Below are 57671 nucleotides of genomic sequence, written 5' to 3' on the forward strand. Positions count from 1 at the left end.
CATGCAATCGTAACTCGCCGGTTCATTCTACAAAAGGCACGCCATCACCCATTAACGGGCTTTGACTTGTTGTAGGCACACGGTTTCAGGTTCTATTTCACTCCCCTTCCGGGGTGCTTTTCACCTTTCCCTCACGGTACTGGTTCACTATCGGTCACTAGGGAGTATTTAGCCTTGGGAGATGGTCCTCCCGGATTCCGACGGAATTCCTCGTGTTCCGCCGTACTCAGGATCCTCCTAGGTGCTTTCCAAATTTCATCTACGGGGTTTTTACCCTCTTTGACTGACTTTTCCAAGTCATTCGATTATCTGAAAAAACTACCATATCGGAGTCCTACAACCCCAACAAGCAAGCTTGTTGGTTTGGGCTTTTCCCGTTTCGCTCGCCGCTACTCAGGGAATCGAATTTTCTTTCTCTTCCTGCAGGTACTTAGATGTTTCAGTTCTCTGCGTCTACCTCAAATATGCTATGTATTCACATATTTGTAACATCCTATAAAAGATGCTGGGTTCCCCCATTCGGAAATCTCTGGATCATAGCTTACGTACAGCTCCCCAAAGCATATCGGTGTTAGTCCCGTCCTTCATCGGCTCCTAGTGCCAAGGCATCCACCGTGCGCCCTTATTCACTTAACCTTATCAACCTTACGGTTGGGTTTTGACTTCATTTCTAGCGATAGAAACGTGTCAAGAAAAATAAGCAATTGAACTTATTAAAAAACTCATTCAACGCGGTGTTCTCGGTTTGTTTTGATCTTACTTCAAATATCCAGTTTTCAATGAACAAAATGTTTTGAGAGTAAACCTCTCAAAACTGAACAAAGTAATAATGACAAACCTGTGTAGTCTCCGTAATATTCCTTAGAAAGGAGGTGATCCAGCCGCACCTTCCGATACGGCTACCTTGTTACGACTTCACCCCAATCATCTATCCCACCTTAGGCGGCTGGCTCCAAAAGGTTACCTCACCGACTTCGGGTGTTACAAACTTTCGTGGTGTGACGGGCGGTGTGTACAAGGCCCGGGAACGTATTCACCGCGGCGTGCTGATCCGCGATTACTAGCGATTCCGGCTTCATGTAGGCGAGTTGCAGCCTACAATCCGAACTGAGAGAAGCTTTAAGAGATTAGCTTAGCCTCGCGACTTCGCGACTCGTTGTACTTCCCATTGTAGCACGTGTGTAGCCCAGGTCATAAGGGGCATGATGATTTGACGTCATCCCCACCTTCCTCCGGTTTGTCACCGGCAGTCTTGCTAGAGTGCCCAACTTAATGATGGCAACTAACAATAAGGGTTGCGCTCGTTGCGGGACTTAACCCAACATCTCACGACACGAGCTGACGACAACCATGCACCACCTGTCACTTTGCCCCCGAAGGGGAAGCTCTATCTCTAGAGTGGTCAAAGGATGTCAAGACCTGGTAAGGTTCTTCGCGTTGCTTCGAATTAAACCACATGCTCCACCGCTTGTGCGGGCCCCCGTCAATTCCTTTGAGTTTCAACCTTGCGGTCGTACTCCCCAGGCGGAGTGCTTAATGCGTTAGCTGCAGCACTGAAGGGCGGAAACCCTCCAACACTTAGCACTCATCGTTTACGGCGTGGACTACCAGGGTATCTAATCCTGTTTGCTCCCCACGCTTTCGAGCCTCAGCGTCAGTTACAGACCAGAGAGTCGCCTTCGCCACTGGTGTTCCTCCATATATCTACGCATTTCACCGCTACACATGGAATTCCACTCTCCTCTTCTGCACTCAAGTCTCCCAGTTTCCAATGACCCTCCCCGGTTGAGCCGGGGGCTTTCACATCAGACTTAAGAAACCGCCTGCGCTCGCTTTACGCCCAATAAATCCGGACAACGCTTGCCACCTACGTATTACCGCGGCTGCTGGCACGTAGTTAGCCGTGGCTTTCTGGTTAGATACCGTCAAGGGATGAACAGTTACTCTCATCCTTGTTCTTCTCTAACAACAGAGTTTTACGATCCGAAAACCTTCTTCACTCACGCGGCGTTGCTCGGTCAGACTTTCGTCCATTGCCGAAGATTCCCTACTGCTGCCTCCCGTAGGAGTTTGGGCCGTGTCTCAGTCCCAATGTGGCCGATCACCCTCTCAGGTCGGCTATGCATCGTGGCCTTGGTGAGCCGTTACCTCACCAACTAGCTAATGCACCGCGGGTCCATCCATCAGCGACACCCGAAAGCGCCTTTCAAATCAAAACCATGCGGTTTCGATTGTTATACGGTATTAGCACCTGTTTCCAAGTGTTATCCCCTTCTGATGGGCAGGTTACCCACGTGTTACTCACCCGTTCGCCACTCCTTTTCTTTCGGTGGAGCAAGCTCCGGTGAAAGAAAAAGCGTACGACTTGCATGTATTAGGCACGCCGCCAGCGTTCGTCCTGAGCCAGGATCAAACTCTCATAATAAAAGTTAGAACAATCTTTCGATTGTTAAGCTCAATTTGTTTGCTAGCATATTGCTTGCTGTTTAAAAATGTTTGTTGTCTTGAATTGAATCAAGACGCCCTACACATTTGGTTTGTCTTACTTTGTTCAGTTTTCAAAGGTCTACTTGAATTGCCGTAGCAACTTTTATATCATATCAGAGTGATGTTTGAATGTCAACTCTTTTTTGAAAAAGTTTTTTCGATTTCGTTTAAGAAATCTTTCAGCAACTCATTTATCATATCGCATCGTCTGTTATTTGTCAAGAACTTTTTTGAAGTTTTTCTTGATGAAATCAAGCTTCACAAGAGGTTCTTTTTAAACGACTTAGTTATCTTATCATGTGATAACTCACACGTCAATAACTTTTTGAAATTTATTTTCTGAAAAAACTTTCATCTTTCAGTGGTTGTCCGTCTTACGAACAAATAATAATATACCAACTAAAACAAGTCGGGTCAATGAATTTTTTTGTTTTTTTCCGTTTTTTTTATTTGTCCGATCATTACTATTTATAATGTATTTTTTGTTCGCTTTTCAACCAAATATCAATGATATCAATTTAAATAAAGAGATAATTTTCGTTAAAACTATTTTTAAATTCTTGAACGACAAAAAAGACAGCTATCTGGATAATCAGACAGCCATCTTCTATTATTTATTTTACTATTTGGCTTAGCGCATTGTCGGGAACAACAAAACATCGCGGATTGATTGTGCATCTGTAAGCAACATTACCAAGCGATCAATTCCAATTCCTAATCCACCAGTTGGTGGCATTCCGTATTCTAAAGCTTCCAAGAAATCTTCATCTACACCATGCGCTTCATCATTACCTAGTTCACGCTCTTTTTCTTGCGCTTCAAAGCGTTCTCTTTGATCAATTGGATCATTCAATTCAGTAAAGGCATTTGCAAATTCTCTACCAATGATAAACAATTCAAAGCGATCAGTAAAACGTGGATCTTCAGGATTTTTCTTCGCTAATGGTGAGACTTCGACTGGATGTCCATAAATAAAAGTTGGTTGTGTCAAGGTTTCTTCAACAAATTCTTCAAAGAATTCATTGATTACGTGTCCCACACCCATTGCATCTGTTACTTCCACGTTATGTTCTTTAGCAATTGCAAGAGCTTCATCTAATGTCATTTCTTTCCAGAAATCAACCCCAGTTTGTTCTTTAATTGCGTCTACCATATGAACACGTTTGAAGTCACTTTCAAGGTCAACTGCTTGACCATCATAAGTAATACGCGCTGTTCCTAAAACTTTTTCAGCAGCATTACGAATAATCCCCTCAGTTAGATTCATGACATCGCGATAATCTGTATAAGCAGTATAAGCTTCTAGCATTGTGAACTCAGGGTTATGTGTTGTATCGATTCCTTCATTACGGAAAACTCGACCAATTTCATAAACTTTTTCCATTCCACCAACAATTAGACGTTTCAAGTGTAACTCTAGTGCAATACGTAAATATAAATCAATATCTAGAGCATTGTGATGTGTAGTAAATGGACGGGCTGCCGCTCCACCAGCTTCATTGTGTAAAACAGGTGTTTCTACTTCAATGTAGCCATTTCCATCTAGATAACGGCGAATTTCACTAATGATTTGACTGCGTTTCATAAAACGATCAAAGCTTTCACGATTACTAATCAAATCTAAGTAGCGCTGACGGTAACGTTGCTCAATGTTTGTCAATCCGTGATATTTATCAGGTAATGGACGTAATGCTTTTGAAAGAATTGTAAATTCTGTTGCTTTGATCGTTACTTCACCTGTATCAGTCTTCATAATTTGACCTGTAACTCCGAAGAAGTCCCCTAAGTCAGCATGTTTAAAAATCTCATAAGCATCATCACCCACTTGATCTTTACGCACGTAAATTTGGATTTGGCCTTCACGATCTTGAAGATGCGCGAAGCCCGCTTTCCCTTTTCCACGGCGAGTCATCATTCGTCCTGCTACGCTAGCAGTCAAACTCATCTCAGCTAATTCTTCTTTTGTTCTTGAATCAAATAATTCATGTAACTCTTCTGAGTTATGTGTACGTTCAAATCGATTCCCGAACGGATCGATTCCAGTTTCTCTTAGTTCTTCCATCTTTTGGCGGCGAACAAGCATTTGATCATTTAAATCTTCTACTTGATGTTGTTGTTCCTCAGTCACAAAAGTTCCTCCATTCTCCTAGTAGTTCTCAGTTCTAATAATGCCAATGAAACACAAAAAAAGCAAGCCGAACTTAAATTTTCGGCTTGAAATTCACAAAAATCTTAGAAATCAGTTTAATGTTTTACAGCAACCTTTTCTGTTTTTTCTAAAAAAGCGTCAAGCAAATCATTGATCTCTCGTTGGTTTTCAGAATGATTGATTGCTACTTTTACTTTAGCTGCGCGAGGAATTCCTTTTAAATAGTAGGAAGCATGTGTTCGGAATTCACGACATGCTATTTGTTCACCTTTTAAATCAGCCAAACGTCGCAGATGAAGTTTCGCTGTTGCGATTTTCTCAGCAGGTGTTGGCTCAGGAATCAGCTCACCTGTTTCCAAATAATGTTGCGTACGATGAATCATCCAAGGATTGCCTAAAGCTGCACGCCCAATCATCACACCATCTGCTCCGACATACTCCAACATACGTTTCGCATCTTCAGGCGTTTTTACGTCCCCGTTTCCCATAAAAGGAATCGTCAAATGTTGTTTGACTTCTTTCAAGACTTCCCAATCAGCTTGTCCTTCATACATTTGCACTCTAGTACGACCATGCATAGCAATCGCACCTGCACCAGCTGACTCTGCAGCTAAGGCATTTTGAACGGCAAAAACGTGTTGATTATCCCAACCAATTCGCATCTTAACTGTGACAGGTATGTCTACAGCAGCAGAAACAGCATGAACCATTTCATAAACCTTATCTGGATCAAGTAACCACTTAGCTCCCGCTTCTGCCTTGATCACTTTGTTTACTGGACATCCCATATTGATATCAATAATATCTGCCGTTGTATTTTCTTGAACAAATTGTGCCGCTTCAACTAAGCTGTCTTTATTGCCGCCAAAAATTTGGACGCTTAGTGGATGCTCTGCCTCTTCAATATGAAGCATCTCTAGCGTTTTTTTGTTCCGAAAATGGATGCCTTGATCACTAATCATCTCACAAACGACTAGTCCTGCACCAAATTCTTTAACCGTTACTCGAAAAGCAGAGTTACTAATTCCAGCCATTGGTGCAACAACTACACGATTTGGAATTTCAACATTCCCAATTCTCCATTGATGTTCCAACTAAATTCCTCCTACTGCTTCTGCCTTCAGATCTAATAGTTCTTGTTCAGAATACTCATATTTATTATTACAAAATGAACAAACAGCTTCTGCTCCATGATCTTCATCGATCATCGCCTGAATTTCTTCTGTACCTAGTGCAATGATTGCCTCTGCAAATTTTTCTTTTGAACAATCACAAGCAAATTGAACAGGCATTTTTTCTAAAATATTTAATTCTTCTGTTCCCAGTAACCCTTTTAAAATTTCTTCAGGTGTGTGCCCTTCATCAAGCAATGTTGAGATTCTCGGTGTTGTTTTCAGTTGTTCTTCGATTTTAGAAATCATTTCTTCATCCGCACCAGGCATGATTTGAATCATAAATCCACCAGCAGTTTTAATACTGTCATCTGTATTCACTAAGACGCTTAGACCAACCGCTGATGGAATTTGCTCAGAAATAGCTAAATAGTAAGTAAAGTCTTCTGCGATTTCACCCGAGACGATGGGAGTTTGCCCAGAGAAAGGTTCTTTTAATCCCAAATCCTTAGTTACTGTGAACATCCCTTGTGTTCCCACTGCACCACGGACATCAATTTTCCCCTCGGGGTTCAACGGTAAGCTTAAATGCGGGTTTTTAATATATCCTTTTACATCACCTTTCCCATTTGCATCAACAACAATTCCAACAGCTGGGCCGTCTCCTTGAATACGAACCGTTAATTTATCTTCACCTTTTAGTGTCGCTCCTAATAATAAACTACCAACTAGTGTGCGACCTAACGCTGCCGACGATGTATGCCATGTATCGTGGCGACGCTGTGCTTCTGCGACTGTATTTGTTGCTTGTACTGCATAAGCACGAACAAAACCATCATGTGCTAGTGCTTTAACTAAATAATCTTCCATTATTGTATGTACCCCTTTTTTGGTTTTTCAGCTCCTAGTGAATCATACTAGCAACTTTCATTTTTTTCAACTTTTGAAATCAGAGCTTAATAATAAATCAAATTAAACAAAAGAGAAAACAATTTTTTACATATAAGTTTTTGCTTCAATTTGCTTCAAGCTGCTCAATAGAAAACTAAATTGAATGGATTCAAAGAAAAAAAGCTGGGACATTGATTTGTCCCAGCTTCAAAACATTTTACTATTTATAACGATCTTCAAAGTTGTTTTTGTCGTAATCAGACTTTTTGTCTTTTTCTTCTTTTGCAACTTCCGAACCAGTTTCTTCACTAGCCAATTTTACTTCTTCGGCTTCATCTTTTAGTTCTTGTTTTGTTTCTTCAAAATCTTGTTTTTCTTCTGCTTGTTTTTCCGCATCTTTCTCTTCTAAAGCACGTTTTGCTTCTTCAAATGTTTGTGCTTCTTTTTCACTTGGATAATCAGCAGATTCTGTTCCTTCTGGCATCACACCATGTTCGAACAATGATTTAATTGCTTTTGCATCCAGTGTTTCAAATTCAAGAAGTTTTTCTGCGATCAATTTATGTTGTTCACGGTGTGCTTCGATAATTTCATGTGCTTTTTGATGAGCATCCATCAAAATCTTGCGAACTTCTTGATCGATTTCAAATGCAACTTGTTCAGAGTAAGCTTTTGTTTGACCATAATCACGGCCAACAAATACTTGATGGTTTCCTTCGTATTGAACTGGTCCAAGTCGATCACTCATTCCATATTCAGTAACCATGCTTCTAGCTAATGAAGTCGCTTGTTCAAAGTCATTTGAAGCACCTGTTGATTGAACGCCAAAAATAATTTCTTCAGCTGTACGACCACCAAGTAATCCAACGATTTGTTCAAACATATCTTCTTTGGTCATCAAGAATTGATCTTCTTTTGGTAAAGCGATCATGTACCCGCCAGCACGACCACGAGGAATGATTGTTACTTTATGAACGATACGTGCGCGACTTAAGACTAAACCAACGATTGTATGTCCAGCTTCATGGTAAGCAACCATTTCGCGTTCTTTTTTGTTGATTACGCGATCTTTCTTAGCAGGACCAGCGATAACACGATCTTCTGCTTCATCAATATCAGATGCGTCAATTTTCTTTTTATTACGACGAGCAGCTACTAAAGCAGCCTCGTTTAAAACATTTTCTAAATCCGCACCAGCAAATCCTGGTGTTTGTTGTGCAACAACTTTTAAATCAACGTCGTCAGCTAAAGGTTTATTTTTAGCATGAACACGTAAAATGGCTTCGCGACCTTTGACATCTGGACGACCGACCAAAATTTGACGGTCAAAACGACCTGGGCGTAACAACGCTGGATCTAAGACATCTGAACGGTTCGTTGCAGCAATCACAATTACACCTTCATTTCCATCAAATCCATCCATCTCCACCAATAATTGGTTCAATGTTTGTTCACGTTCATCGTGTCCGCCACCCATACCAGCTCCACGTTGACGACCAACAGCATCAATTTCATCAATGAAAATGATTGCTGGTGCATTTTTCTTCGCTGTTTCAAACAAATCACGTACACGACTTGCTCCAACACCGACGAACATTTCAACGAAATCAGAACCAGAAATTGAGTAGAAAGGTACACCAGCTTCACCGGCAACAGCTTTCGCTAATAACGTTTTACCTGTTCCTGGAGGTCCTTCTAAAAGAACACCAGCTGGAATTCTTGCACCTAATTCAACAAATCGACGAGGATCTTTCAAAAACTCAACGACTTCAACAAGTTCTTGTTTTTCTTCTTCCGCACCAGCAACATCAGAAAAACGAACACGGTTCGCTTTTTTGTCGGCTTCTTTGGCTTTTGATTTACCGAAGTTCATCACTCGGCCACCGCCGCCACCGCCACCGCCTTGTTGACCCATCATCATATAGAAGAAGAAAATGATGATTACAATTGGCAAGAAGCTTAATAGTAGAGATACCCAAATACCACTACTTGACTCTTCTTTAATTGTTGTTCCTACATCATGTTGTTTTGCCAAATCTGTTACCTGACTTAACGTCGTGTCATTTGGCAAAATGATTGTTGTGAAGTGTGTTGTTGATACATCAGTTGAGCCTAGGATTGCTAAACCGCCACTGTTGCTGACTGTTTGTTTCTCCTTGTATTCACCAGTGATTTTATACACACCATTTGCAGGTTGAACACTAAATTCTTTGATTTTCCCTGACTCTAATTGTTCAGTGAATTTTGAGTACTCGATGTCTGACGACTGCTGGCCATTGTTACCAAAGATAAAATAGACCACCATGACCATCGCCAAAATCACGAGGACATAATATAAGGCATTTTTCATCATGCCGTTATTCTTTTTGTTCATAGTTACCCTCCTTAAACACTAATTTGATTTAGAAATTTTTATCAATCCTGACCATTTCATTGTAACATAACTCATTTCAGAAAAGGCACTAATTTGACTGATAAACACTAGGTTTTAAGACCCCAACATAAGGAAGGTTTCGATAAGCTTCTGCATAGTCCAAACCGTAGCCTACAACAAATTCATTAGGCACATTAAACCCAACATAATCAGCTTCAATGTTCACAACGCGTCCTTCTGGTTTATCTAATAAAGTAACGATTTTCACGGAATTGGCTTTACGATATTTAAAAAGATCAACTAAGTACGCAAGTGTTCGACCACTGTCGATGATATCTTCAACAATCAGCAAGTCGCGACCTTCTACATTTGTATCTAAGTCTTTTACGATTTTTACTTCACCGGAAGACACAGTAGCATTTCCGTAACTTGAAACATCCATGAAATCTAGCTCTAAATAAGTGTCAATTGAGCGCACGATGTCCGCCATAAAAGGAACGGCTCCTTTTAATACGCCGACTACTAGTGGATTTTTATCACGATAAGTTTCAGTTAATTCTTTGCCCAGTTCTTCACAACGAGCTTGTATTTCTTCTTTTGAAATCAAAACTTTCTCAATATCCTTTTCTAACATTGGGTTCTCCTTCCAGTTGCTTCTTTTGATATTTGTAAAGAAGTATGTAGTGTATTTTATCAGTTTCTTTGGCAATACTCAAATAAGAAAAGACAAAAGGAGCAACACTATACACGTTTCTTTGTTCATCTGTAATCAAGTACGCTTGTTTCCTTTGTACATCAGGGATTTTTTTGTCGATAAAGTAACGAGAAATTTTTTTCGTAAGCGTTTCAGTCAAACGAATCCGATCACCAGGTTGTCGTTGATCTACCTGAAGTTCTGTTCCCTTTTCGAGCCACAAATCGTGTCTAAATTCTGACCAATCAGCAAGATTTTCTGGTACAGCTATTTTGTCACTCGAAAACAAGCCAATCCATTGTGAATCACTTAAATAAATCGGTTGGTTTGGAAGCAGATCTCTTGGTGTGAAACTTTGCACTGGTCGTGACTGTTCAATTCTTACATTCATATATTCTTTTTTGAACACCCAACCTTTACCTAGATCAACCTGCCATTGGCTTTTTTCACTTTGCCACTGATTGACTAGAAATAAAATTTGTTGCTCTTTTACTGCGACAGTCGTTTCGTTGAACAACCGTTCGAAAAGTGTGTGGAGAAAAAAGTAACGTTCACTTTCAGCCATTGCCGAAATGTTTGTCGCGGAAATTGCCCAGCCATTGGCTAATGGTTGAAGAAGTTCAGTTACCTTTTTACTCATCTGTTTTCGGATCAATTCATCTGCCCATTGAATCTGATTTGAAAATCGTTGGAAATGACGTAAAGCTTGTGTATTTTCTTCTTTTAATTGTGGAACAACTAAATGACGCAGTCGATTTCTTTGTATATCTAATTCCTGATTTGTTGCGTCTTCAAAATAAATCAGCTGTTGTTCGTTCGCATATTCATATAATTGTTCCTTGCTATAACTTAGTAATGGACGAATCAAATTTCCTGTTGCGAACGGTTGAATTTCTTTGATTCCAGCAAAACTATTCAATTGTCCCCCTCTTAAAATTTTCATCAAAATCGTTTCAATTTGGTCATCTCCATGATGGGCGGTCATCAACGTGTCATACCCTTTCTCGTACATGATACGAGAGAAGGTTTGGTAACGAAATTGCCGTGCAGCTGTCTCAACACCAGTTTCAGCAGGTAGCTCCCACGTAACGGAATAAAAAGGAAGATTCTTTTCTTTCGTATACTTTTGTAAATACTGTTCTTCCTCAACAGATTCTACCCGTAATTGATGATTGACATGAACAACGCCCAAAGTAAAGGAATCTTTTTGTTGTGCAGCTAACAATAAATCCAACAAAACCATTGAATCTACTCCGCCAGAAACAGCAACTAAAATTTTGGTTTTTTCTGACCAGAAATGTTTTTGTTGTCCTAATTGGCTAAACCATTCTTTCAAGACAATCTTCCTCCTTTCAAAAAAGAAAAGCCGAGACAAAACGAAGCCAATGTTTTGTCCCAGCTATATTTTTATTTGGTACGAATAATGATGTGTTCAATAAATGTTCACCTTAGCTAGTAAGAAAAACGTTAGGGTGATTATTCATCTTTATTAGCTACGACGTCCGCCGCGACCACCACGTTTTCCTTCAGTGTTACGTTTTAGTGAAGTTAGTCGATCATCACTATCTTTCAAAAATGAACTCATCAATGAATCGAAGTCTTCTTTCGTATTTGAAGGTTGACTGCGAGAAAAAGATTTTTTTTGTGTTGAGCGCGTACGATTTTCCCGAGGTTCCTTATTTTGATGTTGAAATTTCTTTGCATTATGATTTGTTTCTTTACCAGCACTTTCTGGTTGTTCTTGTGCTTTACGAATGGATAATCCAATTTTTCCGTCATCACCAACAGATGTAACTTTCACTGTCACCTCATCGCCAACACTTAATACATCATGAATATCTTTTACAAAACCGTTTGATACTTCACTGATATGGACTAAACCTGTTTTACCAGAACCTAAATCAATAAATGCACCAAAATTTGTAATACCTGATACTTTTCCTTGCAGTTTTGCTCCTACCTCGATTGACATAAAAAAAATGTTCCTCCTATTTATTACCCAATTTATATTCCTGCTTATTTTGCAGTTGTAGAACTCGTTGATTGGTTTGTTCCTTCTGTTGAACTGCTTGTATTAGATTCCAATACTGGATAAACTTGCTCGCCTTCTTTGGAATAAAAGAATTTGCTTCTGGCAAGTTTTGCCACATAGTCGTCATCCTTCAGCAGCGAGACATCTGCTTTTAATTGCGTGACGTCTGCTTTGACTTCTTTCATTTCCGTGGTAGCTTCGACCTTTAACTCGGCTAGTTTATCTAGACGTTGCATATCCCGGAAAATTTGCACACCAATGATTGAAAAAATGAACAAAGCGCCTAATAAGATGACCGCTAACCGACGTCTACGAAAAACGAGCTGTCGTTGTTGCTTTTGAAATTCAGCATATTTTTTCTTTGTGTAATCTGTATCTAACGCAGCAATTTTATTGCCTTTTTTTGCCACTTGCTTTCGCTCCAATCTGTTTTGGCTTGTCTTTTCTATTATACCAATATCAATAAAGCTTGTCTAATCTATTAATTTGTGTTTTCTGTTCTTGTTTCTGAAATAATTTCATACATTTTTTGTGCATCTTCTTTTTTTGTTGATTCGTGAAGTTCATTGACTTTGACTTCCATTGTTTTGTTTCCAAACTGGATTTTTAATATATCGCCAACTTTGACATCACTCGAAGATTTTGCTAACTTACCATTCACCTGAATTCTACCTTTATCAGCCACTTCTTTTGCTACGGAACGTCGCTTGATAATACGAGAAATTTTCATAAATTTATCTAATCGCATAATATATCCTCACTTTTTCTTGAATTTTTGATTGAATCGTAGAATTTTTTTACCAAAAGGCAACAACAACCATTCCCGAATCGTAAAAACTTTCAACGAGATGACCGCAAAGACAAATGTTAATCCGCCAATCACGACACCAATAAGGCTGATGAATAATGCACCTGAACGATGTGTGACTGGTCCGACAATTACTTGGATCACTCCATAATAAGTGAATAGCACAAAGATCATCCAAGCTAAACTCTGTAATAATTTTTTTCCAAAAGCCCGTTCTTTCCAAAAAGCATTTACTTCAGTTGTTTCTATATGAATAAAATACCAAAGAGTCACGACTAGACCAAGCAAGGTTGATAAACTTGCTCCAACCGTCCCAAACCATTGAGTAAATACTGCCGTTGTTAATAATTTGACTAATAGTCCCCAGCCCGCACCTTTCAACGATGGACGAAAAGAGTTTTTGCTTTGCGCAATGCTTTGATAAGCTTGAATCACAGCTGTTAAAACAATCGCAAACACAAACAACACTAAAGTAGCATTCCCAGCGTAATCTTTAAACAACGCATAGTTGATATAAGGAAGCAGCATTGCTAGACCAGCGGAAGCCGCCAAAGCTAATGCCGTCGTTAATCGCAAATACATCTTAGCAGTCTTCACGAATTGTCCATAGACGGAGCCTGCTAAATACCTAGTCAATGTCGGTAAAAAAGTAGCACTTAATGCCGTTGCAATGACCAGTCCTAATTGTACTAATGGCTGTCCACGATCGTAAACCCCTTTAGCTATTTTAGACGCATGCTCACTTAAGCCATAGATTTGTAACGCATTCTTTACAAAAAATGAATCAATTAATTGAAATAAAATCAATAACCCACTGTAAATCGAAACTAAACCACCCTCAACCAAGAAACGACGTATCAACCATTTACTTGGTTGTGAGAAGATGGGAAAACTTCGGAAACTCATTGCTCCTCCATGAATTTTTTGTTCATAATAATAAAGAACAAGGTATGCACATAGCCCACCTGCCACAGCGCCACTCATTGCTGCTGTGCCAGTTTCATAAACATTCCAACTATACTGTTTAAATGCGAATGCGCTAAACACGATAATCGACACGCGAACGATTTGTTCCACCACTTGTGATATAGCAGTTGGTTCCATCAAAAAATGTCCTTGGAAATTCCCTCGATAAAAAGATAACCCTGGCATCAATAGAAATGTGAAAGAAACGACTTCAATCAAAGGTTTCAGTTGATAATCACCCATCATTTGTGCTAAAACACCACTAAATAACCAGACACCTAGCCATAAACAAACACCTGTCCAAAAGACCAAAGGGTATAATTCTTTTAACGCCTCTCGTTGTTTCAATGGCTCCTTTTTTTCTGCGACATATTTTGAAATGAATTGGGGTAACCCTGATAAAGCCAAGGTCATCGCGATTCCATAAATCGGATATACTTGTTGATAAACGTAAAATCCTTCATCACCAACCAAATTTTGAAGAGGAATTCGATAAAGCGCGCTTAAAACTTTAGCAATAAAAGAAGCTACGGTCAAAATCACCGCTCCTTGCATCACTTGACGCATTTCTTTGTGGTCCAAGGGAATCGCTCCTTCCTATACCGACAAATATTTTTGTTGTCGTAATGCTTTAACAAATTGTTGGATTTCTAATAACCAAACAGCTTCGTTCATTGTTTTTGGGATGGTTAAACGGATAACCATCTTTTCCTTTTCCACACCTAATCCTGCTTTCAACGTTGTTTCACTTAATGCTTCAAACAATTGTTCAACAGAATAACGCTTTGTGCCTACCTTACTTAACGTGAAGACCACTGTATCTTGTTGCTTACGCATCGTTTCTAGCAGTGCACGATCTCCGTCCATTTTTAATTGTCCGACTGTTAATAAATGGGCAACTTCTTCAGGATATTCACCGAAACGATCCAATAGATCATCTTCAAGCTCGTCCAACATTTCTTGTGATTCAAGTTCCCGGATTCGTTTATAGATTTCAATTTTTTGGCGTTGATCTGAAACGTAAGTATCTGGTAAATAAGCGTCCACACCAAGGTCGATTTCCACCGTTGTTTTTTCAACTTGATTATTTTTCCCTTGTTTACGAGCAACAGCTTCACTTAACATTTGTGAATACATATCGAAACCAACTGCATCAATAAAGCCATGTTGTTGTGCACCTAATAGGTTTCCAGCACCACGAATCGATAAATCACGCATGGCAATTTTAAAACCTGATCCTAGTTCTGTAAAATCTTTGATTGCTTGCAATCTTTTTTCACTCACTTCATTGAGAATCTTTTGTGGTTCATACATAAAGTAAGCATAAGCTACTCGATTGCTTCGCCCTACTCGACCTCGTAGCTGATAAAGAGTTGATAATCCCATATAATCAGCATTTTCAACAAATAAAGTATTCGCATTGGGAATATCTACACCTGTTTCAATAATTGTGGTCGTTACTAACACATCGTATTGTCCTTCAATAAAATCAAATAATGTATTTTCTAATTGAACTTCTGTCATTTGACCATGAGCATAGCCAATCCTCGCTTCTGGAACTAACTCTTGGATTTCTTCCACTTTTTGCTCAATCGTTTCCACTCGATTATAAAGATAAAAAACTTGCCCGCCTCGTCCCATTTCACGATGAATTGCTTCTCGTATTGCTCCAGGATTCTTCTCCATAACGTAAGTTTGAATGGGGTAACGATTTGCCGGTGGTGTTTCAATAACTGATAAGTCTCGTACGCCAAGCATCGACATATGCAGTGTTCTTGGTATTGGTGTCGCTGTCAACGTCAGTACATCTACTTGCGCCCGAAGCTGTTTCAATCGTTCTTTATGCTTCACGCCAAATCGTTGTTCTTCATCTATAATCAATAAGCCCAAGTCACTAAATTCAATATCTTTTGATAAAATACGATGCGTTCCGACAACAATATCTACTTGCCCTGTACGCAATTGTTCAATCGTTTCTTTCTGTTGCTTTTTCGTTCGAAAACGGCTCAACAAACCAATATTAATTGGAAAACCTTCAAAACGTTCCATCATCGTCTCGTAATGTTGTTGTGCAAGAATGGTCGTTGGAACTAAAAATGCCACTTGTTTACTTTCTTTCACTGCTTTAAAAGCAGCACGCAAAGCGACTTCTGTCTTACCATACCCTACATCGCCTACAAGCAAACGATCCATCGGTTTTTCTTTTTCCATATCACGTTTGATTTCTGAAGAACTACGCAATTGATCATCCGTTTCAGAATAAGGAAACGCTTCTTCAAATTCTTTTTGGTAACCATCGTCTGGGCCAAAAGCATAGCCGATCTCAGATTCTCTAGCTGCGTATAGTTTGATTAGATCATCCGCGATATCTTCAATTTTAGAAGAAACCTTACGTTTGGTTTTCGTCCACTCACTACCACCTAGCTTATTAATTCGTGGAGCTTTTGATTCAGACGCAACATATTTTTGAATCAAATTTAATTGAGTGACAGGAATAAATAATTTGTCATCATTTTGGTATAGAATCGTCATGTAATCTTGATGGACGCCATCAACTTCGAGCGTCTCCATCCCAATATACTTTCCAATCCCATGATTTGCATGAACAACATAGTCACCAGCTTTTAATTCATTATAACTTTTTAATCGTTCTGCATTCGTAACTGTTTGTCGGCGAGCTCGTTTTTTCGTTGTCTTTTGGAAAATTTCTTTTTCAGTAATAACCACGATTTTTTCTTGTGGTAATTCAAAACCATTTTGTAATGCACCTTCAACTAACTGTACTTGACCAACGATTAACTCATCACTTGCCGTTTCAATGGCTAAAATGTCATCGTCGCGCAATAATTCTTCTACTTTGCGAATTCGTTCTTTGGTTGGAATGTAGATTATAACTGTCTGTTTTTGCTTACGCCAACGATCGATTTCCGTTTTCAATAAAGGCATTTGCCCAAAAAATTGCTGCATCGTTCGATATTGGAACGAATGAATGGCATGAAACTTCAAATTGCCCATCCCTTTTTGGAACAAAGCAAAAAAAGTTGTCGAAAAATGTTCTTTTTGGATCAATTTATGAACATCTATAACAAAAACTTGTTCAGAAAAAACACGCAGTTCACTAATTTTTTGTGTCTGCCATTCGGCGGCTTCTCGTTCAATTTCTCGATTTGTTTCCATCATTCTCGGATAATCATCCACCATCAACAAACTATCAGATTGAAAATAATCTAAAATCGTGGTTGATGTTGGATAAAGCAGATCTGTGTAAAGTTTTGCCTCCTCCGTCGGTACTCCCGCTTGCCAATTTGACAAAATTTGTCCGAAATAGTCTTGTAAAAATACTTGATCGACCTTTTCAACAGTTGTAGCTAATCTTTTTTCAAGTAATTTTTCTAACTCTTTCATCCCATGTTCCAAATCAGTTTCTGTATAGACTTGCTCTGATGTTGGCGAAATCCAAATTTCTTCTGTTGGCCCAATAGAGCGTTGCGTTTCTGCTTCAAAGTAACGCATCGAATCAATTTCAACATCAAACAATTCAACTCGTACAGGATGTTCCATCGTTAAAGGATAAATATCAACAATGCTTCCACGAATACTAAATTCACCCGGTTTTGCAACCATTTCTTGTCGCTCATATCCCATTAGGACTAATTGACGTGGTAGGTTTTCTGCATTAATCTCATCGCCAACTTTCCAGTTGAGTTGTGCTTCAATCCAAGCCTTCTTACTTGGTAATTTCTTGTGTAACGCAGCTACTGGCAAAAGATAAATTCCTGTACGCTTTTCTTGTAATGCATTTAACGTTGCTACTCGTTCTGCTCTTGCTTCTGGTGAAGAAAAAGCCATCTCTGCAGACAAAACTTCATCCACTGGAAACAAATGAATGCTATTTGGGTCAACGATGTGTTGTAAATCTTCCGCTAATTGATTTGCGTAATATAGATTTGGTAACAAAACAATTATATTTTTGTCCGTTTTTTCGAAAACGTGAGCAATCAGCAATGTTTTAGCAGAACCTGCTAGCCCAGTAATCAATTGCCGTGGCGTATTTGCTTCTAATTGAGCCACCCATTCTTTTACTTGAGGTTCTTGGCCCACTAATTGAACAATATCCATTATGTTTCTCCTTCTTAGTTAAACTGATTCATTGTATCAATAAATGAATGCCCATCGAGAACAAAATTGATTGCTTGAACCGATCGATGAATACTTTCTTCTATTAAAGGTTGTGTTTCTTTGCTAAATGGGCTAAGCACATGTGAAACCACCGTTTTCTTACCTTCTGGTCGACCAATCCCAACTTTTACACGATCAAAAACATTCGTATCCAAGTGTGAAATAATACTTTTCATTCCATTGTGGCCGCCAGCACTTCCTTTTTGACGCAAACGAATCTTTCCGATTGCTAAATCCAAATCGTCATATACAACAATCAATTCCTCTGGGTAAATACCAAAGTAAGTCATTAACGGTCCAATTGAACGACCCGATTCATTCATAAACGTTTGTGGTTTTACAAGTAAAATCTTTTCTCCTTTGTAAAAAAATTCTGCGACTTCCGCCTCAAAACTATTTTTTTTAAATGTTGCTTGATGCTCTTTTGCAAGACGATCAACAACCATAAATCCAATGTTGTGTTTTGTTTGTTCATACTTCGTTCCTGGATTACCTAATCCTACGATCATTTTCATTTGTTTATTCACCTAATTCTAAAGAACACAAAATGCTGGACAGCTAACGAGCAGTCCAGTTAAAAGGTTCATTCTTCTTTTTTATTTTAAAAACAGTATAACACATAAACAGCTGTTTCGACTAAAACAGAATGTTTAATAAATGATAAAAATATTAAAAAATTCTTCAAAACTTAATGAAATCATTGGTTTCAAGAAATAGTGAAATAACGCACATGTAAGCTTTTACATATGATACAACCTTGTTATCTGTTATATTTCCTAGCCAAATAGCGTGACAGCAAGCCTGATCCATGATAGCATAGTCAAGGGAAAAACAAATCAATGGAAGGATTGATACACATATGACTGCAACTGCAGAAATTAAAGATCACAAAAAAGTTATTCTTGTTGGAGACGGTGCCGTAGGTTCTAGTTATGCTTTCGCTCTAGTTACTCAAAATATCGCTCAAGAAGTTGGAATTGTAGATATTAACACAGCTAAAACTGAAGGAGACGCATTAGACTTAACTGATGCTCTTGCTTGGACACAGCCTAAAAAAATCTACTCAGCTACTTATGCAGATGCACATGACGCTGACCTTGTAGTTATTACTGCTGGTGCTCCACAAAAACCAGGTGAAACTCGTTTAGACTTAGTAAACAAAAACTTAAAAATCAACCGCGACGTTGTTACACAAATCGTTGAATCAGGTTTCAATGGTATTTTCTTAGTTGCTGCTAACCCAGTTGATATCTTAACTTACTCAACTTGGAAATTCTCTGGATTCCCTAAAGAACGCGTTATTGGTTCAGGTACATCTCTTGATTCAGCTCGTTTCCGTCAAAAGATTGCTGAATTAGTTGATGTTGATGCTCGTAACGTTCATGCTTACATCCTTGGCGAACATGGTGACTCAGAATTCCCAGTTTGGTCACACGCAAACGTTGCTGGACTACAAATTTACGAATGGGTCAAAAATAATCCAGAAGTAGATGAAGAAGCATTAGTAAATATCTTCTTCGGCGTACGTGACGCAGCTTATACAATCATCGAGAAAAAAGGCGCTACTTTCTATGGTATCGCAGTTGCATTAGCTCGTATCACTCGTGCTATCCTTGATGATGAAAATGCTGTATTACCTTTATCAGTTTACATGGAAGATCAATATGGATTGAATGACATCTATATCGGTGCACCTGCTGTTATCAATGCTCAAGGTGTTCAAAAAGTTATCGAAATTCCTTTATCTGATGCAGAACAAGATCGTATGAACGCTTCAGCTAAACAATTAAAAGAAATTTTAGACGAAGCATTCTCAAAATTAGAAGACTAATTACTTTCTTTTTTGTAAAAATTAACTATCTAGTCGGGACAAATGATTGTCTCGGCTTTTTTAGTATTTTGAAACAATTATCAAAAAAGATTTTGTTTAATTTTTTTTATAATGAATATTTAAATTTCGTCTTTTCAAATAAATTGTGCTATGATGAACTCGATATGCACCCTATTCTATTATTCAAGGAGTTATCGTTCTATGACAAGATCTTCTCAACATAAAAAAAAGATACACATTGGCATTCTTTCTGCACTTGGTGTTTTGTTAATATTAGTCAGCTTCTATACCTTCCGCAGTACATATTACACGAGTCATTTCTTACCTCATACTGAGATCAACGAAATTGATGTAAGTAATATGACTGTTGATCAGGCAAACAATAAATTAAAAGAGACTTATTCTAATACAACTCTATCTATTGAAGAAAATGGTAAGGTTTGGCAAGAAATCGCCAAATCAGAATTAGGTTATCGTGATGATTTCTCAAATGATTTAAGTAAACTCTTATCCAAACAAAACGGCTGGACTTGGGGTATGACTTATGTTTCCGCAGCTGAAAAACAAGAAATTGATCCTGTTAGTCAGGACCATTCAAAACTAGACACTACAATTGATGAACTGACAACAAAGCTAAATGATTTAAATAGCAATCGAAAACAGACCCAAGATGCAAGCATCAAAAAAACAGACGACGGATTTGCTATTACACCTGAAGTCAATGGTGATTCAATCGATGTAGATGCAACAGTAAAAGAAATCAAAGAAGTTGCTGCTACAAATGAAAAGAAAATTGATTTGAATGATTTTAAACCAAAAGCTAAAGTTACTGCTGACGACAAAGAGCTAAACCAACAATTGACATCTATGAATAACATTGCTAAAGTCAAAGCAACTTATAGTATCAATGGAAAAACATTCCAAATTCCTACAAATGATTTAGCTAATTGGCTAATTTATTCCGACGGAAAAATCGATTTAGATACTGACAAAGTGACACAATATGTAACTGAGTTAGGTCAAGAATATAATACAAGTACAAATGATACTGTGTTTAACAGTACAAAACGTGGCGAAGTAAATGTTCCAACAGGAACGTACAGTTGGACTATTCAAACAGAAGACGAAGTCGCAGCTCTAAAGAAACAAATTTTAGCTGGGCAAGATTTTACTCGCTCACCGATTGTCCAAGGTAGTACAACTGCTGATCATGCTTTAATTGAAGATACTTACATTGAAGTTGATTTACAAAATCAACACATGTGGTACTACAAAGACGGCAAAGTCGCACTTGAAACAGATATCGTTTCTGGTAAGCCAACAACACAAACCCCAGCTGGTGTCTTTTATGTTTGGAACAAAGAAACCAATTCCGTTCTAAAAGGAACCAACGATGATGGCACACCATATGCCAGTCCAGTAGATTACTGGATGCCAATTGACTGGACAGGCGTCGGAATTCATGACTCTGACTGGCAACCTGAATACGGTGGTGAATTATGGAAAACCCGTGGATCACACGGTTGTATCAATACGCCCCCAAGTGTTATGAAAGAGTTGTTTGGAATGGTCGAAGTAGGTACACCTGTTTTGGTATTCTAATAGTCAAAAGGAGTCAAACGAACATAATTGTTCGTTTGACTCCTTTTTTTACATCTCAGCAGAAGTAAAGACTTCTGAAACGTCATCATCATCTTCCAATTTGTCGACTAGTTTATCTAGTTGTTCGCGCTGCTCCTCTGTTAGTGCAATCATCGTTTGTGGAATCATTGTCAACTCAGCCTGTACAAAATGAAAGCCATCTTTTTCTAATTGATCACGAACAGCTACAAAATCTTCTGGCGCTGTATAAATCTCAAAAACTTCAGCTGAAGTCTGCAAATCTTCTGCTCCAGCCTCCAAGACATCTTCAAACATTGTCTCCTCATCTACTGCTAGACCTTCACGTTGAATCACTAGGTAACCCTTTCGATCAAATAAATAATTAACAGACCCAGTTTCTCCCAATGATCCTCCATTACGTGTAAAAGCTACACGCACGTTGGTTGCTGTCCGATTTCGATTATCTGTCAACGCATGTACCAAGATAGCCACACCACCTGGACCATATCCTTCATAAGTAATTTCATCATAGTTTGCTTCATCCGCCGCAGTTGTTGCTTTTTTGATGGCACGTTCCACATTGTCATTTGGCATATTAGCAGCCTTTGCTTTATCTACCACTAAACGTAGTGCAGGATTCATCGCAGGATCAGGTCCACCTGATTTTGCTGCCATATAGATTTCTCGTGAAAGCTTTTGAAAAATTTTACCCCGTTTTGCATCTTGGGCATTTTTTCTTCCTTGAATATTGTGCCATTTGCTGTGTCCTGACATTCCTATTCCTCCTTTGTGTTCACACTACTCATTTTAGACCCTCTGGTAGAAAATGCAATCACACAAATCTACAATTTCTTTTTCCAAGCTTTCATCAAGATACATAAAAAGACAGCCGTCAATGCGCCCATTGAATCAAGCATCACATCTTGAAACATCGGTGACCTTCCACCAGTCACCATTTGATGAAACTCATCTAACCCTGCGTATCCTGTAGCTGATAACCAAGCTAAAATCCCAGTCAACCACCAAATCTTTAGTTTAGGAAATACACCCAAGAACAAGCTACCGCCTAAAATAAAATACGTGCCAAAATGAGCAGCTTTTCGCATAAAGAACTCTACAAATTTGAAATAACCTAAATGCTCGATACTTACTTCACTTCCACCATAATCAAAGCGAATCGTTGTCAATGCATCTTTAAACGGCTGCGAAGATAACCAGCTCTCTAAACGGGAAACTTGTGACTGCTCTACATACGTTTGCGACGAACTATAAAACAATATAGCTGCAATCAGCAAAGCAACGACCAAGTAAAAGTTTCCACTTTTCATTTGTTTTTGAATTGAATTCATAAGTCACCTCTTTAACCTATCTTAGCTTTTTTTTACGGAAACAACAATCTAAAAAAAGACTTCTTTTACTAGATAATGCTATACTAAACGTTGAACAAAAAATTGAAGGGAGATTTTTTATGAACTATTCATTAAACTGGGATCTTGACTCTATTTTTTCTGGAGGAAGTAATTCTTTAGCATTAAACGAACGCCTGACTGAGCTTGAATCACAAATGAATGACTACTATGAATTAGTCGGCGATTGGGAATTTTCATCAGAGAATTTTGAGCAACTACAAACTATTTTACAACTACAAGCAAAAATTTCTGATGGATTTACTCAATGTGATAGTTACATCACAGCCTTGTTATCTGCAAATGTAAACGATTCACAAGCAAAAATTTTATCTGGAAAACTTTATGCACTTCTTCCTCAACTACAATCAGCAGAAACAGTTCTTTCGACAAAATTTGCAAAAATAAATGAAGAACATTGGCAAACCTTACTCGCAAATTCAGATTTTCAACCACTTGCATTTCGTTTAGATGAAATTCGTCGTGATGGCACACAATTATTATCAGAATCTGAAGAAAATATTATCAATACTCTATCACTTGATGGACTAAATGCTTGGAGTAGCCATTACGATACCATCGTTGCCAGTATCACAATTCCTTTCACTCAAAATGGCGAAACAATCGAGCTTTCTGCTGGACAAGCATTCAATAAAATGATGAGCGATCCTGATTCCGAAATTAGAAAAACTTTATTCGTTGCTTGGGAAGCAGCATGGAAAGAAAAAGCACCACTATTTGCCGATACGCTAAATCATTTAGATGGTTTCCGCCTATCTACTTACAAACTTCACGGTATTACTGATTATCTGCAAAAGCCGCTAGAGTACAATCGTTTGAAAAAAGAAACTCTTGATGTTATGTGGTCAACAATTGAGAAAAACAAACAACCTTTAGTAGACTATTTGACAAGAAAAGCAAATCTTTTCGGTAAAGAAAAAATGGAATGGCAAGACCAAGATGCGCCAATTATTTTAGGTGATCTGGAAGAAAAAACTTTTACCTTTGATGAAGCTGCAGCATTTATCATCGAAAACTTCAAAAAATTCAGTCCTAAAATGGCTAACTTTGCTCAAGCAGCATTTGAAAAAAGTTGGATTGAAGCGGAAGATCGTCCTGGAAAACGCCCAGGTGGTTACTGTACCGAATTGCCTGAAACAAAAGAATCAAGAATCTTCATGACCTATAGTAACTCCGTAAACGAGGTTGCTACCTTAGCACATGAACTTGGTCATGCCTTCCACAGTAGTACGATGTGGGATCTTCCTTCGTTGAACCGCGAATATGCAATGAATGTCGCAGAAACTGCGAGCACTTTTGCAGAATTGATAGTAGCTGATGCCACTTTAAAAGCTGCAAAATCCAAAGAAGAACAAATCAACTTACTAGATACTAAGTTGCAAAATGCTTTAGCAATGTTCATGAACATTCATTCACGTTTTATTTTTGAAAATAATTTTTATGCAGCACGTCAAAAAGGATTAGTTGCCGCAGAAGAGATAACATCAATGATGGTTGATGCACAAAAAGAAGGCTATCAAAATTCATTAGCTAGTTATCATCCATATTTCTGGGCAGCAAAACTACATTTCTTTATTGATGATGTACCATTTTATAACTTTCCGTACACATTTGGTTATCTATTCAGTATGGGAATTTATGCTTATGCTAATCAAAAAAGCACAAACTTTGAACAAGAATATATTGATTTGCTAAGAGATACAGCATCCATGACGACTGAAGAATTAGCTGAAAAACACCTTGGTGTTGATTTAACAAAACCAGATTTCTGGCAAGCTGGAATTGACATGGTTTTAGATGATATTCAGCAATTTATGGAATTAACAGAAGAATTTGTATAATCATTTTTCTATCATAAAAAGCATGGGCGACTTTCAATCAAAGAGTCATCCATGCTTTTCCGTTAAGCAAAAACAAAAAAGCGTTAGGCCTTTGCCTAACGCTTTTACTTTTTCAATTAAAATTACATGCTAACTGCAAAGTCAGGTGCAAACCATTGAACTGAGCCAACTTTTACACTTTCACCTGGTTGAGGTGCGTGGATATATTGTCCGCCACCTAAAGCAATTGCTACGTGGTAAGTTCCACCAGCTGAACCCCAGAATAATAAGTCTCCTGCTTTAGCTTGAGAAACTGAAATTTTTGTTCCAGCTTGTTCTTGAGGAACAGTATAGCCGCCGATATCACGACCAGTTACTTGTAAGTATACATAGCGTGTGAATCCTGAGCAGTCAAATCCTGCTGGAGTTTTTCCACCCCAAACATACGGTGTACCAATATATTTATAAGCTTCTGCTACGATAGCTGAACCATTAACAGATGATGAACCACCAGTTGATGGAGGTGTAACAGGTGTAGATGGTGTAGTTGAACCACTGTTTCCAGTATTTGAACTGTTGTTACCAGTATTTGAACTGTTATCGCCAGTACTTGGTGTTGTTGGTTCTTGAACTACAGGAGCTTCTGAAGATGAATCTTCTGTTACAGGAGCTTCCGGTGTTGTTGATTCTTCAGGTGCTGAAGTTTCAGGTGTAGTTGACTCTTCAGGTACTGAAGTTTCAGGTACTGTTGATTCTTCAGGTGTTGAAGTTTCAGGTACTGTTGATTCTTCTGTTACTGAAGATTCTGGTGTTGTTGATTCTTCTACTACTGAAGACTCAGATGTTACTGCTTCTGAAGATTCAGATACTACAGTTGATTCAGTAGCTGTAGATTCAGAAACTGCTGTTTGAGCAGCAGCTTGAGCTTCTGCTTGTTCACGTGCTTCTTTTTCAGCTTTTTCTTGAGCAGCTTGTTGACGTGCTTGTTCTGCTAAACGTTCTTGTTCGCGAATACGAGCTTGTTCCGCTTCAGCTTCTGCTTTTTGACGGTTTAATTCAGCTTTCTTATCTTCAGCAGTTGCTTGTTCAGCAGCTAATGAAGTTTTCATTACGTTTAAGTCAGCTTGCGCAGATAGAAGATCACCTTTTTGAGCTTCTAAAGTTGCTTGATTTTCAGCAAGTTCTTGTTGTTTTTGTTTGTTTTCAGCTTGTTTGTCTTCAACAGCTTTTTTGTCTTCTTTTTGTTGTTCAATTAGTTCATTGTTTGCTTTAACGATTGTTGTCATCGCATGGATACGACCAACAGCATCTGCCAATGAATCTGCATCCATTACAGCATCAATGTAATTTGAACTTGTATTTTTTACTTGTGCTTCACGCGCCTGGTTTTGAATTGTATCTTGGCGTTTTTCAATACGTTCTTGTAAATCTGCAATTTCTTTTTCTAATTGTGCAGATTCATTACGCAAAGTTTCTTGTTTTGATAATAAATCTTGAGCTTGTGTGTTAATATCAGTAACTTGACTTTCCAAAGCATCAATTTGTGATTGTGCATCTAATTGTTGGTTTTGTAGGTCCGCAATTTTCTTATCTTGTTGTTGGATCTGTGAATCGAAATCATCTGCCGCGGCAGCGATCGGTGATGCTACGGCAGTTAAAGTCATTGAACAAACCATTACTGCTGATAATAAACTCTTTTTCACTCTTCATTCCTCCGACTGGCTTAATTTAATAAATATCTAAAAATATTTAAGTCTTTCTTAACGATATGAAAATTGTACCATAGCTGTATGTCAACGATATAATAGTTATGTTACAAAAATATTTCAAAATACAATTATAAAATGACAAAACTGTTAGGAATAAAAAAAAGAAATTATTCATCGCTGAATAATTTCTTAAATGGGAATACAAATATAGCAAAAATAATCATATTTAATAGCAATGTTGGTCCTAAAAACTGGGTAATAAAGTAATTCGTATTAACTATTGCAAGTTTGAAAATCAACTGGATGATTAACGTGAATAGTTCATACCCAGTCACAAAAATAATCATACTAAAAAATTCAGTAAATATGTTTGTATGAATAGTTTGACTCATTGAGTACATAATAAAAATAATTAGTGGAAGTGCTACAGCGTAGATGCCAATGACGCCAATATAATACATATCAAAAACAGCGCCTAAAATAATTGTCGTAATCAACAGGTATCTTTTTGAAAAACTCAGGCTGCAAAATAGTAACGCCAGAATCAAAAAATGTGCATTTGCCATGTAGACACCCTTGGTCCACTCACCTAAAACTCTAGTTACCTGTCCATCTAAAAGCATAAGAAAGAATAAGACAACAGGCAAGTAATACTTCATCGTTTCTTTTTTCAGCATAAACTATTCATCCTCCACTAAACGTTGGATGATCGTTACAACGGATAAGTCATACATCTGTGCATAAGGTTTGATATAAACTTCTCGATCTAAGCCATTACTGTCAGGTTTGACTTTTGTAACTGTTCCGATTGGCAAGTTAGCAGGTGAATTACCACCTAAACCAGATGTCTGTACAACATCGCCTTCTTTGATGTCTGTATCACCAGTCAGTTGTGTTGCAACCAATGCTTGTCCAGTTTCATCGTATCCCTTAAGCAAACCAAAAGCATCCCCATTTGCAGAGTTCACTTTTACTGGAAAATGATCTGAGCTTTCATTAGCTGAAGTTAGTAATTCAACTTTGGAAGAAGCTACATTTACCTCAACTACTCGTCCAACTAAACCTTTTTGTGACATAACAGCCATATTTGTTTTGACACCATCTTTCGAACCCTTATCAACAGTCAGCATATCTTGCCAACTATCAGGTGAACGGGTAATCACGTTAGCCGTGACTTTCTCATAACTAGTCAAGGTTTGATTCAAATCAAGCTCTTTCTTCAATGATTCAATTTCTTTTTGATAATTTTTATTTTGCTGCGCCACTTCATCATAACTGTCTAAGCGCTCTTTTAGTCGCTCATTTTCAGAATAAGTAGAAAATAAATTGTGTACAGAATTCACACCGTTTCCGACCCATCTTGCTGGTGCAAAAACGGCTTTGTCAATAATTGCAACACTGTCATTGACAACAGATTGAAATAAATTGGTTTTTCCTTCATTTGCTCGTTGAGCAGCTGTTACACTTAAAATTGTCACCACAATAATGACAATAATCAACGTAATAATAATATTTTTATTGGGATTGAACTTCTTCACAAAGACACCTCGAATTAATTAGACTCTTACATTTAATTTTAGCACTAAACACCTTGAAACAAAAGGCAAGTTGCTTCTCTTAATCTTTTTTTAGCAAATCTTTTTCACTCTACTTACTTTAGTTGTTCAAGTGTCCACATTTGTGAAATTCTAGCCAAGGAAGTGCCTTAATCTTTGCTTTGAATTACAGCTACTACACCCGTTTCAAATGAAAATTTAGCTGTATCAGAAACAAATTCATTACTTGCATATGAAGTTGGCTGAGCAACAGTGGTATCTTCCAATTCGTATTTACTTTCTTTGATATTCAGATGACTGACAGGCGTCAAACAACAGTAAGCCAAGTATTTCATTTCTGGTATTTTTTTAATCGAATAACTGCCTGGCAAATAATAACTCAAATTGTTTTGACGATCTGCCAAAGTCAATCGCTGGATATATGGCTGAAATCGTGGTTCCAGTCCCAACCACAAGTTAGATAGCAAATGATCTAAGCGACCACCAGTAGCTCCCACTAAAGTGTATTCTGCCTCAGGGTAGCGTTCGAATGTGGAAGCCAATGCTAATTGAGTGTCCGTGTCGTCTTTTTCTGCTGGTGATTGGATGATCAACTCTGCTTGCGAAAAAACATAAGTACGTTCTTCCTCGTTCAACGAATCAAAATCACCTACAGCGATTTCCACAGATAACCCTTGTTGCAACAAATATAACGCTCCACGGTCAATACCAACATGATAGTCATACTCAGAGCTTGTTATCTCTGGCCATTTTCGAGGTGACCCTCCTGCTGCTAACAAAATTTTCATTTTAGCTCAATGCCTCTTTTAATTGATTGATTTGATGGATTGGATCTTCTGAGGCATAGATGTAGGAACCTGCTACAAAAACATCCGCTCCTGCCTCTTTACAAATTTTCGCTGTTTCTGGAACAATTCCACCGTCAACTTCGATTGCGTAATGATATCCGTTTTCTTGACGAAGCAAATCTAATTCAACGATTTTAACAACTGTTTCTTCAATAAAACTTTGACCTCCAAAACCAGGATTTACCGTCATAACCAAGACTTGATCCACAATAGACAATACATGTTGAATTGCAGAAACCGGTGTACCAGGATTGATTACCACACCCGATTTTACTCCTAGATCATTGATCATTTGAACAGCTCGATGAATATGTGGTGTTGATTCAGCATGGACAGTAATAATGTCAGAACCGGCTTTCGCGAAATCCGTAATATAATTTTCTGGATTTACGATCATTAAATGGACATCCAAAGGTAATTTGGTCACTGGACGGATTGCTTGGACAACATTGGGTCCTAATGTAATGTTTGGTACAAATTGGCCATCCATAACATCGACATGGATATAATCTGCTCCACCTTTTTCTACCAATTCAATATCACGTTGTAAGTTGGCAAAGTCTGCGCTTAAAATTGATGGTGCTAATTTCATTTGATTTCCCCCTATTTTCTTTTACTCTCTTTTTTGTAAATGGGTCTTCGTTTTTCAACCTCTTGTAAAAATTGCAAATAGTTATCATAGCGTGTTTGTGCGATTTCTCCATTTTCCACTCGATGCTTGACCTCACACCCAGGTTCTTTCGCGTGCATGCATTCACGGAAACGACAGTGTGTAGACGCTTCAACAAATTCTGGAAATTGCTTTGGTAATTCCGTTGCTTCAATCGTCAGAAAGTCAATCGAACTAAAACCTGGTGTATCAGCGACTAATCCATCGTACAACGGAATTAATTCAACATGACGCGTTGTATGCTTTCCTCGGCCAAGAGAATCTGAGATTTCTGCTGTTGCTAACTGTAATTCTGGCGAAATTTGATTAAGTAAAGTTGATTTACCTGCCCCTGACTGCCCCATAAAAACAGTTAACTGGTCTGGAAAATAACGAATTAATTCGTCTGTATCTCCTGGTTGTTTCGGTACTATGACTGGATAACCAATTTTTTCATAGACTTTTTTGATCTCTTCAATTTTTGGATCGTTCGGTGCTAAGTCCGTTTTTGTTAGAAAAATAATTGGTCGGATCATTTCATATTCGAGCATCACTAAAAAACGATCCAATAAATTCGCTGAAAAATTCGGTTCAACTAAACTTGTGACGATCACACCTAAATCAACATTCGTCACAGGCGGTCTTACTAATTGATTTTTTCGTGGCAAAACTTCTAGTAAATAGCCATCTGTTTTATTTTCACTTTCAAAAATGACTTGGTCACCAACTAATGGACTGATATTTCGATTACGGAAATTCCCTCTTCCTCGTGTTTGGTAGGTTTCCCCATCTGCATAAACATAATAAAAACCACTGATTGCTTTTCTAATTTGTCCTCTGATTTGTGCCACCTCCGTTTTTTATTTATTTTAACACAGGAAAAAGAATTCTTATGCCTTAACAAGCAAACTTATTACGCTCTAAAAAATTTCTTTTTTCCTTTGTGCACAAAAAAAAGAATTATGTCATTAGATTTTCACTAACAACATAATTCTTTTGTACTTAATTCAGTTACTGTTTCAAGACATCTGCATTTACTCTTGTGATTTATTTTCTTCAGTTGATTTTTCTGACCCATCTGTTGTTTCTTTTGTTGAACTACTTGAGGAATTTTTTTCCGAAGAATCTTTTGAAGAAACTTTCGTTGGATCTGGTCCCTTAGAATAAACAACGCTTACGATGTCACCTTTATTAATACTTGCACCGACTCCTGGATTAGTTCGAATAACTTTATCCTTGTCGACAGTATCCGAGTATTCAGAAGTTTCGTGTCCAATATATTCAGCACCAATTCCAGATAAATAATTTTGTGCTTCGCTCTTCGAATAACCTGAGATATCATTTAGACGACTTGGTTTTTCTTCGGCGCCTTGGCTGACTACAAAACTAACAGCTGTTTCAGCCGCTGTAAATTCTCCTGAGCTAGGAGTTTGGCTAATAATATTTCCCGCAGCTATTGTATTACTATAGTCATAACTCACACTAATATTTGATGCTAAAAATCCTGCAGCTAGGAGTGTACTATAAACTTCATCATAGTTTTCACCCGTATGATTATATAAAAAGACAGGTTTGACTCCCTTGCTCACTTTGAAAGTAATCGTATCAGAATCTGGATCAACTTCTCCGTCTATAGGTGTCTGAGAAATAATCATGTCCTTCTCAACTTCAGAACTATACTCTTCTTCCGACTTAATTTGTTCCTCTGAAAATCCTAAGTCAATTAAGTTGGCTTTCGCCTCATCATAACTTACGCCTGTGTAATCTTTTAATTTGATTTTTTTAGAGCCACTACTTAAATATAATTTTATTTCGCGATTCTTTTTCACAGTTGTTTCTGCTGCAGGATCTGTTTTAACCACATTTCCTTCTTCAATTTTATCATCAGCAATTTCTTCTGTTTTACTTGCTACTTTTAGATTCGCATTTTCCAAAACTGTTCGAGCTGCTGCTTCTGTTAAATCTGAAACATCTGGCACTTCCACTTCACCTCGGCCGCCAGAAGCAAAAAACACACCAGCACCGATACCTAATCCGAGTAAAACAAGAAGGAGTAAAATCCACCATTTTTTTCGTTTTTTCTTTGGTTTTTCTTCCTCTTCTTCTGGCGGTTGATTCGGTTGTTCCCAAACGTCATGTTCATCTGGTAAACGCATCGATTTAAATGAATCTGGCATTGGCGAATCTGCATCAATTGGCGTCAGCACTTTTGTCTCGTTCAACATAGCTTGTGGTTCCCATTTCGGCTCATTCGCACGCGCAGGCGAAAGAACGGTTGCTAAATCTTCATTCATTTCATCAGCTGTCAAATAACGATCAGTTGGTTCTTTAGCAGTTGCTTTCAATACAACGTTTTCCAATGCTTGTGGCGCTCCAGGGTCAATTGCTTTAATCGAAGGTAATTCATCTTGAAAATGTTTCAAGGCAATCGTTACTGCTGATTCACCATCAAACGGCACGCTTCCTGTCAACATTTCATAAAGAATAATTCCAAGCGCATAAATATCAGATTGCTTAGTAGCCATACTTCCTCTTGCTTGTTCAGGTGACAAGTAATGTACGGATCCTAGCATTGTATTTGTTTGGGTAATTGATGTTTCAGATAATGCAATCGCAATACCAAAATCAGTAATCTTCACGACACCTTCGTGGTCAATCAAAATATTTTGAGGTTTTAGATCGCGATGAATGATTTGGTGATTATGTGCCAACGAAATCGCTGATAAAATTTGTTGCATAATATCAACAGCTGTTTGATAAGGAATTGGATAATGGGTTTGGATGTATCGTTTGAGATCCATCCCTTTCACATATTCCATTACTAAATACTGCATATCCGCTTCTTCCCCAACATCGTATACACTCACGATGTTGGGATGGACCAATTCAGTTGCTGCTAACGCTTCTCTTTGAAATCTACGGATAGCAGTTTTGTCGTTTTGAAAGTCAAATCGCAAAACCTTGACAGCGACATCACGATCTAAGATTAAATCATGGGCTAAGAAGACATTTGCCATTCCGCCACTGCCAATATTGCCAGTAATTTGATAACGTCCATTTAGTTTCTTGCCTAACTCGATCATGCACAGTCCTCCTTATACTCGATAAGGAGTGCAGTAATGTTATCAGCACCACCTGCCTCATTTGCACGATCAATCAATTCTTTTACTTTGTCCGTAAGCAAACCTGTACCATCAATAATTGATCCAATCATTTCTTCCGACAACATATTAGTAAGCCCATCTGAGCAAAGTAATAATCGATCCCCAAGTTGCCAAGAATAAGTTGCGACATCTACTTCAACCGTTCCCGGCATTCCTACCGATCGTGTCAAAATATTTTTTCTTGGATGGTTCACCGCCATTTCTTGACTGATTTCACCAGACTTAACTAGTTCATTTACTAATGAATGATCCTCTGTTAACTGTTTTAGTTGATCTTCGCGCACTAAATAGGCACGACTATCTCCAACATTTGCAATCGTAAATCTTGTATCTGATAAAGCAACAGCAACAATTGTTGTGCCCATCCCATTGTATTCTGACTTTTCCTGTCCTCGCTGATAAATTTTAACATTTTCATTTTGGATTGTTTGAATAAACCACTGGGCAATTTTCTCACTATCTTTTAGTGTTTGTTCTTCCCAGTCAGCACCTAAATTGGTCACAGCCATTTGACTGGCAATGTCACCTGCACGATGCCCCCCCATTCCATCAGCTAAAACTGCCAGCTTAATTCCTTCTTGATTAGTAAATACATTCGCATAGTCTTGGTTTGTATTACGGCGTCTTCCTACATCTGATTGAAATTCAATTTGCATTTCTTCACCTCATTACTTTTTACGCAAACAACAGATAAAAAAGCCATCTGTATTAAATTGATGTGGATACAAAGTTAACATTTTATCTTCGATTGATGATTTTAGCACAGGACTCACTAAAACATCAATCCTTTCAAATTCAGGGTGGCGTTTCAAGAAAGCCGCAATGACCCCTTGATTTTCATCAGCTAGAATGGTGCATGTGCTATAAGTCAAGATTCCTGACGATTTTAATGTAGGAGCACAGCTTTCCAAAATTGCTAATTGAATTTTAGGTAAATTTTCTAAATCTTGTGGATTTTTTTTATAGCGGATGTCTGGTTTTCGACGTAACAAGCCTAAACCTGAACATGGCGCATCGACTAAAATACGATCGAATTGTTCTGGTTCAAAAGTTTGTTGTACTTCTCGCGCATCCATTTTTTGTGCAAAAACTGCTGAAGAGACATTTAAACGAGCTGCATTTTCTTCAATGAGTTTTACTTTATGATCATGGACATCGAGAGCAATCACTTCGCCGCCACATGTTGAATCTAAAAATGTCGCAATATGCGTCGTCTTGCCACCAGGCGCAGCACACGCATCCAGTACGTGATGTTCTGGTTCAATTTGCATTGCTGGTGCAACTAGCATTGAGCTCTCATCTTGAACTGTTAGCAAACCGTCATGAAATAATGAACTAGAAGCTAGGTGACCTTTTTCGGCAACAACACCATAAGGGCTAACTTGGCTTTCTTTCACAGAAATCTCTTCTTCATTTAAAACAGCAATTGCTTGTTCACGTGAAAGACGACGAACATCAACGCGTCCGCTTGCATGACTCGGCACATAAAGTGAATGACCCAGTTTTTCTGTTTCATCAAACCCAATTTGATCGATAAAACGTTGCGTCAACCAAACAGGTAAACTGATTTTCACTGCCAATCGTTCTATGGGATCCTTGATTGCTTCTACATCAGGTTTTCCTTGACGTTGGTAGCTTCTCAATACGCCATTCACGAATTTTCCTGTTCCAGGGTTTCCTTTTACTTTTGCAATTTCTACTGCTTCATTCAAAATCGCATGGTCTGGAACCTTGTCTAAAAATTCCAACTGGTAAACAGACAAGAGTAGCAATGTTTTGACCCATTCATCTACTTTTTTTGCTTTAGCAATAAAAGGCGTGATATAAAATTCAAGTAATAATTGGTGACTAATCGTTCCATAAACAAGTTCTGTAAATAAGCCAATGTCTTTTGGATTAAGCTTTCCTTTGTTAATCATTTCATTTAATAAAAGATTGGAGTACGCCCCACCTTTAGAAACTCTTTCTAAAGTCATTAAAGCCATATAGCGTACAGATTTCTTCATACTATTTGGGATTTTTGCCATTATTTCACCTGCTGTCCAACCGTTACATGTTGTCCGCTGCCATTTAGAAACGCTTGAATGGTCTGCTTCCCTTTACCTGCAGGTTGTAATTCTTTGATTGCTAATACTGTTTGATTACCACACGCGATCCAAAGATTCTTCTTGTCTTTGCGAATAATCGTACCGGGAACTTCGGTTGTTTTCTCTTGAAGTGGTTCCACCACTAGTAATTTCCAACGAACATCTTCATACGTTGTAAAAGCAATTGGCCAAGGTCGCATTCCGCGTACTTGATTATCAACTTCTTCGGCTGTTTTATTCCAGTCGATTGCTTCTTGCTCTCTTGTAATATTAGGAGAAAAGGTCACTTTTTCTTCATCTTGAGGAGTTGGTGCTAAACTACCATCTAAAATACTTGGTAATGTTTTTAATAAGAGTTCTTTTCCCAATAAACTTAATTTATCAAACATTGTCCCAACATCATCTTGTTTGGTAATCGGCAAACTTTCTTGCGCAAAAATACCACCTGCATCCATTTTTTTTATCATTTCCATAATGGTTACACCAGTTTCTTTTTCACCATTGATAATCGAATAGTGCACAGGTGCTCCTCCACGATATTTAGGTAATAAAGAGGCATGGACATTGATTGCTCCGTGTTTAGGAACTTGAAGTAGTTTTTCTGGCAAAAATTGACCGAACGCAGCCGTAATCAAAATGTCTGGTTGTAATTCGATGATTTTTTTCATTTCTTCTGAGCCGGAGATTTTTTCTGGTTGTAGTACCAGTAACCCATGCTTTAATGCCGCTTCTTTGACTGGTGTTGGCGTGATCACTTTTTTTCTACCGACTGGTCGGTCAGGCTGTGTCACTACAGCTTGAACTGTATAGCCAGCTTCCAATAATCCTTCTAGTATTGGGACAGAAAAAGCTGGTGTTCCCATAAATACAATATTAGTCATTTAGGTGCTCCTCCATATATTTTTCAAGTTCTTCCTCAGGAATTTGTTCAATCATTTTTTCAACAAACAAAACACCATCTAAATGATCGATTTCATGCTGAAATGCTCGTGCTAAGTAGTCGAATGCTGTTACTTCCATTTCTTGACCTTCACGATCAAAATAACGCACGGTTACTTCATCTGCACGTTTCACAGTTCCATAAACATGCGGAATACTCAGGCAGCCTTCCACATCTAAACTTTCTCCTTTTGCTTCGATAATTTCAGGATTGATCAATTCAAATTTGTCCCCTTCGTCAACTTCAACGATTGCTAAACGAAGATTTTTTCCTACTTGTGGTGCTGCAATACCAATACCGTCCATTGCAACCATTGTTTCATACAGGTCGTCTAGTAGTGCAACTGTTTCATCGGTGATGACATCGATGGGTTGAGCTGTTCGTTTTAACTTATCATTTGGGTGAATCAAGATTGGGTAGCGCATATAGTGTCCTTTCTCAAATAAAATGTAATGGTTCATTATCGATCGCCACAAATAATCCTTGGCGTTGTTCTTTTTGGCTTTTATCTAAAATATCATCCAACACATTTGTTAGCTGAGGTTCGTGCTTGTATTTAATAATCAATTGATAATAATAACGATTCTTCACACGCAAAATCATACTTGGTGTTGGACCTAAAATCAAACTCTGGTTACTTAACGTCTGTTTGAGCAATTGCGCAATCTGGAAGATTTTTTTTGCAGCTACTTGTTCTTCTGGATGGCTCGTAGTAATTTTCACTGTAAAGTAATACGGTGGATAGCCCCCACGATGACGAACTTGCATTTCCTTTTGATAAAAACGTTCGTAATTCTGCTCTTTTACTAACTCGATCGCGTAATGTTCTGGATTAAAGGTTTGGATAACTACCTCACCAGCTTTTTCAGCTCGTCCAGCTCGTCCTGAAACTTGTGTTAACAGTTGAAAAGTATGCTCACTTGATCGAAAGTCAGGCAAGTTTAGTGACGTATCCGCATTTAAAACGCCTACCAAAGTTACATCTGGAAAATCTAGTCCTTTGGCAATCATCTGTGTTCCTAGAAGAATATCTGCTTCTTTCGCACCAAATTTTTGCAAAATCCGTTCATGTGCTCCTTTTTTCCGAGTAGTATCAACATCCATTCGTAAAATACGAGCTTCAGGATACAAAGTTTGTAATTCTTCTTCCACTTTCTGTGTACCTGTGCCATAATAGCGAATTTTATTCCCACCACAATTTGGACAACGATGAGGAATTGCTTCTTCGTGTCCACAGTAATGGCAACGCATTGACTTACTGTCCATGTGCAATGTTAAAGAGATATCACAGTTTGGGCAAGGTAAAACAAAACCACAGTCGCGACACATAACAAATGAAGAATAACCGCGACGATTTAATAATAGAACCATCTGCTCCTTCTTCTCTAAACGATCTTGAATTTTATCTTGTAGCTGGCTAGAAAAAGTTGCGGCTTTATGTTTTTGAAATTCTTCTCGCATATCCACAATGTCAATTACAGGTAATTGCGCACTACTTTTTGCTCGTTTATTCAAAGTCAGAAGTTGATATACACCCTTTTGTGCTCTTGCACGTGATTCAAGAGAAGGTGTCGCACTTCCTAATAATACTGGACAATGGTGGTATTTCCCCCGCCAAATAGCTAAGTCCCTTGCATGATAGCGTGGGGTTTCGTCTTGTTTATAACTCGACTCATGTTCTTCATCGATAATAATCAGACCAATATTTTCTAACGGTGCAAAAATCGCTGAGCGGGCACCAACGACTACTTGTGCCTCATTTCGTTCGATCTTACGCCACTCGTCATATTTTTCTCCTTGCGATAGTCCACTATGTAACACCGCAACGGCTTCTCCAAAACGTCCTTTGAATCGCTCAACCATTTGTGGGGTCAATGCGATTTCAGGTACTAACATGATAGCTGTCTTTTTTGCATCTAAAACTTCGGCAATACTTTGCAGATAGACTTCTGTTTTTCCACTTCCGGTAATACCTTCTAATAAAAAAATTGTTTCTTTTTGTGTTTGACACGCATCAGTGATTTGATCGACTGCGAATTGTTGTTCTTGGTTCAATTCTAACGCACTAGTTTGTTCAAATGAACGATGTTGATATGGATCACGATAATGCTCCACTTCTTCAAAACGAAGCCAGCCCTTCTCTTTTCCTTGATTCAATACAGCGCTACTGATTCCTTTATCTTTAAAGTACGCAAGTGGTTCATCCTTAACTACTTCAGACAAGCAAAGTAATAATTCTTTTTGCTTTTTAGCATTTTGACGTAGTTTTCCCCACTCTTCTTCGATCTGCTCTTCTTGTAAAAGTGAGTGAACCATTCGAATTGTCTTCACTTTATTTTTAGTATGAACTTCATAACGGATATCAACTAATTTCTTTTTTCGCCAATGCATCAACTGCGAAACAACACCTAACGACTCTGCTTCTTTCCAAGAAATCACTTCTCGTTCTCGAAAAAATTCTTGTGTTTCAACTGATGGTTTCAAAGGATAAATGATTTTATCATACTCTGCCTTCATTACACTTGGTAGCATCGTTTGAAGACAAGTGATTTTGAATGCGTAGGTAATTGTTTTCATGTAGTCGGCTAATGCTAATAGTTCTTGATTAACAACGGGTGCTAAATCCAGCACGCGAATAATTGATTTCAATTGAACATCAGTCTGAGCAACTTCATTATTCAAACCAATAACAAATCCTTGAACATGACGATCTCCTTTTCCGAAAGGAACCTCCACACGCATTCCCACTTGTAACTCCGCTTCTAACACGAAGGGAACGAGATACGTGAAAGGTTGATCCGTTTGCATCGTCGGTACGTCTACAATCACTTCTGCAATTACTCCCACAACTTTCCCCTCCTTTGATACCCATTTTTAGTGAAAAAGATCCGAGCTTATTTTACTAGAAAACCCTTGTTTTGTCCTAATTTCTACTATTTCGTAACAAAAAAATAAACTAGCTAACTCACTTCTTCTTTTATTTAAAAAATTAAAAAGAGAGCCGTGACTCTAGTCACAGCCCTTGAAATTATAGTTTTTGTTCTTCGAGAATACGTGATTCTAATTCTTGTTGCTCACGTTCTTTTTTTGCTTGGCGTTCTTCATTTTCCATACGTAGACGTTCACGTTTCAATTCGGGATGTGGATCGTTGATCACATTTCCTGCATCGATTTCTTCAAGTGCTTGTCCAACACTTTTTACAGATTCAAATGAATCTAATGTTGGCTGTGCTCCAGCATCTAATTCATGGGCACGTTTACTTGATAAAATTACTAATGAGTATTTTGAATTTACTCGGTCTAACAATGAGTCAATTGAAGGCTTCAACATCATAAGACTACATCTCCTTTAACATTTTAATATATTTTCCGATTACCCGATCTACTCGAAAGTGTTCGCTAGCAATGATTTCTTTAATCCGATTAACAGCTAACGGAACTTCATCATTTACAACGGCATAATCATAAAGGGCCATCATTTCGATTTCTTCTTTAGCAACTCTCATACGTTCTTCAATTACTTCTTCTGCATCCGTTCCACGACCGACAATTCGTGATTTTAATTCTACTAGATCGGGCGGTGTCAAAAAGATAAATACACCATCTGGCACTTTATCTTTCACTTGCTGTGCTCCCTGAACCTCGATTTCTAAAAATACATCTTTTCCTTCGTCCAAGGTTTGATTCACATATGATAATGGTGTGCCATAATAATTTCCAACATACTCTGCGTATTCAAGCATTTCACCAGCTTCAATCATCGCTTCAAATTCTTCTTTGCTTCGAAAGAAATAGTCCACTCCTTCGACTTCTCCTTCTCGCATTTTACGAGTAGTCATTGAGATTGAATATTGAAAATCATTATCCTCACTCTCAAAAATTGCTTTACGTACGGTTCCTTTTCCTACACCGGATGGACCTGACAATACGATTAATAATCCACGCTCTGACATGACGACGTCCTTTCAACTAGTCTTTTCTTGCTTATCGTTTATTTTGCACTTTTTTTCTGCAACTTTCAAGGTTCTCTTTATTATAGACAGATTTTCCTAAAAAAGCCACCTTTGCTTGAAACTAGAGAAGAAAAGCTTGTTTCTTTCACAAAACAAAAAAGCTGCAACCAAGCTTCTGGTGCAACTTTTGATATCATTGATAAGCCAACACAATTGATTTTAATTAAAAAATTAAAAGCCCATATTGGACAAAGTATTCACGACGCCAATGATTTCGTCCTTGCGGCTGAGTACTTTTTCTGTTGGATCACTAACTTCTTGTGTATCTATGCGTACAATAAATTTTCGGTTAAGCGTTACATATGTCCCGTCATTGATTAAAATATTTAGTTCTTGGTCTGAAATTTTTACGCATGCGTCTTTCCAAACATCGAATCCTTCTTTATCTGATGGGACATTTCTTTTAACCACACTTTTGCCACTTAATTCATGAAAAGTAATATCATAATAGTTCATTATAAACTTCCTCCTTTTTTTGTTTCGTGCAATTATTCAATATTTTGGACTTGCTCACGAATTTTTTCTAAAATCGTTTTTAATTGGACTACTTGGTTTTTGATTTCAATTGCACTTGATTTTGATCCAATCGTGTTCACTTCTCGATTCATTTCTTGGATTAGAAAATCAAGCTCTCGACCAACTGGTGTAGGCATCAAAATTAAGTCATTTAATTTTCCGAGATGGATAAACAAACGATCTAGTTCTTCATGAATATCCCCACGCTCTAATAAAATGGCCAACTCCGTCAACAATCGTTGCTCATCAACTTTATCACCTAAAAATTCTTCCAATTTTTTTTGGTAACGTATTTGGAATTCTTGTTCATATGTTTCAACAAAGGCTGATAGATTGTCTAGCACTTGCGAAAATTCGGCTTGATTCTGCAATAATACAGCAGCTAACGCCTGACCTTCTGCTTCACGACTACGTTCAATTCCACCTAATGCTTCAGACAATGTTTCTTGAACTAGTAGCCTTAGTTCTTCTTCATCTGCTTTTTCTGGTTCACTGACCGAGACAAATTTTTCTTGTAATGCTAGACGCTCAATCAAGGATGCTACCGAAAGTTGAACTTCTCCACCGAAACGATCATGTACCCCTTGAGAAAGTTGCGTCACTAATGAATCAATCAATGACCAGTCGATTTCAACTTGTTTCGCATTCTCTCCAATGTGCGTTATATTTACAAAAACTTCAACACGTCCACGAGTAAGCTGTTGTTTAATCAACTGTCGCATGTCACCTTCGAGAAAATTTAGAAGTTTCGGACTGCGTAATTGAATATCTAAAAAACGTTGGTTGACACTTTTAATCTCGATATCTAATTGATACTCTTTTGTTTCGCGGATTGCTTTGCCAAAACCGGTCATACTTTTCATTCGACAGGGTCCTTTCTTACATGTTTTCTATTGCTTTTTGCAGTGCTTCAAATTCTTCATTAGTCAATGTCAATCCTTTACCCATCTTTTCATGTTCTGGTGACCAGTCACGCAAGTCAAATTTTGGCGGACGACCATTCCAACTAACCAAATTTAATTCTTTACGCCAACCTTTTGCGTTCTCAGATAAAATTGCAATCTCTTCTATGATTTCATAGGAAAATTCTTGTGCCATTCTTGTTCCTCCTTAAGATAATGTGCATATAAAACAAATAATGTGTCCACTGGTTGTTCGTTAAGTAACACTTGAACCTTTTCTTGTGTACTAGCATAAAGCTTTTTTGCTAGTATCGTCAATTTTTGTTCTAAACGTTGTTCTCTCGAAGAAGACCACCACTCTTCCAGACTCAGCAACCCGATTTCTTTCTTAACAATTTCTGTAAAAGGGCGTTGCTCTTTCTCACGAATCAACGCAAGCATTTCTGGTACTCGATAAACTTTATTAGGTAGTAGATACATTTGTTTTGCCAAAAGTTCTAGCATCGCTAATCCGCATGTTTCAATGACGACCCTGTCTTTATATACATTACGCAAATCCTCCCAAAATTTTACGTCATAGAAAAAAGAAAGATCTAATTTTTTTTCCTTGGCTAATATACGTAAGAATTTTTTCCAAACTTTTTCAGCCAAAACAGTCGAATCAAAGGTATACCAATGTCCTTCATATTGGTGTAGCTGCTTCTTTGTTTCCAAATAACCTAATTGTAAATTCAATGAATTACGCTGTCCATCAAAAATCAAAAATGTCCCCAGTGTCCAAAGTGAGCGACAATGCCATTCAACAAATCCTAATGGTTTTTTGACTTTTTTCGTAATCCCAGGGCCCTGAACATCTACCACAAAAGCTTCAGTTGCTCCTTGTTCAATCGCAACATCTACTGGCAGATTATTTTTATACCCGCCATCAATATACCGATCTTTGTCAATTTTTTTATAGGTCATCGCTGGATAAAAAGAAGCAGAAGCAACGATCCAATTAGGAATTTGTTCTGGTGGCATCTTTTGAATAGGCACCACTTTCTCAATCATTTCAGGGATTTTAGTCGTAACTGTAAATAGTTGTGGTTTCGTTTTTTGAACGAGATATTTCAAATCCAATGATTTTCTCAGCAATTCTTCTAACGGCATTGAAGAAATACCGCGAGTCAAAAAAGCCGTCTTAGTCATTTGACGAATATCATTCAACAATTGTTGGCGCAAATCAGTTAAAGGTAAGTTTTCTGGCACAGCTAAAATCTGATTGGTCGATAAATTCGTCCATAAAAATTCGGCTTGATTCAAATCACCTTGCAACATCAAAATACCATTGATTGCACCGACTGACGTACCCGTAATGATCTCAACTGAAAATCCAGCTTCTTGCAAGGCTTTCCATACACCAATTTGATACGCGCCGTGTGCCCCACCCCCACCAAAAACCACAGCAAGATGTCCAGAAATATTTTTCACCCATCGAGTTGCCGTAGTATCAACTTTCTGATACCCAAACTGGATAAATAGTTCAGTCATTTGTGAAGAAACTGATTGCGAAAAAGAAAATTGACAAGTAGACTTCAAAAAGTAACGCGTGCAGCTTTCTAGCAACGTAAATAGTTGGCGCCATTGTTGAAAAGCTTCATTGACCAATACATTCGTTATAACTAAATGATCTGACTCACTTGCTTCTCCCATTTTCTTTTCAAAATAGAGGACTAGCTTACCGACTTTGACTCGCCATGCATTTTTCTTTTTGGTCGTTTGCCAAAAAGAGTCGCGACTTTTTTGTTGTTCACTGAAAAATGGAAATGGTTGCGTCATTTTTTGACTTTCGCTGTGTAGTCGTTGCCTTTCTGACCAATAAATCGGTTGAATATCCATTGCTCTCTCCTTTTTCTTCAAGTATAGCAGTCTCTTAAAAAAAATTCTTGTCTGAACAAATACATCTAAAATGTATGAAGACAAAATAATTCATTATTCTTTTCTGAAAAATAACTGACACCAAATTTCCAGCGATTTGAAAGCTACGGTTATTTTCAATGAAAGCGTGACTTTGTAATGGAATTTTAAAATAAAAGAAACAAGCTTTTTTCTTACAATTGTTGTAAAATAAAATAGTTGAGAAATCAAGTGAGGAGGGGCATGATGACTGATTCAGTTTATGTACATATCGATACAACGAGTAACGCTGTTTTGACCAAAGGATTAACTGCGAATGATTTTTCAAACAGCATCGTGCATTATCCTCAAAACTTGCTACTGTTAGATCCTGCTGCTTCAGCAGGAGAATATGAGCCTCACACTGGCTTAAAAATTATTCGTGGGACAGAAAACATACAACATTTCTTTTCCTCACTTCGTAATCGCCACAACACAGACGATTTAAAGTGGATAGACTTTACAGATTTAACAATGTTAAAAGAATTATCCCCATTAGAGATTTCAGAATTATTGTATTTTGGGCATATGAAAACCCATCTGCACTCACCATTTTTCTATAAATTACAAAATAATTTTGTCTATTTTGATTTAAGCGATCAGTTGAACCGTATTTATTATCGCTATTTAGACGAATTTTATCGAATTTTTGCAGACAAAATGAGCCAAATTCTTGCGGATAAAATTAACGAAAAGAAATCATTCTTTCGTCGTGGCATCACTGTTGAAAAAATCAATGGGGATTTACTAAAAGAAATGCGTCCATTGATGCAAGAAGGAATCATTTTTTCATTTGAACAAGCTGGTTTGATCAATGATGAGTATCGAATCCCTATCTATGTGATTGAAGACTACATTTGGAAACTAAAAGGGACTCGCTATCGTGAAGAACCTGTAATTGGAACACTGGTTTACAATACACTTGACCGACGTTGGCGTTTAATCAGTGAAGTTGATGACCTTGCTTACAGCACATTAAGTTAAAAAAGTTTTATCTGTGTGAAAGAACGTAGCATCTAGATGTTACGTTCTTTTTTTGCAAAAAAGAAATAGGTATGACAAAAATTTTGTCATACCTATTTCTTTCGAATGAACACTGTTCTCAGAACAACTTGTCGTAGCTGAGTATTTTGTACCACAGCCTCATTTTAAGTTCTTATTTTTTTGTTTCAAAAAGTGGGCTAACTGGTTTGTTTTCGTGAATGCGTTTAATTGCATCACCCATCAAACCACCTACGCTAACTTCGTCGATTTTATCAATTTTACGATCTTCTGGTAGATAAATTGAATCCGTTACAACTAAGCGTTCGATTGCTGAATCTTCAATTCTTTGCAAAGCTGGACCAGATAAAACTGGATGTGTACAAGAAGCATAAACACTTGTTGCTCCTGCTTCTTTCAACGCATTAGCTGCTAATGTGATAGTACCTGCCGTATCAATCATGTCATCGATCAAGACACAAGTTTTTCCTTCAACTTTACCGATGATATTCATTACTTCAGCAACATTTGCTTTAGGACGTCGTTTGTCGATGATTGCAATTGGTGCTTTTAGGAACTCAGCCAATTTACGTGCACGAGTTACGCCACCATGGTCAGGTGAAACAACAACAACATCGTCCCCTTTGATTCCTTTTTCTAAGAAATAATTAGCAATTAATGGTGCACCCATTAAATGGTCAACAGGAATATCAAAGAAACCTTGAATTTGAACAGCGTGAAGGTCTAGGGTCAACATTCTTGTTGCTCCTGCTTTTTGAATCATGTTTGCAACTAATTTAGCGGTAATTGGTTCCCGAGCACGCGCTTTACGGTCTTGACGTGCATAACCATAATACGGCATAACTACATTAATTGTTTTTGCGCTAGCGCGTTTCAAAGCATCGATCATAATCAACAATTCCATTAAATTGTCATTTACTGGGCTACTTGTTGATTGGATAACATACACATGTGAACCACGGATACTTTCTTCAATGTTTACTTGAATCTCACCATCACTGAATTGAGTAACAGATGACTTTCCTAATTCCACACCAACAGCTGCTGCGATTTTCTCAGCTAACGGGCGATTTGAGTTTAACGCAAAAATCTTTAATCTTGGATCAAAATAATGATTTGACATGGGGACCTCCACTTTCTTTTTCACAACTCTGAAATTCTTCCTAGTAAATAGTAGACATATTTTTTAAATAAATCAAGTTATTTTAAAAAAAACTAATTGAGATAAGGGAGTTTTTTCGCATATCCTTCTTTATTTACTTGTCGCGCACGTGCGATTGCAAGTGCATATTCAGGAACGTCATTTGTAATTGTTGAACCAGCTGCAATCGAACTGTTCTCTTCAATCGTCACAGGTGCAACAATGTTTGAATTTGAGCCGATAAAACTATGTGCACCGACTTTTGTATGGTGTTTTTGTTTGCCATCGTAGTTAACGAAAACAACGCCACAGCCAACATTGATGTCTTCACCTAGCGTTGCATCCCCAACGTAAGTCAAATGACCAACTTTTGTATGATTACCAATTTCAGCATTTTTGACTTCAACAAAGTTCCCAATATGTGCGCCTTCGCCAATTTCAGCATTTGGGCGCAAATGAGCAAATGGACCGATATCTGCTGATTTTTTGACATGGCTACTTTCAACCACAGAATTGGTAATTACAACGTTATCTTCAATTACACTATCTACGATTCGTGAATGTGCGCCAATCATGCAATCCATTCCAATGACCGTTTCGCCTTGCAATTGTACGCCTGCTTCAATCACTGTGTCTGAACCAATCACGACACCAGCATCAATATAAGTTGACGCTGGATCAACAAAACTAACACCATTAGTCATGTGTGCTTCATTAATTCGGTTACGCATAATTTCATTTGCTTTTGCCAATGCGATACGATCGTTCACACCCATAGACTCTTCAAAATCTTCCGTTTGATAAGCAGCAACTGTATTTCCATCTTCTTTTAAGATTTCAATAATATCGGTTAAATAATATTCACCTTGAGCGTTATTCGTCCCAACTTTATTCAATGCAGTAAATAAAGCTTCATTATCAAAACAGTAAGTACCGGTATTGATTTCTTGTACACGAGCTTCTTCTGGTGAAGCATCTTTTTGTTCAACAATTTTTTCTACAATCCCAACATGATCACGAATAATTCGCCCGTAACCGGTAGGATTTTGTGCATGTGCTGTTAAAATCGTTGCACTAGCATTTTTCCCTTGATGGTATTCAAATAAATTATTTAGTGTTTCCGTCGTTAGTAAAGGTGTGTCCCCACTGATGACTAAAGTCGTTCCTTTTTTGCCTTCTAGGAAAGAAGCTGCTTGTAAAACTGCGTGTCCAGTTCCTAATTGTTCTGCTTGTAAAGCATATTCACTACGTTCACCCAGTTGTGCTTTCACTTGCTCAGCACCATGACCTACGATTGTGATGATTTCGTCAGGGTTTGTTTCGCTTACTCGATTGATGATGTGTTCGACCATTGGTTTTCCAGAAACTGGATGTAATACTTTATAGAGTTTTGACTTCATGCGGGTTCCTTTCCCCGCTGCCAAAATAATTGCATAACGTGCTTCCACTTACTTCACTCCTAGTTATCATTTCCTGTGTTAAGTTTAGCCCAGTGCTCGCTTTTTTTCAACTAACGATTATTTTAAAAAATTCAATTAAAAACAAAAAGGTTGGGACAAATTTTTGTCCCAACCTCTTCTACACTTAGTTCATTTCGCTAAAAATTTATTCTTCTGAAAAATAATTTCCAGGAACAACAGTAATATTTTTCGTTTTTGTATCCACATCTTTCACATAAAGTAGAGAAGTATAATCATCGATTGCACGATGTCCGTGGAATTTTGATTCGGCAAAAACAGTGATACCAACTAATTCAGACTCGAATTCTTCAATCAAACTCTTCATCCCGTTCACTGTTCCGCCACCTTTCATAAAGTCATCGACGACAAGAACTCTTGAACCACGTTTTAAACTTCTTTTAGAAAGCTCCATTTTTTCAATTCGTTCTGATGAACCTGAAACGTAATTTACGCTTACAGTTGATCCTTCCGTGATTTTTGAATCACGTCGAACAATGACAAATGGCGCATTTAAATAATAAGAAACAGCTTGGGCAATTGGTACGCCTTTTGTCGCAACTGTCATCACCGCATCAATTTTTTCACCTAAATATTTTGATGCAATGATTTTTCCAACTTGTCTTAATAACTCAGGTTCCCCTAATAAATCCGATAGGTAAACATAGCCACCTGGCAACAAACGGTCTTGCTCTGATAGGCGTTCGGCTAAAGATTCAATATATTTTTTTGCTTCTTCATAAGGAATCTCAGGAATAAACAAGACACCACCCGCCGCACCAGGAATTGTCTCTAGTGTGCCGTAACCTCTTTCTTTAAATGTTTTCTTGATAATCCCTAAGTCCTCACTGATGGAAGATTTAGCAGATTCATAACGTTCGGCAAAACTTGTTAACGAAATCAATTCATGTGGATGATCTAATAAATATTGAGTCATATCAACAAGACGCTCACTGCGACGTACTTTCACATATTCCAGCTCCCTTTTTTAAAATTGTCGTTTTTCATTATATAAGTTTTTTTTCAAAAATTCGAGCATTTTATAAAAAAAGAAGAAAATAGTTCGGTATTTCTGATTTATAAAAAAAGAAACAGCGGAAATATTTCGTTTCCACTGTTCCTCTCAGGCTATTTTATACTCGATTTTTTCGTTTTACACCAATCGATAGTCGTTTGACTATATTAACGAGTAAGAATAAGCCAATAAAGACTAACGTGATTGTTGCTCCAGGTGGTGTGTCCAAATAAAAGGAACTACCTAACCCAGAAAGCATCCCGATAAATCCAACAAAAATACTAATCGCAATTACGACGTTAAAGCTTCGACCTAAACGCATACCAATTGCTGCAGGTAACACCATGATTGCAGAAATCAACAATGCACCTGCTATTGGGATCATCACTGCAATTGCAACACCAGTTATCACGTTGAACATCATTGACATTGCATGAATGGGTAGCCCATCAACATGTGCCACATCTTCATCAAAAGTTAAGACATACATTGGACGTTTGAATAAAACAAACATGACACCAATGACCACAAATAAAATGCCCAAGAAAATGACTTGGTCCCATGTGATCGTCACGATTGAGCCAAATAAATAAGATTGGATACTCGTTGCAGAATTTCCACCACTTAAATTCATCAAAACTAACGCTAACGCTAATCCACCAGCCATTAAAATTGCAATCGAAATCTCAGAGTATGTTCGATAAATCGTACGTAAATATTCTAAAACAATTGCAGCTAAGACTACAACAATCATTGTGGTAACTGTTGGGTTCAAATTGAGAAAGAACCCCAACGCTACCCCTGCTAACGAAACATGAGAAAGTGTATCAGCCATCAACGACTGTCTTCTAATTACTAAGAAAACCCCCAACATCGGAGCAATCCCTGCAATAAAAATTGCAGCCAGAAAGGCTCTTCTCATGAATTCATATGAAAGCAACGCCATTGTGAGTCCTCCTTCCTTACCAAACGAATTTGTCGATCTGCATACTGTTTGATGTCTTCATGGTCGTGAGTGATCATCAAGACAGATTTTCCATGTACATGTGCGCTATGTCGCAACAATCGATAAAATTCATTTCTAGATTCTTCGTCCATTCCTGTCGTTGGCTCATCTAAAATAAATAAATCTGGATCAGTTGCAAACAAACGTGCCAAACTAATTCGCTGTTTTTGTCCGCCTGATAACTCCCCAATACGACGATGCCGCATATCCCACATTCCAACAGACTCTAAGGCAAGTTTTACATATTCGTGATCTTTTTTAGTTAAACGTTTGAACCATTTACCTCGAGGAAATCGTCCTGAACGAACTAACTCAATCACTGTGCTTGGAAATCCCGCGTTAAATGATGCCACTTGTTGTGGAATGTAACCAATCTTCAATTTTTTTCCTTCTTGATTTTCTGCAGCAATCGTGACAGTTCCTTTGGTTGGCTTCAATAAACCCAAGGTTGCTTTAATCAGCGTTGACTTTGCTGCTCCGTTCTCTCCAGTTAAAATGACAAACTCCCCAGCATCGACATGATAAGATACATCCTCTAACACTGGCTCTTCTTCATAATAAAAGGTCAAATCAGATACTTCGATATAATGCATCACTAGACCTCCTTCTAAACTTACTTGATACTTTCTTTCAATGCCGCTAAATTTTCTTCCATCACAGAAATATAATTCTCACCCGCAGCTATTTGTTTTTCCGTTAGACTTTCCAGTGGATTTAATACTTCAAGCTTCACGCCTGTTTCAGCGGCTAGCGTTTCCGCCACTTTCGAAGAAGCATTTTCTTCAAAATAAATGACTTTTGTTTGATTTTCTTCAACAAATTCTTTCAATTTTGCCAAACGACTTGGGGTCGGCTCTTGATCTGGTGAAATACCTGAAATCGATTTTTGAGTTAACTGATATTGATTCGCTAAATAGGCAAATGCAGCATGTTGCGTAACAAAAGTTCGATTTTTTGCGTCTTTTAGTTCTGTTACATATTTTTGATTTAACTCTTCTAATTTTTTGATGTAAGCTTCCGCATTTTCTTCAAATGTTGCTTTCTTCTCAGGATATTTATCTCCCAACTCTTTCGCAATTGTTTGAACTTCTTGGATTGCTAGGACTGGATCTAACCATACATGAGGATCATATTCATGGTCATGCGCATCATGCTCCGCTTCGGCTTCGTGATCATGGTCTTCTGATCCTTCTAAGCGTTCGATTCCTTTAGCTGCCTCAATCATCAATGTTTTTTCCTGATCGACCGACTTCTTCATTGAATCAACAAAAATTTCCATGTCTGAACTATTATACACGAAAACATCTGCATCCGAAATTTTCGCCATTTCTTTCGCACTCGGTTCAAAGTCATGTGGCTCTGTTCCTGCAGGTATCAGTAACTCAACGTTTCCTTCGTCACCAACAACTTCCTTCGTAAAATCATACATTGGATAAAAAGAAGTAATAATGGTTAATTCGTCTGTCTTTGACTCACTTTTCTTTTCAGTTTGTCCGCAAGCAGCAAATAACAACATTCCTGCAACAGCTATCGTTGCCCATACATATTTTTTAATCATTGTTTACCCCTCTCTAAAATAGCAAATCGTAATTTTACGATTTATCAACGTGAACTAATGTATCAAAATAAAAAATTACAGTCAATAGAATTCGGAAATCTTCTGATTTACGACGTATATTTGGAGATAAACCGTAAAACATTTGAATACTTTCTCATAGAATGGACTAGTTTTCTACAAACTAGACAATCATTCTCATCTCGGATAGAATGGCGGTGAACTTTACGAAAGGGGTGATTCCATGAATTTTTACAATTGGATAAAAATCATGATTCCACCATTTCCCTGGAATGGATGTTTTTTCCCTAGATAAATAAACTAGTAGGAGTTTTAACATTGGAAAAAAACATCGAAAAAAATAAAAATAAAAAAATAAATTTATCGCTACTAATTTGCTTAGTTGGGTTTCCACAAATCAGTGAGACAATCTATACGCCATCTTTGACAAAAATCGCTCAGAAATATGGTGTCCAACTCAATATTGCTCAAATGACGTTGAGCATCTATTTCATTTCCTTTGCACTTGGTGTCTTCTTTTGGGGAATTGGATCAGATTTTTTTGGCCGAAGAAAAGCAATGAACCTAGGAATTCTAGTGTATGTTCTTGGTTGTTTCCTCTGTTTAGCATCTAAAACTATCGAACTACTTTTTGTTGGTCGTTTCATTCAAGCATTTGGTGCAAGTACAGGATCTGTAACCACACAAACCATTTTACGTGATAACTACTCAGGCAACGAAAGACATCAATTATTTGCAAAAATTTCTGCGGCGCTCGCTTTTTCGCCAGCCATTGGTCCTTTGATTGGTGGACTTCTGGGTGAATTTTATGGATTTAGAGCTGTCTTTTTGTTCTTAGTGATTATGGGGATGATTCTTCTTTTCTGGAGTCTTAAAGGATTACCAGAAACAGCTATGTTTACTCAAACTAGAGTCGATACGAAAAAAGGTTTTTCAGTAGGTAAAAAAATGTTGTTAGATCGTTATACAATTTCATTTGGAATACTGATTGGGATTTTTAATGGGATTCTTTTTAGTTACCATTCAGAAGCACCCACGATCTTTATCGAAAAGTTTCATTTTACTCAGAGCCAATATGGGTTCATGGGAAGCATCGTGGCTTTAGCCACAGTAGTTGGTGCGTGGCTATCAAATCGCGAATTAAATCATTTAGCACCTGAAACCATTATTACAAATGGAATTAAACTTGCCTTGCTTGGAGCTATTTTCCTTGGACTAACAGCGTCTCTGCCAGTTCATTTCGTCAGCCAAGTAACGATGTACATTCTTGGGATTTTTATTTTACTGGCTGGTGTAGGTATGGCATTACCTAATTGTCTAAGCCTAGCACTTGTAAAATTTGCATCGATAGCTGGCACGGCTGGCGCATTTCTTAGTCTTGGATACTACATTGTTGTCAGCCTCTGTACTTTTTTGATCAGCTTGTTGCATAATGGTTCTCTTTTTGTACTACCACTCTTTTGCCTCGTTTTACTACTGATTTCACTGCTTTGTATCAAAAGTGTAACGATAAAAAAAGAAAAATAAGAGCCATTAATAAAAGTTGTACGAGACAATCCATTGTTTCGTACAACTTTTTAATTTATTCGATTACTCATTAATTAGAATTAACAACTTATAGCTAGTATAAATAGAGAAAAAAAGCACATAAGTTTAGTCGCAAAAGAAAACTAAACGTATATGCTTTTTTAATTGATTTACAGTTAGTCAATCGACTACAAAGAAGCTTTTACTAAACTCGTTATACTTAACGCAATGTGCGTACAAGATAAACTTCATCACAAAATCCCTTTAATCCGTTATATACTCGTTGTGCTCTCGAATAATGCTGACATAAACCAAAAACAGTTGGTCCACTACCGCTCATCAATGCCACATCCGCCCCATACTTAATCATTCGCTCTTTGATCTGATGAATCACAGGATGCCTTTTACCCGTCACATCTTCTAAACTGTTGCCCATTTTTTGAATCATTCGTTGATAATCCTGCTGCTGGATTGCTTCCACCAATCCGGCAACATCCTGATGCTGAATGGCTTGCGTGTCAAGATCTCTGAATACCGTTCGCGTGGAAACACTCATTCTTGGTTTGACTAAAATGACCCAACATTGTGGCATAGATGGAATCAGGTTTACTTTCTCCCCTTTGCCACCAATAAATGCCGTATTCCCATATACGCAGTAAGGAACATCTGTGCCAACCTCTAATCCAATTTCTGCGAGTTCTTCTAAAGAACAACCCAAATCCCACAATTGATTGATTCCGCGCAAGGCTGCAGCACAATCGGTACTACCTCCACCTAAGCCAGCAGCCACTGGAATGTTTTTTTGAACAACGATTTTAACACCCTTTTTGATTTTAAATTTATTTTTTAATAATAAGGCTGCTTGATAGACATTATTTCGTTGATCTACAGGCAAGAAAGCTTTATTTGTTTCTACAATGATTTGATCTTCAGGTAATTCTTCAAAAATCAAATGGTCTGCTAAGTCCACGCTCGACATAACCATTTCAAGTTCGTGATACCCATCTGGTCGCTTATATAATACATCCAATCCTAAATTTATTTTGGCTGGTGCTTTTTCAATTAGTTCCATACCTCTCACCCATTCGAAAAGTCTAAGTCGAAAGTATTCTATCATAGGGGAAAATAAAAGTATAGCTAACTTCCGCCTTAAATTCCTATTTCAACTAATACAAAAAGAAAAAGGAGAGGACTAGAATGAATGACATCTTATCCTCTCCTTATATCTCATACTCATTTCATTTTTATAATTCAATCAAAACTTCTTGAGCTAAACTTGGATTTTTTCCTTTTCCTCGACCAATCAGAATAAATAATTGAAGAGTTGCGAATACAAAATTGCTCCCTTTCATATAAGCAAAGTAACGACCTTCCCAATGACTGACATACTTTGATTTTCTTTCATATGTTGTTTGAAAAGCATAGAAAAAATTCCCATAATTATAAACGATATTCATCATTTTTTCTTGAATAAATGAAAAGTCTGTTTCTCCAACATTCGCCAAAGGTGCTAAACCAAGATTTGCTTCCAAGTACCCTTGTTTTTGATATTCAACAAACAAATTGGCTAACAAGTAATCACTCAATGCAACAGGTTCTCCCGGCAACACACGTAGCAAATCATATCCTACTTGTGTTTGTGTCATTGGTTGTGCTGTCACAAATCCAACTACTTGTTGCTCTTTTCGAACAACGCCCACACCACTGGTCTTCACGTACTCTGTGTCAAATCGCCCAACAGAAAAATGTTTTTCTGTTTCACCATTCAGCCAAGCTTGCGAAACCTCTTCCAGCGTTGGAAGTAGCTCATCAGGAATTTTATCATACCAAGTAAAATGATAACCCTCATTGGTTAATCGTTGGTATTCTAATTGTTGATTGAACCAAGGAACATCTGCAACCGTTAAGTCAGCAATCCCAGCTTCCCCTACTTTGACAAAACGGAAACCAACTTCATGCAACATCACGACATATTTTTCCGAAACTTTATAAAAAGCCAGTTGATAACCCAAGCAATCAGCTTTTTTGAGGAAACTTTTGGTTGCTGTTCGCCACATAGCTGGATTGCCAATTGGATTTCCCAGCACAAAGCATTTATTCCCTTTTACCTGATAGCCGAAAACTACTTGATCCTCACCTTCTTCTTGATAATAAAAATATTTATAACCAGGCAGTTGCAAATAATGACTAGAAGCAGTTCCACCATATCGATCAATCAGTCGATTCAATCTTTCTACCTCTAACTCCGTTCCAAGTTCATTCGTTGCCGTTGCTAAATATTGATATAATGCCACCAACGCTAACAACGAGATACCTAGGCCAATCAGTCCAGAAAACCAGACTTCATCTGAAGGAAACAAAATAAAATTATTTGCAGTCATTCGTCCTACCCAAAATTGTCCACTATGATAACCTGCAATTGCATAAACAATAAACAAGAAACCAAACAAGCAAGCATCAAAAACAATTGCGCCCCAAGAATAGACAAACTTTTCGCGATAAAATTCTTTGCGTGCTAGCCAAACTGCTAACAAAATGAGTACATAAACTAAAATCAATTCCCATGACAAGGTTCGAGTAATTGTATTCAAAATACCAAAAATCAGTAAGATGATAGTTGGCAAATAAGCTTTTTTCACCTTCATTGCTAAACCACGAGCCAAACCTAACAGTAAAAATCCGACAAGTAAATTGAGTGTCTGATCTAAAAAATTAAATGAAAAAGGCAATAATATTTGAAACAAGCGACTAATTGCAGATAAATTTGTAATTGTTGACAATAAAACCATCATAATTCCCGCAAAATAAACAGCACTAACTAAAATAATATGTGCCACTTTTTGGAAAAACAAGCGTGGAATATTATCAAGAAATCGGTTTACTTTTACACCTGTATGCGTAATAAACAGAAGAATCCCTGTTAAAAACGGAACTACATAATAAAATAAGCGATAATACAATAACCACACAACTGCAACATCTTGACGAACAGATAATTGACTCATGCCAAGAATCATCAACACATCAAATGTTCCCATGCCACCTGGTACCATCGTTAACATACCAATCAACGTTGCTACAATAAACATGGGATATATCGAATGAAGTGATATGTCGATTCCCATCAGCTTGCCAATCAATAAAAACACGGTTAACGCACCTGTCCACTGACCAAATGAAGCAAAAAACAAACCTGCTAAGCCTTTGGGATAAAACTCTGAAAACAGTGTTCTTCTTTTAAGATATGCAAAAAAGAAAATAACTGGTGCAACGAAACTGCCACCTAGTAGCCAAATCCAGTAACTTCGAAAAATACTTTCTGTTTGAATAAAAAAGACATCTACAAAAGTGAACAGCGACCAAACTGATAGACCCGTTATCATAAACACTGCCACTTTTGAAACGGTTGCTAGTACCTTTTTTCGATCCGTCTGTTTGCCGTAAAAATTAGCTCGCAAACTAGCGCCCACGACACCGCCAAATCCTGCCAAATTGTTGATTGTATTCGTGATCCAAGCTGCTAGAAAAAACTCTTGCCTTGGCATCTTGGGTTTTCCTTGCTTTTCCAATACGCTAAGTGTCACCCAATCATATAAAAGCATCGGCAACACGCCAAGCAATCCCAGTAACGTCATCAAAACAATGGTTACGTGATTCTGTTTATCCATCGTTTCCCAAATATCTTGCCAGCTCATGCCGTTTGCAATATTAGCAACCTGATTTGCGACAAAGACTAACACTGAACCAAAAAAAATCAACTTTAAAATCAGACTATGATTTTTCATCCATTGAAGGATCCATTGTATTTTATTTTTCACATTTTTACCTTCCATACTCATGTACTTTCATTTCATAACACTAATGTTAGCTTATTTAATTATAATTTTCCACTTTTGCTTAACACGTTACTTGCGATTCCTAGCAAACAAAGCTATTCTAAAATCAAAAGGGAGGAATTAAAATGAATATTGGATTTATTGGAACAGGAAATATGGCACAAGCAATCATTCGTGGTCTACTCGAAAAAGAAACCTTTTCAAAAAATGAGATTTTTGTTTCGAGTGGTCATTTTGAAAACGCACAAGCCTTTGCCAAACAAACAGGAGTCACTGCTTGTCAAACAAACCAAGAAGTTGCTGAACAAGTAGACATTCTTTTACTCGCAGTAAAACCCAAAATTATTTCAACCGTACTTCATGAATTACAAGACTACAGTCAAAAAATCCTTTTCATTTCTATTGCATCTGGTACAACTTTAAGTGATCTTGAAGCAGCTTTAAATAGCTCACAAGCCGCGATTGTTCGTGTTATGCCAAATGTGAATGTGAGTGTTGGTGCCGGAGTCTCAGCCATTTGTAAAAATTCTGTTGCTACAGAAGAACAATTAACACAAGCAACACAGATTTTTGAAGCAATTGGTAGTGTGTATCCTTTACCTGAATCAGATTTCAGTACTTTCATTGGCTTAGCTGGAAGTTCGCCTGCATTTGTTTACATGCTCATTGATGCTATGGGAAGAGCCGGGGTGCTCAACGGATTACCCAAAAAAATAGCCACTGAAATCTCTGCCAAAGCAATTTTAGGTTCATGTGAAAAATTCCTTGAGAGCAATGAAAATCCTTGGGAATTAGTTGACCAGGTCTCTTCTCCAGGAGGAACGACAGTTGCCGGAGTCGTTGCCCTCGAAGAAGCTGGATTTATTCCAGCAATCATCAAGGGGATCAATACTACTATTGAAAAAGATCAAGAAATGCTTGCACAAAAAGATCAAAAATAAATAAAAAAAGACCAATGACTATTTTAGTCATTGGTCTTTTTTTATTTAGCGTAATCTGTTGCTCGCGTTTCGCGAATAACGGTTACTTTAATGTGTCCAGGATAATCCAATTCTTCTTCAATTCGTTTACGGATATCTCTAACCAAACGAACTGCCTCTAAATCAGAAATCTCTTCAGGTTTTACCATTACACGTACTTCACGTCCTGCTTGTACAGCAAAACTTGAATCTACACCAGCAAAACTATTAGAAATATTTTCTAAGTTTTTAAGACGACGAATATAGTTTTCTAACGATTCACTTCGTGCACCAGGTCGAGCAGCAGATAATGCATCAGCTGCTGCCACAAGCACCGAAATAACCGATGTTGCTTCCACATCACCATGATGAGAAGCAATGGCATTGATAACCACTGGATTTTCTTTGTATTTGGCAGCTAGTTCTGCACCAATCTCAACATGGGAACCTTCAATTTCATGATCAAGTGCTTTCCCAATGTCATGTAGTAAGCCTGCGCGCTTAGCTAATTGGATATCTTCGCCTAATTCTGCAGCTAAAATCCCAGACAACTTAGCAACTTCTACTGAGTGCTTCAATACATTTTGACCATAACTTGTTCTAAATCGTAACCGTCCCAAAATCTTAATCAAATCTGGATGGAGTGTATGCGCACCAACTTCAAATGCAGCCTCTTCACCATATTCACGAATACGTTCATCCATTTCCTTACGTGATTTCTCAACCATTTCTTCAATACGAGCTGGATGGATACGCCCATCTTGAATTAATTTTTCCAACGTCATTCTTGCGATTTCTCTACGAATTGGATCAAAACCAGAAAGAACAACTGCTTCAGGAGTATCATCGATAATCAAATCAATTCCTGTCAGTGTTTCTAATGTGCGGATATTGCGTCCTTCTCTACCAATAATGCGACCTTTCATCTCATCGTTTGGCAAAGTAACAACTGATACTGTAGTTTCAGAAACTTGATCTGCTGCACAACGTTGAATAGCTAATGAAAGTAAGTTCTTCGCTTTACGATCAGCCTCTTCTTTTGCACGTTGTTCAGATTCTTTCACCATAACAGTTAACTCATGATTCAACTCTTCCTCGGTTGACTTCATGATAACATCCTTTGCATCTTCTTTAGATAAACCAGCAATTTTCTCTAATTCTTTTTGTTGATCTTCAATCAATTTTTCAACGTCTTGTTCTCGCTCTTCAATTAATTGCTGTTTTGAACTAAGTATTTCTTCTTTGCTTTCAAGTGAGTTCTCACGTTTTTCCAATGAGTCATCTTTACGATTCAATGTTTGTTCACGTTGAATCAATCGATTTTCTTGAGATTTTAATTCTAATTTACTTTCTCTCAGCTCACTTTCAACTTCAGAACGATATTTCTGATTTTCTTCCTTAGCTTCCAACAATGCTTCTTTTTTTAGAGTCTCTGCTTCTTTCTTTGCACTTTCGATAATA

The 57671-nt window shown here is 37.8% G+C and carries 46 protein-coding genes, 2 rRNA genes and 1 pseudogene (2 of these 49 only partly in view); 6 read left to right on the forward strand and 43 right to left on the reverse strand.

Annotated elements, in window-relative coordinates; translation table 11 throughout:
- The 14 genes and pseudogenes from AC4BC3_RS11935 to pth form a co-directional block, all read right to left on the reverse strand.
- Positions 1 to 636: ribosomal RNA gene (locus tag AC4BC3_RS11935) — 23S ribosomal RNA — on the reverse strand; it reaches 2278 nt to the left of the window's first position.
- A gap of 229 nt (positions 637 to 865) precedes the next feature.
- A 16S ribosomal RNA gene (locus AC4BC3_RS11940) occupies positions 866 to 2425 on the reverse strand.
- The 16S and 23S rRNA genes sit together here, the layout of an rRNA operon.
- A gap of 693 nt (positions 2426 to 3118) precedes the next feature.
- On the reverse strand, positions 3119 to 4615 hold the full coding sequence (gene lysS / locus AC4BC3_RS11945; protein WP_490466609.1) for a lysine--tRNA ligase: 1497 nt from the start codon (positions 4613 to 4615) through the stop codon (positions 3119 to 3121).
- 116 nt (positions 4616 to 4731) lie between these two features.
- Complete coding sequence (gene dusB / locus AC4BC3_RS11950; protein WP_206910853.1) at positions 4732 to 5730, reverse strand: tRNA dihydrouridine synthase DusB; 999 nt, start codon at positions 5728 to 5730, stop codon at positions 4732 to 4734.
- A complete protein-coding gene (gene hslO / locus AC4BC3_RS11955) occupies positions 5731 to 6618 on the reverse strand; it encodes an Hsp33 family molecular chaperone HslO (protein WP_206910850.1) in 888 nt (295 codons plus the stop codon).
- Between the two features lie 241 nt (positions 6619 to 6859).
- Positions 6860 to 9013: an ATP-dependent zinc metalloprotease FtsH gene (gene ftsH, locus AC4BC3_RS11960; protein ID WP_490466610.1), complete on the reverse strand. Its 2154-nt coding sequence runs from the start codon at positions 9011 to 9013 to the stop codon at positions 6860 to 6862.
- 88 nt (positions 9014 to 9101) lie between these two features.
- The gene (gene hpt / locus AC4BC3_RS11965; RefSeq protein ID WP_206898982.1) at positions 9102 to 9647 is read right to left on the reverse strand and encodes a hypoxanthine phosphoribosyltransferase; all 546 of its coding nucleotides are present in this window, start codon (positions 9645 to 9647) and stop codon (positions 9102 to 9104) included.
- Positions 9641 to 11049, reverse strand: a pseudogene (tilS, locus tag AC4BC3_RS11970) (tRNA lysidine(34) synthetase TilS). Before tilS ends, hpt begins: the two are co-directional and overlap by 7 nt.
- Before the next feature lie 147 nt (positions 11050 to 11196).
- A complete protein-coding gene (locus AC4BC3_RS11975) occupies positions 11197 to 11679 on the reverse strand; it encodes a S1 domain-containing RNA-binding protein (RefSeq protein WP_206898984.1) in 483 nt (160 codons plus the stop codon).
- A 44-nt stretch (positions 11680 to 11723) separates the two neighbouring features.
- Positions 11724 to 12149, reverse strand: a complete 426-nt coding sequence (locus AC4BC3_RS11980; protein WP_206910838.1) for an FtsB family cell division protein — start codon at positions 12147 to 12149, stop codon at positions 11724 to 11726.
- Positions 12150 to 12220: 71 nt separating this feature from the next.
- Positions 12221 to 12487, reverse strand: coding sequence for an RNA-binding S4 domain-containing protein (locus AC4BC3_RS11985; RefSeq protein ID WP_206910836.1), 267 nt, complete (start codon positions 12485 to 12487; stop codon positions 12221 to 12223).
- 9 nt (positions 12488 to 12496) lie between these two features.
- Entirely contained in the window at positions 12497 to 14095 is a 1599-nt protein-coding gene (locus AC4BC3_RS11990; protein ID WP_490466611.1) for a putative polysaccharide biosynthesis protein, read from the reverse strand.
- Between the two features lie 15 nt (positions 14096 to 14110).
- Positions 14111 to 17632 carry a transcription-repair coupling factor gene (gene mfd, locus AC4BC3_RS11995; RefSeq protein WP_490466612.1) on the reverse strand — a complete coding sequence of 1174 codons (3522 nt, stop codon included), beginning with the start codon at positions 17630 to 17632 and terminating at the stop codon, positions 14111 to 14113.
- Between the two features lie 14 nt (positions 17633 to 17646).
- Positions 17647 to 18207 (reverse strand): aminoacyl-tRNA hydrolase, encoded by a 561-nt coding sequence (gene pth, locus AC4BC3_RS12000; protein ID WP_490466613.1) that lies wholly within the window; start codon positions 18205 to 18207, stop codon positions 17647 to 17649.
- Between the two features lie 344 nt (positions 18208 to 18551).
- Between pth and AC4BC3_RS12005 the strand changes: the two genes are divergently transcribed.
- Together AC4BC3_RS12005 and AC4BC3_RS12010 are read left to right on the forward strand one after the other, a co-directional pair.
- Entirely contained in the window at positions 18552 to 19523 is a 972-nt protein-coding gene (locus AC4BC3_RS12005; protein WP_206898990.1) for an L-lactate dehydrogenase, read from the forward strand.
- Positions 19524 to 19724: 201 nt separating this feature from the next.
- Positions 19725 to 21125, forward strand: coding sequence for a L,D-transpeptidase family protein (locus AC4BC3_RS12010; protein WP_206910829.1), 1401 nt, complete (start codon positions 19725 to 19727; stop codon positions 21123 to 21125).
- 48 nt (positions 21126 to 21173) lie between these two features.
- Here AC4BC3_RS12010 and AC4BC3_RS12015 read toward each other — a convergent pair whose 3' ends face one another.
- Positions 21174 to 21899, reverse strand: a complete 726-nt coding sequence (locus tag AC4BC3_RS12015) for a YebC/PmpR family DNA-binding transcriptional regulator (protein WP_206910828.1) — start codon at positions 21897 to 21899, stop codon at positions 21174 to 21176.
- Positions 21900 to 21967: 68 nt separating this feature from the next.
- Positions 21968 to 22474, reverse strand: coding sequence for a VanZ family protein (locus AC4BC3_RS12020; protein ID WP_490466614.1), 507 nt, complete (start codon positions 22472 to 22474; stop codon positions 21968 to 21970).
- 119 nt (positions 22475 to 22593) lie between these two features.
- Between AC4BC3_RS12020 and AC4BC3_RS12025 the strand changes: the two genes are divergently transcribed.
- Positions 22594 to 24393: a M3 family oligoendopeptidase gene (locus AC4BC3_RS12025; RefSeq protein ID WP_490466615.1), complete on the forward strand. Its 1800-nt coding sequence runs from the start codon at positions 22594 to 22596 to the stop codon at positions 24391 to 24393.
- Between the two features lie 122 nt (positions 24394 to 24515).
- Here the strand turns inward: AC4BC3_RS12025 and AC4BC3_RS12030 are convergent, their stop codons facing one another.
- The 18 genes from AC4BC3_RS12030 to AC4BC3_RS12115 all read right to left on the reverse strand — a co-directional run bounded on the left by AC4BC3_RS12030 (position 24516) and on the right by AC4BC3_RS12115 (position 42634).
- A complete protein-coding gene (locus AC4BC3_RS12030; RefSeq protein ID WP_490466616.1) occupies positions 24516 to 26075 on the reverse strand; it encodes a C40 family peptidase in 1560 nt (519 codons plus the stop codon).
- A gap of 173 nt (positions 26076 to 26248) precedes the next feature.
- Positions 26249 to 26758, reverse strand: coding sequence for a rod shape-determining protein MreD (gene mreD / locus AC4BC3_RS12035; protein WP_206910823.1), 510 nt, complete (start codon positions 26756 to 26758; stop codon positions 26249 to 26251).
- A 3-nt stretch (positions 26759 to 26761) separates the two neighbouring features.
- Positions 26762 to 27619 carry a rod shape-determining protein MreC gene (gene mreC / locus AC4BC3_RS12040; protein ID WP_206910822.1) on the reverse strand — a complete coding sequence of 286 codons (858 nt, stop codon included), beginning with the start codon at positions 27617 to 27619 and terminating at the stop codon, positions 26762 to 26764.
- A gap of 167 nt (positions 27620 to 27786) precedes the next feature.
- Positions 27787 to 28425 carry a thiamine diphosphokinase gene (locus tag AC4BC3_RS12045; protein ID WP_206910820.1) on the reverse strand — a complete coding sequence of 213 codons (639 nt, stop codon included), beginning with the start codon at positions 28423 to 28425 and terminating at the stop codon, positions 27787 to 27789.
- A gap of 1 nt (position 28426) precedes the next feature.
- The gene (gene rpe, locus AC4BC3_RS12050; protein WP_206910818.1) at positions 28427 to 29077 is read right to left on the reverse strand and encodes a ribulose-phosphate 3-epimerase; all 651 of its coding nucleotides are present in this window, start codon (positions 29075 to 29077) and stop codon (positions 28427 to 28429) included.
- 11 nt (positions 29078 to 29088) lie between these two features.
- Positions 29089 to 29985 (reverse strand): ribosome small subunit-dependent GTPase A, encoded by an 897-nt coding sequence (gene rsgA, locus AC4BC3_RS12055; RefSeq protein ID WP_490466617.1) that lies wholly within the window; start codon positions 29983 to 29985, stop codon positions 29089 to 29091.
- 183 nt (positions 29986 to 30168) lie between these two features.
- Positions 30169 to 32217 carry a Stk1 family PASTA domain-containing Ser/Thr kinase gene (gene pknB, locus AC4BC3_RS12060; RefSeq protein ID WP_490466618.1) on the reverse strand — a complete coding sequence of 683 codons (2049 nt, stop codon included), beginning with the start codon at positions 32215 to 32217 and terminating at the stop codon, positions 30169 to 30171.
- Positions 32214 to 32954, reverse strand: a complete 741-nt coding sequence (locus AC4BC3_RS12065) for a Stp1/IreP family PP2C-type Ser/Thr phosphatase (RefSeq protein WP_490466619.1) — start codon at positions 32952 to 32954, stop codon at positions 32214 to 32216. Before AC4BC3_RS12065 ends, pknB begins: the two co-directional genes overlap by 4 nt.
- A 12-nt stretch (positions 32955 to 32966) precedes the next feature.
- Entirely contained in the window at positions 32967 to 34325 is a 1359-nt protein-coding gene (gene rsmB, locus AC4BC3_RS12070) for a 16S rRNA (cytosine(967)-C(5))-methyltransferase RsmB (RefSeq protein ID WP_490466620.1), read from the reverse strand.
- Positions 34325 to 35266, reverse strand: a complete 942-nt coding sequence (gene fmt / locus AC4BC3_RS12075) for a methionyl-tRNA formyltransferase (protein ID WP_206910810.1) — start codon at positions 35264 to 35266, stop codon at positions 34325 to 34327. Before fmt ends, rsmB begins: the two co-directional genes overlap by 1 nt.
- On the reverse strand, positions 35259 to 35750 hold the full coding sequence (gene def, locus AC4BC3_RS12080; protein ID WP_206910808.1) for a peptide deformylase: 492 nt from the start codon (positions 35748 to 35750) through the stop codon (positions 35259 to 35261). Before def ends, fmt begins: the two co-directional genes overlap by 8 nt.
- Before the next feature lie 13 nt (positions 35751 to 35763).
- Positions 35764 to 38172, reverse strand: coding sequence for a primosomal protein N' (gene priA, locus AC4BC3_RS12085; protein WP_490466621.1), 2409 nt, complete (start codon positions 38170 to 38172; stop codon positions 35764 to 35766).
- A gap of 181 nt (positions 38173 to 38353) precedes the next feature.
- On the reverse strand, positions 38354 to 38659 hold the full coding sequence (gene rpoZ, locus AC4BC3_RS12090) for a DNA-directed RNA polymerase subunit omega (RefSeq protein ID WP_490466622.1): 306 nt from the start codon (positions 38657 to 38659) through the stop codon (positions 38354 to 38356).
- Positions 38660 to 38663: 4 nt separating this feature from the next.
- Entirely contained in the window at positions 38664 to 39278 is a 615-nt protein-coding gene (gene gmk, locus AC4BC3_RS12095) for a guanylate kinase (RefSeq protein ID WP_206899008.1), read from the reverse strand.
- Positions 39279 to 39509: 231 nt separating this feature from the next.
- On the reverse strand, positions 39510 to 39794 hold the full coding sequence (locus AC4BC3_RS12100) for a hypothetical protein (protein ID WP_206910804.1): 285 nt from the start codon (positions 39792 to 39794) through the stop codon (positions 39510 to 39512).
- Between the two features lie 32 nt (positions 39795 to 39826).
- On the reverse strand, positions 39827 to 40717 hold the full coding sequence (locus AC4BC3_RS12105; protein WP_206910801.1) for a YicC/YloC family endoribonuclease: 891 nt from the start codon (positions 40715 to 40717) through the stop codon (positions 39827 to 39829).
- 16 nt (positions 40718 to 40733) lie between these two features.
- Positions 40734 to 40952 carry a YdbC family protein gene (locus AC4BC3_RS12110; RefSeq protein ID WP_067484668.1) on the reverse strand — a complete coding sequence of 73 codons (219 nt, stop codon included), beginning with the start codon at positions 40950 to 40952 and terminating at the stop codon, positions 40734 to 40736.
- Positions 40922 to 42634: a patatin-like phospholipase family protein gene (locus AC4BC3_RS12115; protein WP_490466623.1), complete on the reverse strand. Its 1713-nt coding sequence runs from the start codon at positions 42632 to 42634 to the stop codon at positions 40922 to 40924. Before AC4BC3_RS12115 ends, AC4BC3_RS12110 begins: the two co-directional genes overlap by 31 nt.
- Before the next feature lie 264 nt (positions 42635 to 42898).
- Between AC4BC3_RS12115 and AC4BC3_RS12120 the strand changes: the two genes are divergently transcribed.
- The gene (locus AC4BC3_RS12120; RefSeq protein ID WP_206910798.1) at positions 42899 to 43675 is read left to right on the forward strand and encodes a hypothetical protein; all 777 of its coding nucleotides are present in this window, start codon (positions 42899 to 42901) and stop codon (positions 43673 to 43675) included.
- A gap of 172 nt (positions 43676 to 43847) precedes the next feature.
- On the opposite strand, the gene AC4BC3_RS12125 is transcribed toward AC4BC3_RS12120, so the two are convergent.
- From AC4BC3_RS12125 to AC4BC3_RS12150, 6 genes are all read right to left on the reverse strand, one after another.
- Positions 43848 to 44816, reverse strand: a complete 969-nt coding sequence (locus tag AC4BC3_RS12125) for a ribose-phosphate diphosphokinase (RefSeq protein WP_067484661.1) — start codon at positions 44814 to 44816, stop codon at positions 43848 to 43850.
- A 92-nt stretch (positions 44817 to 44908) separates the two neighbouring features.
- On the reverse strand, positions 44909 to 46282 hold the full coding sequence (gene glmU, locus AC4BC3_RS12130; RefSeq protein ID WP_490466624.1) for a bifunctional UDP-N-acetylglucosamine diphosphorylase/glucosamine-1-phosphate N-acetyltransferase GlmU: 1374 nt from the start codon (positions 46280 to 46282) through the stop codon (positions 44909 to 44911).
- A gap of 157 nt (positions 46283 to 46439) precedes the next feature.
- A complete protein-coding gene (purR, locus tag AC4BC3_RS12135; protein WP_206899014.1) occupies positions 46440 to 47261 on the reverse strand; it encodes a pur operon repressor in 822 nt (273 codons plus the stop codon).
- Positions 47262 to 47424: 163 nt separating this feature from the next.
- Positions 47425 to 48252 carry a metal ABC transporter permease gene (locus AC4BC3_RS12140; protein WP_490466625.1) on the reverse strand — a complete coding sequence of 276 codons (828 nt, stop codon included), beginning with the start codon at positions 48250 to 48252 and terminating at the stop codon, positions 47425 to 47427.
- Complete coding sequence (locus AC4BC3_RS12145) at positions 48225 to 48905, reverse strand: metal ABC transporter ATP-binding protein (protein WP_206910794.1); 681 nt, start codon at positions 48903 to 48905, stop codon at positions 48225 to 48227. The genes AC4BC3_RS12140 and AC4BC3_RS12145 overlap by 28 nt, the downstream gene beginning before the upstream one ends.
- A 20-nt stretch (positions 48906 to 48925) precedes the next feature.
- Positions 48926 to 49870: a metal ABC transporter substrate-binding protein gene (locus tag AC4BC3_RS12150; RefSeq protein ID WP_490466626.1), complete on the reverse strand. Its 945-nt coding sequence runs from the start codon at positions 49868 to 49870 to the stop codon at positions 48926 to 48928.
- Between the two features lie 336 nt (positions 49871 to 50206).
- Between AC4BC3_RS12150 and AC4BC3_RS12155 the strand changes: the two genes are divergently transcribed.
- Complete coding sequence (locus tag AC4BC3_RS12155) at positions 50207 to 51415, forward strand: multidrug effflux MFS transporter (RefSeq protein WP_490466627.1); 1209 nt, start codon at positions 50207 to 50209, stop codon at positions 51413 to 51415.
- Positions 51416 to 51635: 220 nt separating this feature from the next.
- Here the strand turns inward: AC4BC3_RS12155 and ispE are convergent, their stop codons facing one another.
- Positions 51636 to 52487 carry a 4-(cytidine 5'-diphospho)-2-C-methyl-D-erythritol kinase gene (gene ispE, locus AC4BC3_RS12160; RefSeq protein ID WP_206910791.1) on the reverse strand — a complete coding sequence of 284 codons (852 nt, stop codon included), beginning with the start codon at positions 52485 to 52487 and terminating at the stop codon, positions 51636 to 51638.
- A 172-nt stretch (positions 52488 to 52659) separates the two neighbouring features.
- Entirely contained in the window at positions 52660 to 55233 is a 2574-nt protein-coding gene (gene mprF, locus AC4BC3_RS12165) for a bifunctional lysylphosphatidylglycerol flippase/synthetase MprF (RefSeq protein ID WP_206910790.1), read from the reverse strand.
- 143 nt (positions 55234 to 55376) lie between these two features.
- Between mprF and proC the strand changes: the two genes are divergently transcribed.
- Positions 55377 to 56192, forward strand: coding sequence for a pyrroline-5-carboxylate reductase (gene proC, locus AC4BC3_RS12170; protein WP_206910788.1), 816 nt, complete (start codon positions 55377 to 55379; stop codon positions 56190 to 56192).
- A 41-nt stretch (positions 56193 to 56233) separates the two neighbouring features.
- On the opposite strand, the gene rny is transcribed toward proC, so the two are convergent.
- Positions 56234 to 57671 carry the 3' portion of a ribonuclease Y gene (rny, locus tag AC4BC3_RS12175; protein WP_206910768.1) on the reverse strand. It continues 119 nt past the right edge of the window, so only the last 1438 of its 1557 coding nucleotides appear in the window; its start codon lies beyond the right edge, outside the window; it ends in the stop codon at positions 56234 to 56236.

The sequence above is a fragment of the Enterococcus sp. AAFC-DPL-6103 genome (genome assembly GCF_058216595.1).

Coding starts and splice junctions, on each gene's coding strand:
- hslO (WP_206910850.1), bottom strand. CDS start 6,618: ATGGAAGATTATTTAGTTAAAGCACTAGCACATGATGGTTTTGTTCGT.
- ftsH (WP_490466610.1), bottom strand. CDS start 9,013: ATGAACAAAAAGAATAACGGCATGATGAAAAATGCCTTATATTATGTC.
- hpt (WP_206898982.1), bottom strand. CDS start 9,647: ATGTTAGAAAAGGATATTGAGAAAGTTTTGATTTCAAAAGAAGAAATA.
- AC4BC3_RS11975 (WP_206898984.1), bottom strand. CDS start 11,679: ATGTCAATCGAGGTAGGAGCAAAACTGCAAGGAAAAGTATCAGGTATT.
- AC4BC3_RS11985 (WP_206910836.1), bottom strand. CDS start 12,487: ATGCGATTAGATAAATTTATGAAAATTTCTCGTATTATCAAGCGACGT.
- mfd (WP_490466612.1), bottom strand. CDS start 17,632: ATGGATATTGTTCAATTAGTGGGCCAAGAACCTCAAGTAAAAGAATGG.
- pth (WP_490466613.1), bottom strand. CDS start 18,207: ATGAAAATGATCGTAGGATTAGGTAATCCAGGAACGAAGTATGAACAA.
- AC4BC3_RS12005 (WP_206898990.1), top strand. CDS start 18,552: ATGACTGCAACTGCAGAAATTAAAGATCACAAAAAAGTTATTCTTGTT.
- AC4BC3_RS12010 (WP_206910829.1), top strand. CDS start 19,725: ATGACAAGATCTTCTCAACATAAAAAAAAGATACACATTGGCATTCTT.
- AC4BC3_RS12015 (WP_206910828.1), bottom strand. CDS start 21,899: ATGTCAGGACACAGCAAATGGCACAATATTCAAGGAAGAAAAAATGCC.
- AC4BC3_RS12020 (WP_490466614.1), bottom strand. CDS start 22,474: ATGAATTCAATTCAAAAACAAATGAAAAGTGGAAACTTTTACTTGGTC.
- AC4BC3_RS12025 (WP_490466615.1), top strand. CDS start 22,594: ATGAACTATTCATTAAACTGGGATCTTGACTCTATTTTTTCTGGAGGA.
- mreD (WP_206910823.1), bottom strand. CDS start 26,758: ATGCTGAAAAAAGAAACGATGAAGTATTACTTGCCTGTTGTCTTATTC.
- AC4BC3_RS12045 (WP_206910820.1), bottom strand. CDS start 28,425: ATGAAAATTTTGTTAGCAGCAGGAGGGTCACCTCGAAAATGGCCAGAG.
- rpe (WP_206910818.1), bottom strand. CDS start 29,077: ATGAAATTAGCACCATCAATTTTAAGCGCAGACTTTGCCAACTTACAA.
- pknB (WP_490466618.1), bottom strand. CDS start 32,217: ATGATCGAGTTAGGCAAGAAACTAAATGGACGTTATCAAATTACTGGC.
- AC4BC3_RS12065 (WP_490466619.1), bottom strand. CDS start 32,954: ATGCAAATTGAATTTCAATCAGATGTAGGAAGACGCCGTAATACAAAC.
- rsmB (WP_490466620.1), bottom strand. CDS start 34,325: ATGGCAAAAATCCCAAATAGTATGAAGAAATCTGTACGCTATATGGCT.
- fmt (WP_206910810.1), bottom strand. CDS start 35,266: ATGACTAATATTGTATTTATGGGAACACCAGCTTTTTCTGTCCCAATA.
- def (WP_206910808.1), bottom strand. CDS start 35,750: ATGCGCTACCCAATCTTGATTCACCCAAATGATAAGTTAAAACGAACA.
- rpoZ (WP_490466622.1), bottom strand. CDS start 38,659: ATGATGTTGAAGCCTTCAATTGACTCATTGTTAGACCGAGTAAATTCA.
- gmk (WP_206899008.1), bottom strand. CDS start 39,278: ATGTCAGAGCGTGGATTATTAATCGTATTGTCAGGTCCATCCGGTGTA.
- AC4BC3_RS12100 (WP_206910804.1), bottom strand. CDS start 39,794: ATGAACTATTATGATATTACTTTTCATGAATTAAGTGGCAAAAGTGTG.
- AC4BC3_RS12105 (WP_206910801.1), bottom strand. CDS start 40,717: ATGAAAAGTATGACCGGTTTTGGCAAAGCAATCCGCGAAACAAAAGAG.
- AC4BC3_RS12110 (WP_067484668.1), bottom strand. CDS start 40,952: ATGGCACAAGAATTTTCCTATGAAATCATAGAAGAGATTGCAATTTTA.
- AC4BC3_RS12115 (WP_490466623.1), bottom strand. CDS start 42,634: ATGGATATTCAACCGATTTATTGGTCAGAAAGGCAACGACTACACAGC.
- AC4BC3_RS12120 (WP_206910798.1), top strand. CDS start 42,899: ATGACTGATTCAGTTTATGTACATATCGATACAACGAGTAACGCTGTT.
- AC4BC3_RS12125 (WP_067484661.1), bottom strand. CDS start 44,816: ATGTCAAATCATTATTTTGATCCAAGATTAAAGATTTTTGCGTTAAAC.
- AC4BC3_RS12140 (WP_490466625.1), bottom strand. CDS start 48,252: ATGGCGTTGCTTTCATATGAATTCATGAGAAGAGCCTTTCTGGCTGCA.
- AC4BC3_RS12145 (WP_206910794.1), bottom strand. CDS start 48,905: ATGCATTATATCGAAGTATCTGATTTGACCTTTTATTATGAAGAAGAG.
- AC4BC3_RS12150 (WP_490466626.1), bottom strand. CDS start 49,870: ATGATTAAAAAATATGTATGGGCAACGATAGCTGTTGCAGGAATGTTG.
- ispE (WP_206910791.1), bottom strand. CDS start 52,487: ATGGAACTAATTGAAAAAGCACCAGCCAAAATAAATTTAGGATTGGAT.
- proC (WP_206910788.1), top strand. CDS start 55,377: ATGAATATTGGATTTATTGGAACAGGAAATATGGCACAAGCAATCATT.